Genomic DNA, 57671 nt, shown 5'->3' with positions numbered 1-57671 from the left:
AGAACACTGCCAGATCAAGTCTGCTCTAATGTATCTAAAAGGAATGAGCGGGCTCTTTGCCGCCCGCCCCGCAGTCTGCGAATTTTCCTGACACTGTATGCCAGTAAAATTCGCATTGGAATTATACACCCTAACACCACTGCTACTCCCCCCACCGCTATGTAAGGTTAAAGCCACATTCCTTTGCGGCTTCTTGCCCCTGCCCTCAGGCTTTATCCATTAAATAACTATGCGCTTTTGAGGCGGCGCTGGCCGCTTTGAAAACATAGCGCTTGTCGTTTTTTAGCGCCTGGAGCCATGAGGCAATATAGCTTTCATGCTGCACCTCTCCGACAATCCCCAAATCCGCCATCAGAAAAGCACTTCCCAGCTCCGCCACTAATTCCTCCTCCGCATAATCTGCACTGCCGAATTTCCCTTTCATTTCACGGTTAAGGCGTTTTTTACCACCGCTCCAGTGAACCAGCTCATGCAGGCCGGTAGCATAGAAATTAGCTGCATCAGAAAACAGATGGCGCTCTGGTAGCCATACTTCATCAGTTGAGGGTTGGAAAAAGGCGTTTTGTCCTTTCTCAATGATGTTTGCGCCGCTTTTTCGGATAAGATTTTCAGCCTCCGGCAACGGGTCAAAGGTTGCATCCGGGCTGATGGTTTCAGTTGTCAGCGGAAGACCATCAATTTGCTGAACGTTAAACACGGTGAAGGTTTTCAGCATTGGTATCTGGACAATTTCGCCGTCTTCGCTTTCCTTCTCTAAGGTTGCATAGAAAATGGCTGTCGTGCCGTGCTCCCCTTTGCGCACTTGCCCGCCTTCCGCTTGCGCCTGTTTATAGGTCATCCAGCGTGAATCGTTGAATCCTTGCTCTGACGCACTGCCCCACAACAACATGATATTCATCCCACTGTAAGCAGTACCTGTCGCGTAATTTGAAGGTAATCCTGACATACCAGGTACGCGCTGCCACGGGCATGACCACGGCTTAACTCCTGCTTCAAGTGCAGAAATGATGTTGTCAGTGACAGTCTGATAAATATCGGTTTTGGTTTTGGAAAATTTCGTTTTTGAGGAGCCTGACTGCTCCAGCGGGGATACGCTGGTTGCTGCTGCGGTGTTAGGGGCGCTAGTCTGGGTATGCAGGAAAATAGTCATGTTTTTTCTCCGTCAGTGGTGTGATTTTCGTCTTCGTATCGCCTGACGGTTCGCTTTCCCGGCACCGTTCCGGCCAGCAAGGGCGCAGAATGCGTGCCATTTACCCTTGCGGGACGGGTTGTGTTGGGAAACGATTAACCGGAAGCTGATACGAGAACGGAAGTCACCCGGAGAAAAAGCTGTCACTGCATAGGCGGGCGTAGCGCCCCTTGGTTCGCAGCGGTGAAATAGGTGGAGGGTTGAATTTAGCGATGTTAGTTCAAAGCTGAACTGGCAGTATTTTGAGGTAGACCACATAAGATATGGCAGTCTGAATTGCGAGAGGCGGGAACGTTAGAGGCTAATAGACTAGTAATAAAGCTCCACCCAAAGGCTATGTTTTCAGTAGGATCGTGAACTCTGCTCAGTAAACAGGTAAGTTTTGCAGTCATTGTAAAGTCCTACCATGTCTACAGCTATGTGGCTGTTGTTTACATGTTAACGCAACAATACCCCGAGGTTTCGCATTAGCCTGTCTTAAGCATTACCAGCCGACTTTGGGCATTTAGCTGATAGCGAATGATTTTATCGATGAAAACCAATAGGCTAAATTTGGTCATGTTTTGGTTTTAACCCTCGCAATATAGAAGTATTATTTTAAGATTAATCTACTTCCACCTGCTTTCCCTCGCCATTTTTCGGCGTATGTGAAAAGTCATCTCTAAGGTTATTGCCCATGGAGTTATGGATATTTATAGCGGCGATTTATGTAATTTATCTATTGTTTTTCAAAAAGAAAAAACATAAATCTGCAGGATCTTATCCTTCCAAAACCGTGAAAGCGACACCTAAAGAATGGCTTGCTGACATCAAGAAAAAAGAGGCTGTAGTGAGAAAAGATGACAGTGAAGATGATGATCTGGCAACTTTTACACTGGACAGAGGCCGGAGTGTCGAATACAGAGTAACAACGATTCAACCTCAGAATCCCCCAAAAACTACTGGTACTTTGGCTCGATGGGTGTTGCCGGGTGAGGTGACTACTGTGGGTGGTGTGAAGATCACCGATGGTAACTTCTACTTCGGACAGCGGATGAAGCCCGCCGGGCAAAGCATGAGCAGCTATTATGATGATGGCAGCGAGGCATCATTAATTGACGGCACGCTTAAGATATACCCAAAACCTTATCTTTACGAAGATAACTCATTGGGATACTGGCCCAGTTATTCCTCGCTTTCACCTGATGCGCGCGGCGCGTATCTAAACTGGCTGGCAAGTGACAGGCATGATGCGGCATGCCCTGTAGGTTACGTTTTTATCTATCTGTATGGCCTGGAAAGAAAGGCACTGGTTGACAGCCGAGATAATAATACCTCTGGCGCTGAGTTCCGTACTCTATTTAATGAAGTATGCCGGTTACGATCGGTATTCATTGAAAATCGCTCCTTCCGGAATTACTCGTCCCAGTTACTGGAAGCAATGTCTATTCTGCGCCCGGACGTTGGCCTGGTCGATGTTCTTGACCGTGATTTGAGTTCCAGCAAAGGTATGCTGTTTAAGCTTGCGCTGGCAAAGGCTGTGGATGCTGGAGTTCCTGTGTCAGCCGATCTGGCGCTAACGTGGGTAACAAACCACACGGAGTATTCGTTACGAACTCCCGCTCGCCGCTGCGCGAAAGAATTTGCTGCACTTTTCAAACGGCGCTATACCCTCAAATACGGTGAGGGTATGGTTGTCAAACCTAATAAAACGCGACTGCGTCTGGATTACTCCCCTGCAAGTCCCAGCTTGCGCGGCGTTCGCCTTCCTGTTCCAGACTTGCCCGACCCTAGTGCATTGAAAGGCCCAGTCCAGAAAATCATGACGCTTGCAGAGATCTGTACAGATGAACTGGATGCTTACAGCCGCTATCTTGGAAGGAAAGGTACGTCAGAAAATGATACTGCGGCAATTATGTTGCTGCCTGTGGAAATCATTAATGAAAGCGCAGGAAAAGTTTTAAGTACATTCAAACGCTGGGCTGATGAAGTGATCGCGAGTCGCATGGGGTTAACCACCGTTGCTGACTTCTGGGCATATATGGGAGCCAAGTGTCCGGCGAAAATCAATAAAAAAGAGGCCGACCTGATGCAGGCCTTTGCACTGAAAATGGGCTACTGCCTGGCACCTGATCCGCTTTACCACCATGTGAAAGCAGAAGCTGACGGCGCACTGGTTTTATTTGCCGCTGGTGAGGGAACGCGCTTACCACCATCTCCGGCGTTTATCTCAGCGGTGATGACGCTAAGGCTGGGCTCAATGGTGGCCTTAACCGACAATAGCCTAGATCAGGCCGAGCAGAAAGTGTTGGAAAATGCTATCGACCATAATTCTGGCCTTAACGAAGATGAAAAACGCTCTTTACACGCGTATTTGACATGGCAGCTTCATACCCCGGCCAACATGACTGGAATGAAAAATAGAATAGCGCTGCTGAGTACGATGGAAAAATCAGCAGTAGGTAAGGTTATCGTGGGGGTCGCCTGCTCGGATGGCAGAATTGAGCCTGCCGAAATCAAGCAACTGGAAAAGATTTATTCCGGCTTGGGATTAGACCCTTCAACTATCTCCGGCAACATCCATCAGCATTCTACGGCAGAGGTTACCCAGCTGTCGTCTGCATCAGCGAGCCCTAGGGCCGCTGAGTTCACGCTGGACGCCAGCGTGCTGGCTCGCCATGAGTCGGCCACAGACGATGTCCGTAAATTACTTAGCGCGATTTTCACCGAGGATGAACCGGAATTACGTGAGAGCACTCCCGTGGCCGGGGCGCAGAACGGTGGCCTTGACAATGCACATAGCCAGCTTTACCACAGGCTTCTGGAAAAAGAACAGTGGCCCCGCAAAGAGGCGACAGAACTTTGCGAAAATCTTAATTTGATGCTCAGCGGTGCGCTTGAAGTCATCAATGACTGGTCCTATGCAGTGGTTGATGCACCAGTACTGGACGATGCCGATGATGATATTTGGGTAGACCAGGAAATTGCCAAAGAATTAGAGGGATAGTTGATGTCTGTGACACGTATAAGAGTTAAAGAACGGGATGCTATTATCCAATCACTGAAGTCTGGTGTAACGCCAAGAATAGGCATTCAGCACATCCAGGTGGGCCGGATGAATGAGATAACGGCCCTCCATCAGGATATTGAACGGATAGCGGACGGCGGCGCAAGCTTCAGACTTATCATCGGTGAATACGGATCGGGCAAAACGTTCTTTCTGAGCGTGGTACGTTCTATTGCACTTGAAAAAAGGCTGGTAACAGTCAGTGCAGACCTTTCCCCCGACAGACGCATTCACTCATCAGGAGGTCAGGCGCGCAATCTCTACTCAGAGCTTATGAAAAACATGTCCACCCGCAACAAACCTGACGGTAATGCGTTACTCAGTGTTGTAGAGCGGTTCGTCACGGAGGCGAGGAAGGAGGCTGATGCGGATGGCGCTCCAGTCTCGTCGGTTATTCACCAACGCCTGGCTGCTTTGTCAGACATGGTGGGGGGATATGACTTTGCTAAAGTCATAGATGCCTTCTGGCACGGACATGAACAGGATAACGAGACGTTAAAATCCAATGCCATTCGCTGGCTGCGGGGCGAATACACCACAAAAACCGATGCCCGCAACGATCTCGACGTCCGGACTATTATCTCAGATGCCTCGTTCTACGATTCATTGAAGCTGGTAAGCTTGTTTGTCCGTCAGGCAGGCTATGCCGGGTTACTGGTCAACCTCGACGAGATGGTAAACCTTTATAAGCTGAACAACACTCAGGCTAGGACGGCGAACTATGAACAAATCCTGCGGATCCTGAATGACTGTCTGCAGGGTTCTGCAGAGAATATTGGTTTTGTTCTTGGAGGCACGCCAGAATTCCTGTTTGATCCGCGTAAAGGGCTTTACAGTTATGAGGCGCTGCAATCGCGTCTGGCGGAAAATCGGTTCGCTCAGAAAGCAGGTGTGATTGACTACTCGTCACCCACGCTACATCTTGCCAGTCTCACCCCAGAGGAATTGTATATTTTACTGAAAAATCTTCGGCATGTTTATGCAGGCGGAGAGCCAGAGAAGTATCTGGTATCCGATGATGCACTTACCGGTTTTCTGCACCACTGCAGTAAAATCATAGGGGATGCTTACTTCCGTACCCCCCGAAATACCATCAAAGGTTTCCTGGACATGCTGGCCGTGCTTGAGCAAAACAGCTCGATAAACTGGCAGACGCTAATCCCGGGTGTGGCAATTGAAGATGACAGGCCCAGCGATATGGATGACGACATTGCACAGGATGAAGATGATGATGACGGCCTGGCCAACTTCAAATTATGAGCAGCGCTTACGATAGTCTCGATCCCCGCGTTCGTAAGTGGGTTTATAAGCAGGGCTGGTCTGCATTAAGGCCCCTGCAAGAGAGCGCTATCCCGGCAGTTTTAGCCCGTGACCGGGACGTGCTAATTAGTGCAAGCACTGCAGCGGGTAAAACAGAGGCTTTCTTTCTGCCTGCCTGTTCAGCAATTGCAGGTATCACTAACGGGTTTGGTATTGTTTATATCAGCCCACTTAAGGCGCTGATTAACGACCAGTACCGTCGTCTTGAGAGCCTGGGCGAGGCGTTGGATATGCCGGTGACACCCTGGCACGGTGATGTACCACAAAGCGTAAAGAAGAAAATCCGCACTAACCCGTCTGGCATCTTGCTTATTACACCGGAATCACTTGAGTCTTTGCTCATGAACTCATCGGGCTGGCTCAAACAGGCGTTCTCGCCAGTGGCCTACATTGTTATTGATGAGTTTCACGCTTTTATTGGTTCTGAGCGCGGCATGCAACTACTCTCGCTTCTCAACAGAATTGATCATGTGCTGGGACGTCATGCGAATCCGGTTCCCCGCGTTGCATTGAGTGCTACGTTAGGAGAACTGGATAAGGTGCCTGAACTGTTGCGTCCGGATAAGCGATTGTCCTGCGAAACTGTGACAGACAATAATAGCTCGTCCACACTGCAGGTGCAGGTCAAAGGCTATCTCGAGCCAGTGACTAAAAAGGGAGAAGAACCTCAACGCTCAGCAGAAGAACAGGTCTGCGCTGACATCTTCAGACTCTGCCGTGGCGACTCCCATTTAGTCTTTGCAAACAGTCGAAAGCGCACTGAAAGCATTGCGGCGACGCTGAGCGACATGTGTGAGGAAAATGTTGTTCCGAATGAATTCTTTCCCCATCACGGATCCTTGTCCAGGGAATTACGCGAGACGCTTGAAGCCCGCCTACAGCAGGGAAATTTGCCCACAACAGCAATCTGTACCATGACGCTTGAGCTGGGTATTGATATAGGTAAGGTGCAGTCAGTTATACAGGTCACTCCTCCGCATTCCGTCTCCAGCTTGCGTCAGCGTATGGGCCGGTCAGGGCGACGCGATTCTCCATCGGTTCTGAGAATGCTGATCTCTGAACAAGAACTTACCGCAACCAGCAGCATTGTAGATCACTTGCGGCTGCAGCTTGTCCAGTCGATGGCGATGATCAGATTGATGATCTCTAAGCGATGGTTCGAACCAGCAGATACTCGCCAGATGCACTACTCCACACTGCTGCACCAGATTCTTGCGATCACCGCACAATGGGGCGGAGTTCGAGCCGATCAACTTTGGACGCAATTATGTCAGACCGGTCCGTTCCGAAACATTGACGTAAATGATTTCAAAAGTCTGCTTAAGTATATGGGGGCAAACAGCCTCCTCACACAACTTGCTAGCGGAGAAATGGTTATCGGGGCTGAGGGGGAAAAACTAACTAACCATTATACGTTTTACGCTGTGTTCAATACTCCAGAAGAATTCCGCATTGTCACAGGAAACCGAACCCTTGGCACAGTGCCTGTGGACTCCCCTCTTCTGCCTGACCAGCATATAATCTTCGGTGGACGACGCTGGAAAGTGACACAGATCGAGGTGGAGAAAAAAGTTATCTATGTTGAGGCGACCAAAGGAGGCCAGCCGCCACAGTTTAGTGGTGGGGGTATGTCTGTACATGATATTGTTCGCCAGGAGATGCTCGCTATCTACAAGGAAAATGATTACCGCATAGCCATAGGTAGCAAGAGAGTCGATTATGCAGATGCCACCGCCAGAAGCCTCTTTGCAGAAGGCTGTAACAACTTTAAGCGTTACAATCTGCAAAACTCCCATTTTATTTCCGACGGCCAGCGTAGTTACGTTCTCCCCTGGATGGGGGATAAAGTCGTTAATACGATAACGGCCTTGCTCATGCGTAGCAGCTTCAAAGCCAGTTCATTTGCCGGTGTTATAGAGATAGAGCACGCAAGTTTATCATCGGTCCAACATGCGCTAAAAAAAATGCAGTTGTCGGGCTTACCTTCAGCGTCTGAGCTCGCTGCAGATGTTCCAGAAAAATATCTGGATAAATATGACGATTATTTGCCGGAGTCCCTACTTACGAAAGGATATGGGGCAAAGGCGTATGACATAGAAGGCACGCAGATCTGGCTACAGAACAATATGCTGTAATCTATTTTCATAATTAGGGCATAAAGAAATTATTTACACCCTAATTTATTTTCTCACTGATATTTTTATTTACCTGTAGATTTACTCGGTTTTAGCCCCGGTGTGTTACCCGGAGTATCCTTATTATCACGCCGGCGTTTATCAGGTTTTCCTGTCGATTTAGCAATTGGTTTGGGACCAGGTTTAATAGCCATGATAGTTATCCTTTAACGGTTTAAGAGGGAAGCCCTCTACATCGATATATGGGATGTAATGAAAGTTTTCAATTGAGGTGAACTGTCTTCCAACGATTAACTTGTTATTGTGTGAGCTATGCCCAATATTTTTATGGAATGGAACAATGTGTACTGCAATCGGTCTACTATGAGCGAAAAACGCATGTAAACGCCGAATTCAGCAACTTGTTTGCTTGAGCACTTTGTTAGCATTCATTGCTATCACTCAACTCGACGCTGCTTTAATATTTTGCTTATTTCGTTCACTGCCGCCTGCTCTTCTTTTTGGAACGTATTTGGTTCAATGGTCGCAATCAAAGATTGATAACCTAAAAATGCGGAAACAGCTCCCATCAATATCGTAATAAGATCAGTCTTTCCGTTGTACATAGCCCAGATAGCCGCAGCGAAAGCTAACAAAACGGTAAGAGCAAAGAAAGGCTTCAAGCGCTGAATTTTCTTTCGTTGTTCAATTTTGATGTTTTCAGCTCTAAAGGGACGGTCAGCCAGTAATTCTTCGTTTGTGCAATGAATATAGAGTTTAAACTCACTTTTAGAATTATCATTTACGTTAAAATCCCCGCTAACGTTTATGTCACCGCCATTGTTAAAGTCTCTCAATTTTAACTCCATACTCTAACATTCCACGATTGAATGCTAACAATTTAATAGATGGTGCCTCACCCGTAAGTGGTGCACTCCCCACCTTCTTTTCTGATCATTACTCATACCAAATTAACGTCGATATACATCTTTTTCAACATGTTTTCCTGAAATAGCCAATACGTCTTCCGATAAAATTTATACATAGAGTGTAAGTATCCCGCTTAGCGGCCGCGTCAGAATCAAGCGGTATTTTTGAAAGCTCTTCGTATTCTCATTTGATTTTATCGAGGCTGCTCATTAACACCGTCATTTACCTAAGCGGGTGTATGCAAATTCTCCTAACCCGGCATTTCCTGTTTGCAGGGTTAGAAGGTGTTCAGATTTTTTCAGTCAACCAACCACGCCTCACGGCAAAGAGTGTATTACTCAACTATTACGCCCTTTTAGATGCCTTCTTGGCATACCAAATGCGGGGGGAAACACCACCTCGCTTCAAGATTACATACCGTTCTCGGATGCCAGATGAGTCGCTTGATTTGTATTTTGAGAAACTGAGCGTGAAGATGAGGCCTCGTTTGCTGGATTTGAGCACTTCGTCGAGCCAGTCACGTTCTGCCCACAGGATAGTCCCCTCATCCCGATATTTACTACGAGCATCTGGTTCTTGCCTCCACTCACCCCAGACTCCGCTCTTCAATACCAGTCTATTTGTATGGTCATGCCACAGCCGTTCATCATCATCGGAGGCCAGTCCAAGCAACTTGTTGAGAGACAGCCCCAGTTTTGGACGGGCTTTAGCTCCCCGAGCGGCCCACTCTTCACCCTCGTCAATACCAATGGGATATTTCTCCGGTTCCCAAATTAATGGGTTGAACGGATTATTTGCAGTGTAGCGATCAACACGTCCATCTGAACCAAAACGTGGCAACCAAAGATCGTAATCAGGGGACCTTGAAAACTTTGTACATTGCTCGACCGTACCACGCCCCTTAATCAGCGCGGAATCTATACGGACATGTACGCCATCCGGTGAAGTCCAGTAACCGTAAAGCGGTAGGAACTGATCATCCGAGTCTTGGGAAAAACCGACCTTAGCAAACAGCGACTCTTTGCCAAGAAGCGTTTCTTGATTTTCTTTGCGCTCGCCGAGTAGATATGCCCGAGCCTCTTCTGGAACACAGTCTTTATGATCTGATAACCATGAGCCATCATCAAACGAAACATCTTCGTCTTGTAGGAATTCTTGCCAAGGGTTCAGGCCATCCAAATAATAGCATTGCCGTGCCACGGGCAAGGTCTTCACGAGTGTGGTTGCTGCAAAAAGGCGAGCATGCCGTTGAATGTGTTCAGCATAGGTCTCGAACTGTTCGTCGGGACGGTAGCGAACCGTTTCGGGAAAATCGGAAAAGCTTTTTGCACTTGGCCAACGTTTGATCACTTCATCGGTTATGTAATCACTGGCTTCATTTTTCGATATATCAAAAAGTCTTGCCAAGCTTGGAATATCGGTTTTATCAAATTCATATCCAAAATCAAAATCAGTTCGTCGGTCTTTATTGACCGGCCAGCCATCGCGTTCAACGATACCTTTTAGAGGCGTTTGAACATCTATCCACAGTTTCTCCAGTTCGGAACTCATGAATTTATCGCCCTCGATATGTCTAAGGCATCGGGCAAGATGAAGTTTGTTGAGCACGTGCAAATCGGTTCGCTTTGCTAGCGCTGCAATTTTTGAACTCAGAGGTTTGAGCTTTTCTCCATTGTGCAGAGCCGCGCGCGCCAATCCCATCAACAGCCATTGCTGTGCATTCAGAAAAGCAAAATGATGCTCATCTGAGGCCAGAGATGAGTTATCAACCGAATCAAAACGATCAAGCAAGCACCCTATATCTTCTGTCAATCCGACATCAAGCATGCCCTTCAGACTTCGTGCGGCACTCCATCTGACAAAGGCATCACTATCACCAAGCAGATGCCAGATGATATCAGCGAGGACGTCACTTTCTTCACTCTTGCCTGCGAACGCAGCGCGATACTCACCTTCGCCAATTTCATCACCAACCTTTGCAACTGAACTTGAAAGCAATTCCTCAAAAGCATCTAAAGCCGTCGAAGGGTCAGTGTGGCGAGATAGACTGGTCGCCAGTTGAAGCCATTCGTCTCCTCCGAGCTCAAGGCGCTCCTTAGCTACCGTTTCTAAAACAGTTTGCAACACGAATTTTGGATCGCCGCAGAGTTTGGATAGACGAAGGATGTGTCTGGAGATGCCCGAATAGTGGAGCTCGAAAAGCTCGGATCCCTTGAATGCAAAAAGCTTCTTGATCAGATCAGGTGCGCTCTTCGTTGCATGCACCGAACTATTGCCCCAAACCTCCACGCATTCGATTATAAGGTCGAGTGCGCGATCAAATTCAAGCTCGGTAGACTCACAAAGTGCCTCAAGAAACTTGACCCTTTTGTCATACGGGCAAGCAGTCCGGAGTTCCTCTAGCAGGCGACTTCTGCTACCGAACAGCAGCCCATCACTGGCATCAATTTCTTGAATTGCCGCATCCACCGATGATGCAGATGTAAAGTCACATTTGGCAACAATCGCCGCGACGGCTTTGTTTAGAGCCTGTTCATCCTGCTTCTTGCTACGCTCCTGTACTCCGTATTCAGCGCTCGCCCCACCATAATTTCTTTTGGTATTTTCGATAACGCGCCTACGTCGCGCAGCTTCCCGCTGACCTTGGAGATGATCACGCAAACTCTCGTCATTGATCTCTTCAACGGCATCCACACAGCCCAGCAGGCTCTCCCATAGCCCTTCCCACCCACCAAAACTGTGCTCTTGATCGAGCTTCTCTGCCACAAGAGAGAAGATTGCAGCCTTTTCCTTGGGATTGGCAATCGAAAGCAGATCGTGCAAACCCTTACCGACCTGCCACTCATGCCAGCCATGATCTTCACATATTGTGAGAAGCACCGCCGCACGGCGCGCATCAAGATGTCCCGCTTTCGCTAGGTAACAGGCAAGCTGTGGAAGTCCGTAGGAATAATCCACAACATCCTGATCATCCCAGCGTATCAGCTTGTATATCGCCGGAAAGCCGATGGATGAAGCGGCGGCACGTCCGAACAGTGTCCATCCGAACTTTGATGGCTCATGCTGGAAGATCGTCTGACAAAGGTTCATGAGCCGGTGCGAGAACTCCGGCTTCACAAACCCTCCAGGCTGTTCTGCGGCGTAGTGCAAGGCGGAGTAAATCAAGTCGAAGTCATTACCACCCATCTGATCAAGTTGAACCAAACCTTGTGCGTAGTACTCTTGTGCTTCACCAATGCTCATCGGTAGCAACGATGCAGCCAAATCCTGGTAGGACTCGCCGCGTTGTTCGATGTAGTCATCCTTTACTATGTCGCTGGAAATCATCGCGGAGTACGCTCCTGCGACATCGGACAGATTGGGGCACCTAGCGATAAGAGCGAGTACGCTTAGCTTGTCACCCAGCGAAAACCGGTTCAATCCAATTATTTCTATGAGCTCTTCCGCCTCTTTCTTTTCGACCGTTTCGCAATGGCGAAGCAGCAGTCTGACAAGTCCAATGCCGACGTGTCGCGCAACATTGTCTCTTCCGGTTTCAGCTCTCCAGTGGACATCGGGTCTCAACGAAGATTTCCAGACAGTCAAGAATTCGGCCAGAACGTCATTGGAAAGCGTAACCTTCGACAGAAGGGCTACCTCAAGAGGTTTAACTAGCTGCAGGACGCAGGCTGCGCCCTTCACAATGTCTTCTCGGTCATGCCCGGAAAACTGCTTGCGTTTCTCTGGCTTCAGACCCTTTCGCCCCTTGTTGTGGTCTCTTGTCACGATGAGGCTATCAAGGAACGCGCTGAAGTCAGCTTCGTTGGCTATTGAATTTGCCTTTCGCACTGTTTTGACTTCCTCCGGCAAAAGATGATGAAAAGACAGCTCTTTGCCTGACGCCCAGACCGTGATGCAAGCCGATTGAACAGACATCCAAACCCCGCTAATGCCATGACGTTCGCCATAGTCATAGCTTGATGGCCTACGGTGTCGATATAACTTGAGCAACCGCTTCGCGGCCTGCCTTGAATTCACGATTAAGGAGTCCATCGCCGCACCCGCAATAGCCCCCTGCAGCTCCATTTTATAGTCGGAGTTATCTTCCGGAACTTTGTTCTTGTAACTCTGTGAAAGCAAACTCGTCGCTAGCGAAACAGCCTTGAGTTGGCTTTTCGAAAGGCCACACTCCTTAGACAGGAGACCAATTTGCAAGGTAAGAGACAGGCACCTTTTCGATGCTGCGAATTTGGCCAGGGTCTGCAAAGCCTCACTTCCATTCGAGACTTCGTGTTGTGCGCAAAGAGTGATCAGTTCTTCAATTACGGAAAGTCCAAACTTGAAACTCCATATCTGGATATTCCGGTTAAACGACGAGTACTCGTTCTTCAGTACACTCAAGAACATAACCGCCGCTACGTCAGATGCCTCCGGCCCCGAGCGGTCAAACCGCTTGGTCTCATCATCATTATTAAGATGCCAATTTATCCACCCAATGGCCCTGTTTTGATGAATGCGCGCTTCGTCCAGTTCATCGGTAAAACTGTAAGCGACGATCAGACGTGCATCACGCCCACCGCGCCAGCCAGATCGATCATTGAACAGGCGGCGAGAGGCATCAGAATCTCCAAGGATCGTCGCCAGTGCCGGAGAACGCCGGATAAACTGATCACCCCTCGCATTTGCCGAAGCTACCTGTGAGAGTTGCATGGTCAAGCTCAGTACTCTGTCTAGGTTGTCGTCTCGTATGGCAAGCGAGAATGCCGCATAAAGACGCGTAAGTTTCAATTTCCGCCGTCCATATTCAGTCTCGATCATAGAAGGAAACTCATCGGAACCAGCAAGCTGATAAGCTCTGTCGCTGTCGCCAATTACCGCAAGGAAATGCGGAAGCGCTTCTGCAGCATATATTGAATCCTTCTGGCGCGTTAGGAGCCTATGTGCAATGGACTGCTGGGCTGCAGCCTCTCTTGCATAGTGGTCCTTGATATAGGTTTCAGTGGGTTCGTCGCGAAAAATCGCACCATGTTTGACCAGCTCAAGCATCGGCGCAAGATCGGATGCCGCGCTTTTGACTTGCGGTTCTGACCAGCCCAGAGCCTCAGCAAGTTCAGTTAACGGAATGGGCGGTGGAAGAAGCGACAAAGCGGCGAAGAATTCGCGAATCTCGATCTCAAGCCAGCCTGCCATATGTAGATCCCGGAATATCTTCACGCATTTTTGTGCGATCAATTCTTCGACGGATATTTCGCTGTGCGGCGCATTGCCGGACACATGCGAGTCCCAACTTTCGACGAGGTACTCAAGGACGCGGGCATTTCCTTGCGAACGCGCGAATACTGCGGAAAATTCTACATCGGTGATATTTTTACGTCTTGTTTCAAGAAAGCTCCAAGTTTCCTCCTTCGTGAATGGTTCGAGCGCGAGACGCTTCGTCTGGCTCTTTCCGATTACACTTTCCATCCTGTGAGGACGCGCAGTAAGCAGAAGCTTCACACCTTCGATAGGTTCTGTGCTCAGCGATGCAAGGAGAAGCCTAGGGAAGGCGATTTCATTTCGCGCCTCGGCTTCCAACTGCGCATTGTCTGCTGCGTCCAAAACAACCAGTATACCTTGCAGTGAAGACTGACTTTTGACAGTCTCGCTCGCCTGCTTGAAACGCTTGCGGGCAATTTCGATCAACCCATATTGATCGCTGTCGGTTGGAAAAAGTGGATCGCAGAGTCCGCGGGTCGCCAGTTCATTGACGATTTGCAGAAGGCCAACCCGAGGAAGGTGACGTGCCTGGGCTTCGGAGCGATACGACCCGCCTCCGAAACAGTCGAACACCACGATTTCGAAAGTATCTGTCAGATATGTGGTCAGGCTCTGGATGAAGACAGTTTTTCCAACACCGCCGTCAGCATGGAGGAATACGGGAAGATTGCTGGCTTCGATCTCGTCTTTGACATCTTGCAAGGCGCTGCGCTCAACGACATCACCAACATCAACAAACCGCGTATCCGCTGGAAATAACTGATCCTCATCACATTCAAGAGCATCGAGGATATCTTCACGCCTGATAGAATTCTTGCCCTGCCCCTCGATTTGCGACTTCTCTCGGACAAGCTCTACGAGTGCAAACAGCCTCCTTGCAGCCAGTCCGCTTGAGTCAGCCGACCAATCACTGATTGTTCGTCGCAAGAATCGGTTCTGCGCAGGCAAATCATTTGTTGCAGCGCGAAACTCGATGAGCAGGAAAATGTCCTCCGCTTCGACCTTCTCTTCCTTGCACCAGGTTTTGAGGTACTCAAGTTGCTTCTTGGCGCTATTGGACCCCGGTGCGCGACCCGATTTCAAGCACGCGATAGCATCCCAAAGCTCACCAGAAAATTCCGCATTCGTCACGAACCCGAATGACAGTTTCTTCGCTATGTCTTCATCCGAAATGCTGGCCTTAAAGTTTCGCAGTGTTGCGGCGAATTTCTTGATCGTTTTTTTCAGAAAGGATGATGTGACGGGCTCGGAAGCTTCCTTGTATTTGAACTGCAAAATTTGCTGGGCTGTGCAGGTTTCGAAAGTATCTCCATTGCCATAATAAAGAACAAGGTCGGCTATATCCTCTGCCTCCTTTCCAAGCTTTAGATCTTCGTTAGGGGATAGGCCTTCGATCACTATCGCGAAAAGATTATCCTTCGGGAACACAAGCTGAAGAGCTCGCCGCGCTGTCCACCGTTCATGAAAAGTGTGTCCCGCACGTGATACTCTGACTTTGTCTACGTTCCTTACTGCTATATTCATAGAAATCTTGACCCTTAAAAATTATTTGATTTCACCATATCCACGTTTAGAGACCCAAGCCAGAACATAATATTGTAACTACTTGAATACTTTGAACGTCCGCTATTGGCGCAGACTGTGTGAAAACCCTTGCCAAAAACTTAGGGCGCGCGTCTACGCAAAATATGAAATTGCTCAATTGGTTAGTTAGGGCCAAATTTTACACACGAGCACGGTTTTTAGCTCTATTTTCGGCAGTCTCTCTTTGACCAAAAACCTTTTCACACAACATATGCACAGAACAGGCTCCCAGGTATTTTCTCGGGTACAATTCCACTATGAGGACAGAAACAACACTACCCTCGTAGATATAACCATAGTAACGATTACCAAATGAACGTAGACCGCTCAAATCAATTTATGTAACCCGGCCTATTGGTGGTCACTTTGGTGGTCTTGACAGAAAGGAATTTCAGATTTAGCATGTTTATTAGCCAGTTACTGGCAAAGGCGATCCCAGTCAGAGGAGCCAAGATTCTAGAAAAGCCCGCTTCAGGGAACTGAAGCGGGCTTTTTGCTTTTCATGCACCTGCGCGCGCAGCGCTGTGATGTTGTCAGCCTCAATGCTGTCCCTACAGGGTTGTCATTATTCGGAGTAATGATTAGCATACAAATCTACGAATATATGTGAGGAGTTATGTAGTTTGGACAATAAGTTACTGAAATCCTTTATTATGCTGGCTCAAAGCCAGAGCTACAGGCAGGCTGCTGAGAAACTATTTATTACTCAGCCAGCGCTGACAAAACAGATAAATTTGCTTGAGCAGGAATTGGATTTATCTCTTTTTGAACGCGATAATCATGGTGCAAAACTGAGCGTGGAAGGAGAAATGCTTTACCAGAATGCCTTGGTGCTTGATGAACAAATAAACCATTTTTTATGTGTCGCAAAAAAAATCCGCACAGGCAAAACGGGTAATCTTAACATTGGATATACATCATCATTCCTCAATATAGTCCCCGACATCGTTAATTCATTTAATTGCCAGTACCCTAATATTAATATAAATCTTATTGAAATGTCTTCGATACAACAAGAGCAAGAACTATTGAAAGGTCGGATTGACCTGGGTTTCATGCGAAAATCAGAAGAAGATCACTTATCGTTTATACCCCTTGGTAAGGATTTTTTATGTGTTGTCACACATCCTGATATAAAAAATAAAAAACAAACTATCGATGATCTAATTGATGCGCACAATCTTATTTTACTAAGTGAAATCAGTAATCCGGAGCTATATCATATCGTCAGTGACTACCTTAAAACACGCAACTTTGATAAGAAACCAGCTCAATATCTGACGAATGTCTACAGTGTACTGGCTTTAGTGGGGTCACGAATGGGAGTCACTATCCTTCCTCACAGTATCATCTCTTTTTTAAAATCCAATTTTTCCTGCCAGGCTTTGATCGGATATAAAAGTGAATGGCCGTTAGGTCTTGTATGGAATAAACAATTGGATATTTTTCTACGTACCGAATTTATCAACAGTGTAACTGAAAATAACCATATAGAAAACTCTGGCTCTCAGGTTTTAAAAAGATAAAAACCACCAATGCAATGCTTCCTTAATTTCAAGAAAAATGAGTAGGGTTATGCAAGTCAATCAGTAAATCCATATATACCTCTTTAGTTCGATATACGGTAAAACCCTGGAGCCTTACTTATCTTAACAATAACAACACAAAATATTAGTAACGCTGTTAACACTACTGGTAGGGATAAAATACCAAACTGATCCAGTAATAAACCGCCCACAAGACCACCACCAGCAATTGCCATATTCCAGATGGTTACCATAAGAGACTGCGCTATATCAGCAGCATTACCAGCAGTACGTGCAGATGCTGTCTGAAATAATGTTGCACCGCCACCAAACCCTAACCCCCATAAAATTGCACCACTCATAACGAAATAAACGTTGTCATAAAATAAAGAAAATAACAAAGACGACATGATGAATAGAGACAATCCGCACAATGTAAGTAACTTAAGATGCTTGTCGATAAACACACCAGTAATTATAATACTGATGACGGCCATCACGCCAAAAACCAACAGAAATGTACTGATAAATCCACTATCCAATGATGTAATTAAATACGGAGAAATATAGGTATACATCATGTTATGACCGAGTGAAAAAATAAACGTCGCTACTAATATCGTTTTAATGCCTGGTATAGATACTGCTTTGCAAACAGAAATACGTTCTGCATGACTTATTCCCGGTTGGTCCGGTAAAGCGAATGCTCCAGCCATAAAAAGCAAACCTGCCAGTATTGTCATAGTATAAAAAATAGTACGCCAGCCATAAATATTTCCCAAGAATGTCCCTGCCGGAACCCCCAGAGAAAGCGCCAGTGGAACGCCTAGCATGACAATGGTTATTGCCCTCCCCTGATGGGCTGGAGCCACCATTCGGCCAGCATAGCCCGCAGCCAGTGCCCATAAGAGACCAGCGAAGAGACCAGCTAAAAAACGGGCTACAAGCGTAACGATAAAAGAATCAACTGCAGCAGTGACAGCATTTGATACAGCAAAACCCGCCAGTGTAATTAATAATAGTTTTTTTCTTGACCAGTGCTGTGTTGCCAATGTTAAAGGGATAGCCGACAACAGAGAACCAATGGCATACAACGTCACCCACTGACCCGCTTCGGAAGCGCTGACACTGAATGTCAGCTCCAGTGAATGAAGGAAACCTGCAGGAAGAGCCTCAGTGAGGATTGAAAGGAACAGAGCTGCACCTATGATACCGAGTTTAAATACGGGCAATCCCGACTTTTCCTCTGTCAATTTAATTAATTCAGTCATTCAATTGCCCGTCTATTTAATCATGCCGTAGGCTTTCATGAACTCTTCAGGATAACGTGTCCCTGAGGTTTCATGGCCTGATAATATATCAGTCATAGTTAAAATCTGTTCTGGGGTTAACGTTATGTCAGCAGCCTGAATATTTTCATCCAGGAATTGAGGGGTCCGGGTTCCCGGGATCGGAATGATCTCCGCATCGTTGTTCATTATCCAGGCCAGTGCAAGCTGAGCCGGAGTAATTCCATTGTTCTTGGAAAATGTCCTCAGTTCATCAACGATGGCATTGTTTGCTTTAAGATTACTTCCCATAAAACGCGGCAGATAACGCCGGGAGTCATTTTCGGAGAGTGCACTGAGATCCTGTAATTTCCCGCCAAGCAATCCCCGACTTACAGGACTGTACGCAACGACAGAAATACCCAGATTATTACATGTCTCCAGGACCCCATTATTTTCAATATCACGGGACATCAATGAGTATTCTGTCTGAACTGCACTCAAACCAAATTCACCATCAGACAACTTCAGCAACAACTCATGTGCAAGCTTGATGGTTTCGGCGTTAACTTCTGACAGACCGATAGCACCAATTTTGCCATCAGACCTTAATTGATGCATTGTCGTCATGGCTTCTCTGAGTGTATCCGGATCCTGAATAACCCGGTGCAGATAATACAGATCGATTTTTCTGCCTAGTCTTTTCGAGCTTTTCTCAAAACAGCCAAAAATATAGTCACGACTATTATTAACTTCCCGGTGAAGGGGATTATCGATATCCCGAACTATTCCGCATTTCGTCGCCACAACAATCTCATCTTCCGGGTATTTTTTCAGAACTTTTCCTAGAAGGTTTTCATTATGCCCATAACCATAGATATCAGCGGTATCAAGAAAATTGATTCCTTTGTCAATGACTCTTTCGAGCATTTTCTCTGCATCTATTTCTGGCGTCAGACCGTAAAATTCCGACAACCCCATGCAGCCATAACCTTCTGCTGTAACATTCAAACCAGAATGTCCAAGTGTAATTTTTTTCATGATTGATTATGCCCTAAATTATATTATTTCATGACCAGTGTTTGTCAGACACCAATTCCTCATCGATCTGAATCAGCATATCTCTGGTAACCTCAGTCACTGATAAGGCATGAACGCTGTATTCGGTGGCGTTAAAGTAATAGCAAAAAAGACAGAAAAACCTCATTTTTTTCGTTCTTGTGAAGTAAACTCTGATCAAATAATACCTCATCTTTCACTTCAATTTCAGTAATAGATTTCATGCTATAAAGGCCTCCACCTTAGAATAATTCAACTTTATACGCATAACCTCTTCAAACGTACAATGAATAATTTCTATAGCGTAATAACTAAATGTCATCACGCTATTTAGTTTTCCCTCATATCTAAAAGATAATAAAGCCCATCAATCTCATAACACAGCCAATTTAATTAATTGATTTTATTGTAAGGAAGGAGATAATGTTACTCCCATCCTAATTCCTTATATGTTTTTTTATCCTGATCGGGGAAGTCAGTTGTATATTCACCCCAACTACGAAATTCATAGTACCGTGTCATTGCTTCAAAGTGAGAGTTTGATTCACATGTCCAAATTAACTTATAACCTGGTTCAAGTAGCTTACGGGCATCATCTCCTCGTTGGCCTGTGAGACAAAACAAATCCAGTTCATCTTTATTTGCCCAAAGTTCGTGCATCATAATTTTTACGCTCATTCAAGGCTGCATTTTATGATTTGCTCTCAGCATATTTTTAATAACTAAATTACGCCGGATCAATGCGGTAAAAAAGAGTGATTTTTAGGTGTTTTCAAAAAGCCCCCCTGAGTACCAAATCGACTATAGTAAATTCTCAGTCGTCTAAGAGCGAAAAGCGGAATTGAACATCATAGTGCACTGAACTGTTCAAGCAATCCCTCTTGGGGCATCCGTGTTATATCTGTTCAGTTAGAGATAACTGACAGCAGTAGCTAAATCAGCATACCCGAAAATTCTGTACCCGAAAGTTGTCTCGATTCCTGGGACGTGAATAGCCTGAAGAACTTCACCTACCATTGCATGCTGCTCAGGTGAAGACGTCAAAACATCAAGGTGATGGATATCAGAATAGCCACCCACCTTGAAATGATAAAACCACTCGCCATCCGGTAAGGATTCATATCCACTGAGTGTGACTGTTTTCCATCGAGGAGGGGAACTCATGTTAACCATTGCCAGACGGATCTCATCCCATTTTGTATTATTCATGCAACTGTAATGCATTGAGCCTCCTGATCTCTACAAAGAACTCTCACGCCGATCATATGAGCGTACAGGTAATTCTTGCGAGGCAGGTAGTACCCCAAACATATGTAGCTTTTACCCACTGACGTGTTCCCCATTGATTAACAAACTGTGATATGGGTCATGTCCGCTTCTGGCGGTGAGCAGACGGTCAGATCTCCTTGCACATAGTTCCACGTAGAGCAGACTCTTCGATGCTCCACTCTCGCTACGCTTCCTCTTCAGGGAACACAATAGTAACGAACACCACAAGCCGCAGATCGCTCAAACCAGATTTATATAACCCGTAATTATTGGTGGTCATTCTGGCGGTCTCGACAGAAAGGCCATTCCCACTTAGCTTAATTATTAGCCATCCATTGGCTAAGACGATCCCAGTCAGAGGAGCCAAATTAAAGAAAGCAGGCGTCTTCTGATGCCTGCTTTTTTGCATTTCTGGCATTGCATCCCTTCATCGTCCATCTATTCACGCCGACGTACTATCCGACCCAATTAAAAAAGTTGAAGTATAAATAATCGTTTTTATGCGTAGGTCGCGTTGAGAGAACTCAGTCCAGGCCGTACGATCTGGTCAATCACCCTATAGACCAACTACGTACTGAACTGAGCAATCCTTCTTCTTTTAGTTAAGAGAGGCCTTTCCGCGCATAAGCTTGGGATCTCCGTTGGATATTTGCTTGTAAGCTAATATCGATGAAATAGAGGCTAACAAACAGCAGAAAAATGCAAAGATAAAAACGGCCGGATATCCAAATAACGAAACGATCCCCCCGCCTACAAGTCCTGCAACCAATATTCCTATATCAAAACAAGACTCATAGGTACTCAGCGCCAGACCAATATTTTCATCAGGCATACTTTTTAATGCCGGAAGGGCAAGCAAAGGATAAATCATTGAAAGACCGAATCCTGTCAGGAAAGAGCCCAGCATTGCCTCGTACGGATGAGACGAAAGAGCAATAAATAATAAGCCGATGGCTTCAATAGCAATTGAAAATAGTGTCAATTTTAAACCTGAACTATCCGCTTTCCACCCCAGCGTCAGCCTTGAAACAACATATCCCACGCCAAATAAGGACAACGCTAAGGCTGCCTGCCCTCCCCAACCATTCTGAATAAAATACAGGACAAGAAACGTCGTAATAGAGGCATAACCTATATTAGCCAGTGAAAAACCCGACCCTGCTTTCCATATTCTATGGATGGCATAGGAAAGTTTCGCTTTGTTTCTTTCAGGATGAATGGCAACAGGTTTGACGATGGCTACCAGCAAAAAACCCAGTGCAGGTAGAATAGTCATAGCAATAGCAGAAATGATAATACCGGAATGATAATATGACCATGTGCCCGCGTAATTACCCAACGCTAAACCCAGGAACATGGCAATCCCCACCCAGGACATAATTTTCCCGGCATGCTCTCGGCCGACGAGTCCAATAGGCCATGTACCACTGCAAGTAAAAATTAAACTCTCGCCAATACCCATCAATACTCGCGAAAAGATGATGACGGAGAATGCTACTTTAGCTGAATCGATAAAACTGAAAGAAAATAAACAAAACAGTCCCGCGAGCAAAGTGAGAGACAGTCCCAACACCATACCTTTTCGTGGTCCATGATTGTCAGAATATCTTCCTGCGGCTGCTCGCGAAAATAATGTGGATAATGATTCAGCGGCGACAACAAGCCCAACATAAAAAGCTGAATAACCCAGGGATTCACTAACATACAATGGCAATGTCGCTAAGGATAACCCAAGCGTTGTTATGGCTATAAAAAGGATGCTCGCAACGCAGCTTGCAGCAAAAATACTATTTTTTATCTTATACATAGATATTTTCCTCATAAATGACCTTATCACCGTCAAGCGTTATTCGGCCCTCAATAAATGCACGAACTGCACGGTAGATCATCTTTTTCTCCGCCAGTAAAATAGCTTCTTTCAGATCATTCTCCGTCATGCCGTTTGTGATCCTTACGGGTTCCTGATCTATAATAGGTCCTGCATCAACTTCATCATTTATGAAGTGCAATGTCGCCCCTGAAATTCTAACACCTTGGTTAATTGCCCTTAATTGAGCTTTATCTCCCGGAAATGCAGGCAGTATTGAGGGATGCGTATTCATTGTTTTATGACCGAACTGGTGAACAAAGCTGGATGAGAAAATCCGCCTAAATCCGCCTAAGATGACCAGATCAACGTTAATCTCATTTAAATAGTCGGCTATTTTTTTCTCAAAAGATTCTCTGCTTTCATGATCCTGATGATTTACTTTTATGACTGAAATCCCCGAAAAAGCAGGGTTGTTGGCGGCTTCAAAATCACGATTATTCGTCAGAACAAGGCTCAACTCCGCAGGTACGCAAGCATCGGCAACAGCATCTTTCACCGCTGTTAATAACGTGCCACGGCCTGAGAATAAGAAGGCTATTTTTTTCATAATTTAATCATCTCTCTAATGGCAGAATACTTACTCTCATTATCAAGTAATGTTGAGTCTATAAAATTTGCATTGTCGATAATAGTTTTTCCATTAATCATAATCTTACAGGGTGATTCTTGGTTTAACATTTTCAATATTGAAATGGGAGTATTTATATATCCAGAATCTATTGATTTTATATCATAGAATATCAAGTCAGCCTTAAATCCCGTTTCTACCCTACCTGTTTGAGAGAGTCCTAATGAATTTGCACCGCCTTCGGTAAGTACTTTTAAAATATAAGCAGCACTGACTTTTTTTGCGAAATCATTGTCGCCATGATGATAAATAGACATAAGCGCATCAAAAGTTATATCATTGACAGGATTCACCATTGCGGCATCAGTCCCTAATCCAATCGTCATTGATGAGAGATCTTTCAATGGTAATGTTCCTGCACCAACAAAACTATTGCTGACGGGGCAATGAATGATATTACAACCACCAAGGAGGAGTAAGCTTTTATCCTTTTCTGACAAATGGCAGCTATGAATAAGCGTCGTGTGGTTATCTAATACATTCAGTTTCGCCAAACGTTCGATACCACTCATTCCATATACGTTATGATGTGAAATGACTTGATGCTCACCTTCGTGCATGTGAACAAAAAATTTAGTTTTAAATTCTTTGGCTATATGATGTAACTTTCTGATTAAATCATCATCAGCAGATAATTCCGATGCCGTCGCTGGACAAACAACAATCAGATTTGATTTGTATTTTTCCTCAACGTCAAAAAACTGACGAGTGATCTCCTCAATACTTTTGCTTTCAGGGCTTCGACCACTACCAATCCATTGGTTATTTTGACAATAGCTGATTACCGCACGCACCCCAATTTTTTGAGCAGCCCGGACATCACTCTCAATTCTGCTGGTGAATAAGCCAAACGTTGTCACCCCTTTCTTTAAGGCTGACATCATAGACTTTAGCGATGCGACATATTGCCCCTCAGCATCTTCGAGACTGTTGTTTGTGTGCACAGAGTCAAGCACAACATCAATCGGCGAAAAATCCAGCATGCCGCCATATATTTCTTTGCTTGGATGAAGGTGAGCATTAATCATTCCAGGTAATACAATTAAATCACATGAAGGTATAATTGTTTCATCACTTTTTTCTGCAATGTCATTACCGAGTTCCGTGATATAACCCGCAGAGACTCTCATGTCACCTTTGAATAGACGCATAGAAGTGGAATCAAGATACGTGATATTTTTAAATAAAAGATTTTGATCCATTTTTTAACTCCGTCAATTCTTTATAAATTTCCTGAAATGACGCTTTCCCATCATACTTTAAGGTTTTCATTCCCAATTTCTGACATGGAAGAACATCATTCTCTAAACTATCGCCCACCATGATGGCTTGTTCCGGCTTAAGCTGAAAGTCTTCAAGAATTCTCATGAAAAAATCAATGTTGGGCTTACAGTTTGGATGTGCATCACCAAAATACAACCGATCAAAAAAGGTTATTATTTTATGTTGCTCGAGCTTTTTAAGCTGAATTTCTTTCATCCCATTGCTGCAAATGATTAAATGGAAATCAGACTGCAACTGTTGTAAAAGAGAAATCCAGTCATGTGTTAAATGACAATTTGATATGTAATTTTTCCAAAAATTCTCTTTAAAGATCAGCTTATGCTGCATCCTGATATCAAACCAATCAAAAATATAATCAAATCTTTTTTTCAATACATCGCTTATCGCTATCTTGCCGATTTCAAATTGAGACCATAGCGTATGGTTACGCTTCTCGTAGGCATTAAGAAATATGCTAAAATCATACTTCTCATTGATATAATCAAGTTTAGCTAATTGTTGTTTTAAAGCAGACATCGCTTCCATGGCCCCAGCACGGTGATCCAGAAGTGTGTCATCAATATCAAAAATAATCAGCTTGACCATATTGGCCCCCTCTTTGTACTACCAGAGAACCAAATGCGCATTTCAATGCAGTCTCAAACTCTTGAACTCGTGTATAAAGACCATGAGTAAGGACCCCATTCGTCCCCAGTTTTTTCAAATCGTCATCACTGAATTGTGGATATAAATCCAGAACCAGGTCTGATAGTTTTACATTTTTTGAGAGCTTCGAGGTAATGTCAGAAGGAAGCATCACCTTCCCACTGCAACCATAATAATATTTATTTACCCCTGTCTCTTTTATAACCGCCCATCCATAGACAAAAGCGCCAAATTCACTTTTATTAATAAGCCCCTCAAGGGCTATGATATAATCCGCATGTATTGAAGATGTTTCTTTTTCTATATTTTCAATACGGTTATGACATCCTTTTATCGCTTCATCATCATCTTCAGGTGTTTCACTTATCCCTGAGGTGACGTTGTAATGATAAAGGCTGAAATTCGGGAAGAGTTCAGTGCAGACTTTCCTGACAGATGAAATCTTCGCCTCATTTTCAGAACTGAGTAATATCGTTACACATTTATTGCGCATGTTGATCGATCCACTGGAGAAGATAAGTATTTTTACTTCCCGTTAGTATGTCGACTAACGTTTCACGTGCTGACTCAATAGTGGGCATCTCGCTGTGCTCATTTGACAGGATACTTTCAGCCACGCTGTTAGCTTTAGATAACGATTTGTCATAAATTTGCGTAAAAGTCGTTTTCATTACCGTATTCCCTAACATAAGGTTTGGAATACCACTTTCAGTCAAATCCTTCCACATTAATTCATGCAGGAAGGAAAAGAATCCCATGTCATAAGGAAGACCTGTAATCACATCAGTGCTTCTTGACATAACCTCGCAAAATAGATGATTGTCTTTGATGTAAAATTGTATTCCTATCGTACAAGGAAAATCCTTAGTTTCAGACTTATGATAATTCTGGTTTATATTGATTATCGCCCGTCTTGAATCATTGTTATTTAATAAGACACTTTTAACCCAGTTATACTGGTTGCCATATTTTTCGACAGGTTCATAGAAAACATAATATCCATAATTTGAATTAACATTCCCATCTTCATCAATCAACGTCATCCAGAATTTCGATGCTTTAGCCAGTCCTTCTTCAGCTTTTAATTTTCCGCTAAAGTATGCCAGTAGCTCTCTGGTGAGATATTTTACTGCCCCATCCCTAAGATGATGTAAGCGATTTCGTGGGTTCCTCAGAACATAATTGACGCCATATGCCTGAAGCGCGCTCCCAGCCCTGGAAGAGATTTTCTCACCTGATGTAAGAATGTGGTACACACCATTTTGAACTAACTCATCGACCGAACTTCCAATAATTGTTGAAAATTCATCGACCCACTTCATTTTATCTTCTTCAATAAAAGAAATCATACTACCTCCTTAAATAAAAATTAAAATATTAACAAATAGACATGGGATGTTATTTTTAACGATGAATAAGGCGTTTGAAAATAGTTAAGCGGTTTATCTACACCATCTATCTAAAAACGGATATTTCAATTCTAATTAAATTATTGTATCTTCCTTTTCAATCTTTAGTTCTTGCCATGCGCGGACTTCACTGTGGGTAATCCTCTTTTACTTGTTGAGAGAGTACCCGGCTCACAAACAAGGAAAATGAATCATGGGATCCCCTATCTGCAACAGATATAGTCTTATAAATAATTACGTCACCATCATTTAAGGCCACAGCATTATTCTTGTTCACGCTATAAAACAGGCATAATGAAACAACTCACGCTGTATTAGACACCGCATCTATTACGGCAGGAAAATAACCGTTCGTTGCTTTGTTAAATATTCTATCAATGAACATGCATTACGATTTTTTCAACTTTTAAATCAACGCTCTGCCCGGTGATTAATTGTAGTTGGAGGATAAATTCAGCGTAATGATTTGTAAATCCCTCTATGGGACCTTACACTAAAGAAAAAATGTCTTTAATACGTGTAAGGTCGTTTATGGAAAGCCTTAAGGGGATGACTGCGTTTGTTTCTGCCGCTGAACTTCTCAGTTATGCAGGGGCGGGGCGGGTTCTGGGAGTCTCTTCTTCCGCCATTGCCAAAAGTGTCGCCAGGCTTGAGAACGAACTGGGGGTCAGACTATTTCATAGAACAACCCGCAGTATTGGGCTGACAGAAGAAGGGGCGGTATTTTATGAGCGTTGTAAGCATATTCTTGATGACATATGCGACGCGCAAGCCATGATTTCGTCCACCCGATCGCGCCCTAAGGGCCGATTACGCGTTAGCGTGCCACAGATCTTCGGCCACAGTCTGCTGATGCCATTGCTGCCTGACTTCCTAAAAGAGTATCCAGAAATCGAACTCGATATCGATTTCGAGGACCGCGTGATCGATATCATTGGCGAAGGAATAGATGTTGCTGTCAGAAGTGGTGAGCTCAGAGATACACGACTGATTGGTCATCGGCTCGGGGAGCAGCATTTCGTCGTTTGTGGTTCTCACCCTTATTTAGAAAAACATGGTTGCCCACAAACCCCCAGTGACCTCCTCAAACATAGTTGTATCCATTTTAAATACCCATCAAACGGTCTCCTCGCCCAATGGTCGTTTTCATCGCCTAATACGCACCTAAACCTCCCCCGTAATCTTATCTTCAATAATACGGATGCCGGGTTGCGTGCTGCGATTGATGGTCTTGGTCTTGCTCATCTGCCGGTGTATGTATCAGAACCCGCGATAAAAAATAAGTTACTGCAACCCATACTCACAGAATTCATGGTACCGCTTGGCTCGTTATCGCTTATCTGGCCATCTAACCGGCATCTGTCTCCCAAAGTCCGCGCTTTTGTTGATTTTGTCATTAACGCCGTGCGTTCCAACCCGTCGATTTTCGAGCCAAAATTGGTGTAATAAATAAGAGGCGTTCCATTTTCAGTACGATCACGGCCCATCCGCCAATCGTGAGATGCCATAGGCTCGGCAATAATTTGACACCCATCACACTTTACTCGCAAACAAACAGACGCTAACGCTATAGCTATCAAGTTTTCTCTCCGAAGTGCCGTTAACTTAATCATTGGATTTATACCGCCAACTCGCGTGACTTCTCAGCGAGTGCCATCTCTTTCACCTCAACAGTTTCCTTACCATAAACTCAGTAAAGACATGATTAATCAGGGTTAGATAACGAACTTAAGGTAGCCAGCATACCTTTTTAAAGGCAATTTCAGGGAGTTAACTCTATGCATTTTAAAAATACAACCGTCCGAACCCAACTGACTATGGGGTTCGGCGTTTTAGTTGTGATTGTTCTTGCTGTCGTTCTGCTCTCCATCAACGCCTTAAGCGAAGCCAACAACAGATTCAAAACTCATGTGCAGCAAGTCTCTGCCAGGGAGTCTTCGGTTAATTTAATTCTCAGCGGTGTCAAAGACAGCTCACTGAGTATTTATGGGCTGGTGTTAGTCAGCGAGGCTGCTGATATAGAAGCAGGTAAAAAACAAGTCGCCGCTGCAGAAGAGAAAACAGCCGACGCACTCACCCAACTACAGACAGCCATCAGCCAGCACTCTGACGTCACAGACCAGGACCGGCAATTTGTGGCAGCGATTATCCAGGCTGAAGAGGGATATCGTCCCATTGCTAAGCACATCGTGGATCTGGCGCTTGATGAGAAAAAAGCCGAAGCGATTGACCGAATGAACCGTGAATTACGGCCTCAGTTAACCGTTTTACTTGATGTTGCCAATAAGTACCTTAAGTACAGCACAGCACGCGCTAAAGAAAGTCTGAATACTGCACAAGTTGTCTATCAGCAAACCCGGCTGATTTTTATCATTATTAGCCTGGTTGCTCTGAGTCTGGCGGTTATTTTGGGCGGGATTATGATCCGCTCTCTGTTCCGTGCTTTGGGAGAAGAGCCTGTCGTTTTAGGCCAGGTCGTACAGCGAATTGCCGGGGGCGATCTCAGTCAGGTTAAAGGCGCCAAAGATGCACCCAAAAATAGTGTGCTGGCAGCGATTGGAGAGATGCAGGAGAAACTGCATCAGTTAATCAACCAGGTGGCTAACTCTGCTGAGAGTATCGTCAGCGCATCAACTGAAATCACCTTAGGCAATGAAGATTTGAGCCGTCGGACAGAAGCTCAGGCTTCTTCGCTGGAGCAGACGTCTGCCAGCATGGAGGAACTGACCGCCACGGTTAAACACAACGCTGACAATGCCCATCAGGGTAATTTGATGGCAACCAACGCGTCACAAGTGGCACAGCGTGGCGGCAATGTGGTCGAGCGCGTCGTTAGTACGATGCATGAAATTGCCAGCAGTTCAGGCAAAGTCACTCAAATCATTACTGTCATCGAGGGCATTGCGTTTCAGACTAACATTTTGGCGCTAAACGCCGCCGTGGAAGCTGCCCGAGCCGGTGAGCAAGGTCGAGGTTTTGCCGTCGTTGCCGGTGAAGTACGCACCCTGGCACAACGCAGCGCAACGGCCGCGAAGGAAATCAAAAACCTCATTGGCGAGTCTGTCGAACGCATTAATATCGGTTCAAAGCTGGTTGATGAAGCGGGCAGCACCATGCAGGAAATCGTTAATGCCGTTAAGGGTGTCAACAGTCTCATGGCTGAAATCACGCTGGCTTCAAGCGAACAGCACACCGGGATTGATCAGGTCAACAAAGCGGTGGTCAATATGGACGAAGCAACACAACAAAATGCTGCACTGGTTGAAGAGAGTGCAGCAGCTGCCGAGAGCCTTAAGCAACAGGCTCATATTTTGTTGGAAGAAATTTCTGCGTTTGATATCTCACGCGCGGGAAATCTCAACGTCACTACAACTGCGATTCGCTAAGGTATTGAAATGAAAATTTCCTACGCTTTTGCTATGGCGACAGCAATGTTGAGCTCCGTGGCGTTAGCCAGTGACAACAATAACATCACCATTGGCCTCATTACGAAAACAGACACCAACCCGTTCTTTTTGAAAATGAAAGAAGGCGCCATGCTTGGTGCCACAGTGCATGGTGTAAAACTGCTGACCGCAGCAGGTAAACAAGATAACGACTATGCTTCGCAGATAGCCGCTATCCAATCCATGGTGGCGGCGGGTGCAACCACCCTGCTTATCACCCCTAGCGATGCCAAAGCGATTGTGCCAGCCCTTGATGAGGTTCGGGCTAAAGGAGTCCAGGTCATTGCTCTCGATTCGCCAACGGACCCCATCAGTGCAGTCGATGCACTCTTTGCTACAGACAACTATAAAGCTGGCGAATTGATTGGCCAATATGCTCTGGCGGCCATGCCGCTCAGGTTTTCTGGACAACCCTTAAAAATAGCCATGCTGGATTTATCGGCAGGACATTTGGTGGGAGCAAGGCGACACAATGGTTTTATGAAAGGTTTGGGATTACAGGCCGTGGGTGCAGATTCCAGTGAGTTATCTACCGCCCCCGTCATCTTATGCTCTGGCTATTCGGAGGGCGCGGAACAACAAGGGTACGAGGTGATGGCCAACTGTCTGAAAGCCCATCCTGATATCAACCTTGTCTACACCGTCAATGAACCTGCCGCCGCCGGGGCTTACAAAGCACTCCTGGAGGCGGGTAAAGAAAAAAATGCCATGATTTTGTCAGTTGATGGTGGATGCGCGGGGGTAAAAAACGTTCGTGAAGGAAAGATTGCCGCTACGGCGCAGCAATATCCCCTCACTATGGCAGCTATGGGTGTTGATGCAGCCGTAGCCTATGCCCGACACGGCAAAAAAGTTTCTGGGTATGTGGATACCGGTGTCACGCTTATCGCGGACAAACCCATGCCAGGGCTATCAAGCAAAGATACGCAAGCAGGGCTTAATGCCTGTTTTGGTGCCAAATAACCCCGTCTGGTTCTGCGTTGAGTACGGATATAGCAAAGCCCGCACAAGGAAACGAAGCGGGCTTTTTGCTGTTTGGAATCTATCTGGAATCGGTTTGGAATTGGTTTGGAATCGTGAGGGGTAACGTGGGGTTTTGGGTCCGGGTATTACCGGACCCTGACTGTATCAGTAACTGCCTTTCTTCGAATCCAGCGCTTTGTGAATAGCCGCTTCCAACTCGTTGACTTCGAATTTCGCCACGTAGCCGTCAGCACCGACTTTACGTACGTGATCTTCGTTGGCACTGCCAGAGAGTGAGGAGTGAATAATCACCGGGATATTTTTGAGGAACTCATCACGTTTGATATTGAGGGTCAGCGTGAAGCCGTCCATCTCCGGCATTTCTAAATCGGTTAAGACAAACGAGATTTTATCCGAGATAGGCTTACCTTCGGCCTTAGCCTCTTCCCCCATCTTCTTGATTTTGTTCCAGGCTTCAAGACCAGTAACGTGCATGATGGCCGGAATTTGCATCATATTCAGTCCCTGCTCTAGCATCAGGCGGGCGACTTTGGAATCTTCCGCCACAATGGCTACTGCACCGGGTTTCAGGTCAAACGCCCTGGTTTTCTCACTGTCCATTTTAATATTGCGGTCGGCCGGAACGATGTCATACAAAATCTGTTCGACATCCAGCACCAGCGCCAGGCGGTTACTGGCAGTATCGTTGTCCAAGCGTGCGATGCTGGTGATATTGCGGCTCTTAACGCCCGACTCAGCGGCCAGGACCTGGCTCCACTCAAGACGCACGATATCGTCAACGGATTCCACCGCAAAAGCCTGCGTACTGCGTGCATATTCAGTGACCAGCAAAATGTTCAGCCCGGTTTTCGGTACACAACCGACCACGGCCGGAAGGTCAATCACAGGAATGATTTCGCCACGGATATTCGCTATACCCATCATCGGTGATGCCATACCCGCCGCTTTGGTCAGCGTTGGCATCGGAACGATTTCACGCAGCTTAAATACGTTAATCCCATACAGCTCAGATTGATCTTCGTCAGGGGAACTTCCCAGGCGGAACAACAACAACTCAAAACGGTTTGATGAAGTGAGATTGGTTCTCTCATCGATATCTTTCTGAAAATTATCCATACATTCCCCAATGAGAAGACTCAGTGATGTGTGTTGCCCCGAAGATCTTTTACAGTACTGATCTCTTTATCGGCCATCGGTGGGAAATGCTTAGGTTTAATGAGAAAAAAACCTCATTTTTCTGAGTGGCAAAATAATATGTCAAATTGTATATTGATAAAATCAACGGACTTAATTATCACAGCAGGAAATCCTTATGGATAACAATCAAACTATATTTGATAAAATTATCAATGATATTGAAAACTCTCTTGACGGCAAAAAGGGCCCCTCAGCAACTTATGTGATCGGAGATAACGGCACAGGAAAAAGCCGTCTGCTGGCAAGTATTTGCGAATATTATGATGATGACTGCCCAGACAACGTAACGTCCGTATTATGCATTACCAATTCGACCAATGACAAATTCATCTATGGGGATGGAAAAAAGAGAAAGTACCTTGGCCCCAGAAATGTCGGAAATGCGATATTCCAAAGTCTGTTATCTCGTGAGATTGCAAAACTCATCGTCAAGGCGATCATTAAAAACAAGAAACAACTCAACACATTATTGCCAGAAATACTCGGCATCGAATTCATCCTTGAATTCCCAAAAACCAAAGACAAGAAAACACTGCATACAAAACTAGATGACACCATTGATAAACGAAAAATAAAGAACACAACAACCAATCAATTACTTGATGCGGAGAGGAGAAAATGGTTAGCGGAAGCCATAGCTGGCAGCATTAATATGCGAACCATTACAGTGAAAAATGCAGAGCACCTGGATGCATATTTAGAACTCAACCCCAACGTAGATCTGATAATAAAAAAACAAAAAAGCCATCTTAATTTTAACCTGCTCAGTTCTGGAGAGAAAAACAGAATAGCAACCACGGTTAAACTTATTGCTCATGCTGAGAACAACTGCATTGTACTGATTGATGAACCGGAAATCAGCCTGCATTTAAAATGGCAAATGGATTTCCATTCCTCTTTAATCGAGATTATGGGTAAATATAAAAATTACCATATTGTTATCGCAACACACTCGCCGGTCATCGTCTCCGAGGCAGTGGCGGACAAGAACTCAGAAGCCATCTTTGTCATGCAGTCAGATATGCATCAGGCCGGCTCAGGGGGTGAACCTTCAGAGTCAAAAAATTATCGTGTGGCCAGGCCTGGCGATATTGAAAGCTGTGAGAAGCTGACCCTCAATCTGTTTAATATTGTGACGTATAACAGTACTGCCCCCGATTTGCGAATTACCGAAGCCGTACTGGATGCCGCAGAGTCTCAGGGTAAGGTAAATGAAAGCATTAATTTATTAAATGACTTGCTTATCAAAGACGGTTTACCTTCTGATAAAAAATTCATGATCAATGAAGCAATCGATTTAATTAAGTATCACCTTCCAGCCAGGCCCGCACCAACATTAATAAATACGGACAATTCTCATGAATAATTTTGCCGATAGCGCCGCTATTAGCGCATTGAATAAATTACGGCATGCAGTGATAAATAAAAAGATCACCGTAACGAATGCATGGGCTGTTTATGTCAAACCCAAAAAAAACACCCCAAGCGACACCACACTGATCCTATCTGAGGAGGAAAAGGACAGTCTCATTACACTGCACGAAGAGGTTAAAAAACGATTAAAAATCCAAATCAAACACCGATGTGCATATTGCAAAAGAGTGATGGGACAACATGGTATGTCTTGGCATATTGAACATATCCACAGTAAATCAAAACATCCGCACCTGATGTTCACCATGAATAACCTGACTTATGCTTGCCTGGACTGTAATTTTGTTAAAAATAATGAAGTTGATAGCAAAGACACCCCCTTTGATATTATTCATCCAAGTCACCCTGGGTTCATTTACAGTCAGCACATTCACTTCCTGCATATTTCCACTGACAGCTTCCACTTTCTCAAATATGTCCCACTGTCTCCAGAAGGTACAAATACCTATATTAAGCTAAAATTTGAATCGCTAGAATCTCTGGAGTTACTGACCAGCCTGAATGGCTCAACGCGTCATTTAGTGGATCGTATTGATGATCAGCTGGCACAACAACCCGACTCAACGAAACTCACTGAATTCCTGCACAACATGAAAATGAAGCTGTCCACCCGATAGCGGGTAGACGCGTGATGAAAAACGCCGTTTCGTCGTGAAGTGATACCCAAAGGCCCTTCTCAGGACCTTTGAGTTCTGAGGTTGTTTACGACTGCGTATCCCGATCTTCGATCGACAACGACACCAGGCCGATGCCCAATTTTCTCGGTTCAAAACCACCGCTGGTGCCTTCAGTCGGCTCGGTCGGCGACGGCGGCGTGATGACGATGCTCTGAGCGCTGCCTGCATTACTGAACTGGACGGTGAGGGTTTGGTCTTTATCGCTAAAGGTGACAAAGTGCTCCTCATCCCCGACTTTCACCGAAATCGGTTTACCGATGTTATTGCCATAAGCGCGTGCACGCAGCACCACATCGAAGTTGGCAGGCAGCGGATCGACATAATCGATTTTTACGGCGGACGCGACATTGGCATCGGACCAGCGGCCCCAGTTTTCAACGTCCGACAGACCACTGATGGCTTTTACCTGCTGCGGCAGGCCGGGCAGCATAAAGGCGATGGCCGGTGACTGGTATCTGGTTTGTGCATCATCAATGTTCAGGGCGTTCACGGTTTTCTGGTACATCTCCTGATTGCCCGCAGACTCTTTCGTGAAGTCAACGTTGCCTTTGTATACGCCACCGCCAACCTGCACGATGACCGGCTTCGCGGCCAAATTTCCCGATGCCACGCACAGCCCGGTGTTCAGCGCCAGCTCCGGCGTCCACACCTGCCCCATCTCGTAACACTTATCAACCCAGACAAAATTATCGCTGGCCGTCAGTGATGCGAGCTGCTTTTTCAGCGGCGTTGACAGGTACACGTCGAACATCGGCTCAATTTTATTGGGCATCACTTTGAGAATAAACGGCGTTTTGATCGCCATGCCGGAGAAGGTAAAGGTGTTGGCTTTGTTATCCACCACATACTTGCTGATGCTGTTCGGGAAACCCCACTGCTTGATCACCGCCGGTTTCCAACCATCAATTTTCTCATCAATGTTGATAAATTGTGTCGCCAGTGAGGTGCTCGACACACCGCTGCGGCCAAGGCCGATAAAGTTATCGCCTCCCATAATATCAAGCACCGTCGCGCCGTTATCCAGCGTGCTGCGCTTAACATGATTGAGCTCAGCCTGCGGATTGCGGCCATCCATCACGAAGAACAGGTCTTTGCGTTTTTTCTTGTTAAGAATGTCGTAGGCAGTGTTGTTCATCGCCAGATGGTCCGAACTCACCACAATAATGGTGTTGTCGTAGTAGCCGGAGGCTTTGATTTTATCGATAAACGCCGCCACTAATTGCTGGCTGCACGCCACCGCACTCAGCGAACGGTTCTCTTTCTTATGGTAGAAATACTCTTTGCGGGTACAACCGCGCGAGATAAAACCGTCAGGATGATGGGTGTCCACCGTCAGGGCAAACAGCGAGAACGGCTGGCCAGCTTTGCTTAGCTCAACGAACTTCTTAAACACCTCATCCAGCAGAGTGTCGTCATACCAGCCCCAGTCATTTTTATATTTAGGATCAGCCACCGTGCTGCGCAGTTCGTTGTAACCGTATAAATAGTCAAAGCCGTGCGAGGTGAGGAAGGTCCCCTTCCCGGCAAACGCCAGTTCCGCCCCCTGATAGAAATAGTTCTGGTAGCCTGCCCCTTTGAGAACATCGCCCAGACAGACGTTTTCAGGATAGAAGGTTGAGAGAGCACTGGACGCATTGCCGTCAAACGGCGCAAACAGCGGAATGCCACACTGGGAAGAGACCATGCCAGCGATGGTGTAGCCGGTACCCGGCACCTGCCGCGTGCCGGTAAAGTCGATGCTGGCATCTTTGTGGCGCGACAGTTCTGTCGTCAGCCCTGGGAATGTCTGCGGGTCAAAATAGGTTCTTTCCAGACTTTCGCCATACAGATAAACCAAATTGGGTTTCTTTCCCTTCACCACTTTCTGCGGCACTTTGTAATAGGCGTCAAAATCGGCAGTGTCGCCACTGATTTGCGTTTTTACCAACCGGGAAATGTTCTGAAAAGCCTGGGTTGAACCGACCGAAAACACCGCCAGTACCACCGCCAGCACGCTGTGGACCCAGCTGCTGTTGTGGCCCTTACGTTTTTTCAAACACCAGATCAGCAAGGTGAGGATGACCGCCAGCGCCGCCACCAGGCCGGAAAACGGCAGAATATATTTGGTGAGACCCGCACCTTTGAGACTGCTGGTGACGGTATACATCACAGCATCCGTGATGCCATCACCCGTGAAATAGTTACTGCCTATCAGGACCAGGTTCAAAATGACGTACAGACTGAGGAAAAACAGCAGCAGGGAAAACCAGACACGACCCGCAGAAGCCCGCCTGACATAGAGGAAAATTGACGATATGAAAAACAGGAATGAAACGAAATCTGAGACCATCTGCTGCGCCCTGGGACATAAAAAAGGTTAAAAATGAGGATCATGCCTGCACCGCGCAGGAGCCGTAAAAACGGGGAAGCGTTATATAGCGTAATAACATCAGCAGGGTCAACGACTGTTGACTGCCTGAGGTCAAAGAAGCATCAAAACATCTCAATGATGTGATCGAATGGCGCCCCTTCTTATTAAATATTTAACTTAACTCCAATTATGTCGTAACATTCGGCAACAGCAAGTCAAAATGTGCGAAAGTATGATTTGGGGTTCATTTCGCCCTAAAGTGCTTGATTGATCGGCAATTATATCCCTCCCAGATACGCCTTACGTACGTCGTTATCGCCCAGTAACTCCGCCCCGCTGCCGGTCATGCGGATCTGGCCGTTGACCATGACATACCCCCGGTCGGACAGTTTCAGCGCGTGGTGCGCATTCTGCTCCACCAGAAAAATTGTCATGCCGCTCTGCGCCAGTTCGCGCAGCGTCTGGAAAATCTGTTTAACGATGAGAGGAGCAAGACCGAGGCTGGGTTCATCCAGTAAAAGCAGTTTTGGCCGGCTCATCAGTGCACGGGCAATAGCCAGCATCTGCTGTTCGCCGCCGGACATGGTCATCGCCCGCTGTTTGCGCCGCTCTTTCAGCCGGGGAAAGAGGTCAAACATGCTTTGCAAATCTTCCGCAGCATATTTATCCCCAATGGGAATGGTGCCCATCAGCAGGTTTTCTTCGACCGTCATGTCCGGGAAAACGCGCCGCCCTTCCGGTGATTGGGCAATGCCGCCGGAGGCAATAAAGTGCGTGGATTTACGGCTGATATCTTCGCCGCGAAACAGAATCTGCCCGCTGCGGATGTGCGGCTGGCCGAAAATCGACATCAACAAGGTCGATTTGCCTGCCCCGTTAGCCCCGATCAGCGCCACGGTTTCTCCCTGATGAACCTGCAATGAGACGTTTTGCAACGCCTGTATCGCGCCGTAATAAACATTCACGTCGCGAAATTCGAGCATGGCTTCACTCATCGTTCCGTCTCCTCGTCATCCGCGCCAAGATAGGCGGCGATCACCCGTTCGTCGTGTGCAATCACCTGCGGCGTGCCCTGGGCAATCACATCGCCATGGTCAAGCACGATGATCTGGTCAGAAATCTCCATCACCATGCCCATGTCGTGTTCAATCAACAGCACCGTGATTTGATGGTGGTCACGCAGGAAGCGGATGATGCTACTCAGCGCCCGCGTTTCCACCGGGTTCAGCCCAGCGGCCGGTTCATCCAGGCAGATCACCTCCGGCGCGGTACACATAGCGCGGGCGATCTCCAGACGCCGCTGCTGGCCGTAAGACATCTCACCGGCCAGACGGTTGGCGCAGTCCACCAGGTCCACCACTTCCAGCCAGTAAAAAGCACGGTCCAGCGCACGCTCTTCCGCCTGGCGGTAACCCGGCGTATTGAAAATACCGGCGATCAGATTGCGGTTAGTCTGCATGTGTTGTGCCACCAGCAGGTTCTCCACCACCGACATCTCGCGGAACAGGCGGATATTTTGGAAAGTGCGGGCCAGCCCGGCGCGATTCACCTGATGAGTACCGCCGAACATTTTGTAAAACAACCGCCGCCCGAACTGTGGCGGATTAAACCAGTCGCCGGGCTGAAATTTCTGCCCGAGCACCTGGATCACGTTGGTGGTCTTCAGCCGGGTATTAAGCAGAATATGGCCGCCGCTGGCCTTATAAAAACCGGTCAGGCAGTTGAAAACCGTGGTTTTACCCGCGCCGTTCGGGCCAATCAGCGCCGTTATCGAACCCCGTCGCACCTCGAGATTGACGTCGTTCAGCGCTTTAATGCCGCCAAAATGCATCATCAGATGCTCTACGCGGAGGATATTGTCATCGTGCTGCACCAACGCTTCACTCATGGCGCGACTCCTTTACGCACAGCAAAACCGCTGCGGCTGATGCGAATTAACCCGCGTGGCCGCCAGATCATCATCACCACCATCAGCACGCCAAACAGCAGCACGCGGTATTCGGCAAAACTGCGCAGAAGCTCGGGCGCAACGGTGAGCACAAAAGCCGCCAGCACCACGCCGATGGTGGACCCCATCCCCCCCAGCACCACGATGGCCAGGATCAGGGCGGACTCAAAGAAGGTGAACGACGTTGGGTTAACGAAGCCCTGATAGGTGGCGAAAAACACCCCGGCAATGCCGGCCGTCGAGGCGCCGAGCGTAAAGGCCGACAGTTTGACCAGCACATGATTTAGCCCCATCGCGCGGCAGGCAATTTCATCCTCGCGCAGTGCTTCCCACGCACGGCCAATCGGCATACGGGTCAGGCGGTGTTTGATGTACAGCACCAGCAGCACCACCAGAATCAGGATGGCGTAGATAAAGATAAATTTCAGATTGGGGTTATAGGGAATATTGAGGAATTCATGAATGGGCACCCCGCCCTCTTTGGCCCGGCGGCCAAACTCCAGCCCGAACAACGTGGGTGACGGCGCAGAGATACCGTTCGGCCCGCCGGTAAAACTCACCCAGTTATTGAGCACCAGACGGATGATTTCGCCAAAGCCCAGCGTGACAATCGCCAGATAGTCGCCGTGCATACGCAGCACGGGAAACCCAAGCAGCGCACCGGCCATCGCCGCCATAATCGCCGCGATGGGCAGCATCGACCAGAACCCCAGGCCGAGATACTGATAACCGAGCGCCAGCCCGTAAGCGCCGATGGCGTAAAACGCCACGTAGCCTAAATCCAGCAGCCCCGCCAGCCCGACCACAATGTTCAGCCCAAGACCCAACAACACATAAATCAAGCCCAGAATGGCCACGGTCAGAATGTACTTGGTGGCCACCAACGGAAAGAAAACCGCCAGCACCAGAATCAGCGGAATAATCCAGCGCAGATGGCTTTTGTGACCGGCGGGCAGCACATAGACACCCGCGCTGTCGGCGTCAAAGCGCTGCATCGCCCGCTGGCCGGGAGCCGTTTGCAAAAACAGGCTGAGCAGGAAACGTCCGGCCATCACAGCAGCAATGATCCACACCAGCCGCTGCGTATGAAAATTAAAGCTGTAGCCGTCGAGCACGACGCCGACAATCGGCCCAAAGATAATCAGGGCAATCAGCCCGGCCAGAATGGCGTCCAACAGACAGGGTTTCAACTGAATGCCGGAAGATAATACATGTTCAGACATAATGTCTCCCTTACACCTTGGCCACAACGGGGCGGCCTAACAGGCCCTGCGGGCGGAAGATCAAAATCACCACCAGCAATCCGAAGGAGAAAACGTCTTTATAATCGGAGTTCACCATTCCCGAAAATTGCGCTTCGGCGATGCCCAGAATCAGCCCACCGAGCATGGCGCCTGGCAGTGATCCAATCCCGCCCAACACCGCCGCCGTAAAGGCTTTGATGCCGATGATAAACCCGGCGTAAAAATCAAAGGTGCCGTAATTCATGGTGACTAACACGCCCGCCAGCCCGGCCATCGCCGCGCCAATCATAAACACCAGCGAGATAATGCGGTCCGTGTTGATCCCAAGGATCGAGGCCATTTTACGATCCTGTTGTACCGCACGGCACATGCGCCCCAGTTTGGTGTGGCCGATGACGTAAGTCAGTACCAACATACCCACCAGCGAGGCGATCAGAATAAAGATCTTGGTGTAGGTCATCTGGACAAAACTTTCGCCAATGTGAAAACGCAGCGCGCCCTCAATCATGGTCGGAATGCCCTGCTGGCGCGGCCCCTGACTGATTTGTGCGTAGTTTTGCAGAATAAGCGACATGCCGATGGCGGAGATAAGCGGTGCCAGACGGGTAGAGTTTCGCAGCGGTTTATAGGCGATACGTTCAATCACCCAACCATAAACGCCGGTCACCGCGATGGTGAACACCAGCGTACCGAGGATCAGTAGCGGAAAAGAGTGCAGCCCAAAAAATGACAGCAGCGCCAGCGCAATGGCGCACAGATAGGCGGAAATCATGTAAACCTCGCCATGGGCGAAGTTAATCATGCCAATAATGCCGTACACCATGGTGTAGCCGATGGCGATCAGGCCATAAACGGCACCGAGCGTAATGCCGTTAAACAGCTGTTGCAGGAAGAATGAATCCATAAATACGCAGTCTCTTTTTGCGACCGCGTTTGGGGAAGCGCGGTCAGAACTCATAAAGCGTTATTGTTGCAGCCAGTTTGGACCCGGCCAGCGCGGAAAATCCGGAGCGTACACGTAGTACGTGAGGAGTTTGAGCACTGCCCGGGTTCAAAATGGCAAATAAAATGGCTTTATTTCACTTCCTGATATTTGCCTTTGTCATCCCACTTATAGACTACGTAATCCGAGACTTTCAGGTCACCCTTGCTGTCCCAGGACTTTTTGCCCATCACGGTGTCAACACTGTTGGCTTTTAGCCAGGCACTGGCTTTGGCGGAATCAGTCCCGCCGGTGGCTTTGAAGGCAGCGGCTATCGCTTGCACAGAAGCGTAAGAATAGAGGGTGTAACCTTCCGGCTCGAATTTGCTGGCGCGGAATTTATCAATGACCGCTTTGCCGTCCGGGATCAGGCGCGGGTCTTTGCCGAAGGTCATCAGAATACCGTTGGTGTACTGCGGGCCACCGGCAGCGGTCACCATCTCCTCGTTGACGATACAGTCACCGGAGAAGAAAGTGGCTTTCACGCCCTGTTCGCGCATCTGACGCACCAGCGGACCGGCTTCCGGGTGGCAGCCGCCGAAGAACACCACGTCAGGTTTGGCCGCGCTGATTTTGGTGACCAGCGCGTTAAAATCTTTTTCGCCACGCGACAGCCCTTCATACATCACCTCTTTCACGCCGCGTTTATTCAGTGCCGCTTTAGTGGCATCCGCTAACCCCTGACCGTAGGTGTCTTTGTCGTGGATCACCGCTACGCGTTTGGCGTGCAGTTTATCGACGATATAATCACTGGCCACCAGCCCCTGCTGGTCATCACGCCCGCACATGCGGAACATGTCGGTCATGCCGCGCTCGGTGATCTGCGGGTTAGTCGAACCAGGGGTGATCGCGATAATTCCGGCGTCGTTATACACCTCAGAGGCCGGCATGGTGGAAGAGGAACAGAAATGCCCGACCACTGCCTGTACTTTGTCCTGATCGACCAGACGGTTCGCCACCGCCACCGCTTGTTTCGGCTCGCAGGCGTCATCGCCCTGCACCAGTTTGATTTTCTGCCCGTTAATGCCGCCCGCCGCGTTAATGTCTTCCGCCGCCTGCGTTGCGCCGTGCCAGTACTGATCACCGTAGGTGGCATTCGGCCCGGTAAACGGCCCCGCCACACCAATGACAATATCCGCCTGCGCGGAGAACGCCGTCACCAGACAGCCTGCCAGTAAAAGGGAGAGAGGATTTCTTATTAATTTCATCGACATCATCGTGATCCTTAGTAGCCTGTTTGAGCAAAATGGTTTTAGTAAGAACGCCTGAGCGTGGTCATAAATCCTGAAGCAAAAACACCAACAAAAAGCACTGAGGGGTAGAGTGGGTGAAATCTTCCTGGGGACGACTGCGGGGTTTCCTTACGGTTTCGCCAAAGGTGTAAACCTTAAGCAAAATTGCTGCCAGTGTTGCAACTTATAATTAATTGATAAGTTATTGTCATTATAGAGCGGGTGCGAAGGAACCCGCAGGCAAGTTGCAGAAACAACGGCGGGATCACACCGCACTGCGCTGGTGCCGAATGACAGCCGAAAAAGACCCCGCCACAAGCGCTTGCACCAAAATGAACAACAGAAAATCCTGCAATCATCTCGCATGATCACGCTTGCTGACATTTTTATCCTTTGCTTCTTCAGGCCGTATGTTTTGTAATGCAGGCAGATGATTGCAACGGGAAACTACTGAACAATGAAGAGATTAACCTGCCTGATGGCGCTGGCTCTGACCCTGACGCTAACTGGCTGCGCCAGTGATTACGTCATCAATACCAAAGCGGGCGATCAGTTTTTTGCCCACGGTGAGCCGGACAAAGATCGCAATACCGGCATGACCAGCTACACCGACATGAACGGTGATTATCATTTGATGAATACCAATGATATTGCGGGGATTGTGAAGAAGTAGGTGTTTGGCGATGGGAACACACCGTCAGCTGGGAGTGAGTTAACGGTGTTTGGTTGTTGGGTCGGGGTTGAAATCTGAAAATCTGCTTTGAGTGAAGAGCGGAGCTTACCCATCCCTGCTAACATTGGCTCTGCGCAGCCGGAATTGAACTTAGCGATTCATTATGAATTCCCTACCGCCTTTGCAGCCAGCCTGATTCACCGTAACTTTTGGATCACTCATCCTGATTAATCTGCCCATTGTTGTCGTCATTACTGGCGGCATACGGCGGAAGCTCTGCCCGCAAAACCGAGGCCTATGGGTATCCAAGCACTCGGTAGATCTCAGAAATAACCTGCATCGTTACGTCTTCGATCATTCCTTCATTACGGCATAAAAACCAGCCGTGATCTGCAGTTTCTCGCTCGAACGCCTTGGTACAAGCGACATGATCTTCCAGCTTATGAATCACAGTACTACTTAGCCCACGCGGTCGGGCCGCGGCCCTGGCCCATGAAATATCCGGCGCTGTAACAACCCCGACATGCAGGTCTGGCGTTCGCACGTTTCGTTCAATGTTAAGCTGTAAAATCTTTGCAAATGGAACCATCCGGCGAAAAGCGGCTTCCGACGGGTACCAACGATCCATCAAGATAATGCTACCCGGTGGCTGTTTAGTCAGCACATGCCGGGAAATCCATGCACGGCTATCAGCAAAGCGCTCACAAACCTCCAATTCCAAATCCAGGGCGGGATTTCTGGCAAGCCTGTTCACGAGGGCCATTGTTTCCCTCCTGTACGGATCGCTCTTTTTCTCGCAAAGTCGGATCACCTTCTTATTGTCTGCCCTTAATACTTTCGTAATGGCCTCCAATAGTGTGGTTTTACCAACTCCCTTGGGCCCATCCAGAGAAATAAACAGCGGACGACTCATTCTTGAAATGACGATTGATATAGGGTTTTTGTAAAGCTCAAATCTGGCAAAAGCATTTTACTTCCTTCGTATGAACAGCTGACCACCCTCTTCGTTCGTCGTTGCCGCCTGGCGCGTCAGCGCGAACCGAATGGAAGGCCTTATAAACAGACACTGATGAACATTCTGGCAATGGTTCTAACTCACGGGTCCAAAAACCCAGGATTACCGCCGTTTATGGTCATTGCTCATAGGCTATGACCTGCGCGGTATAGTTTAAGGGATCCAATTAAAAACCGGAAAATATCCCACGTTAAGCCTGCTTTTTTAAGCTGATAGGGATTTACGGGCAGCGTTGAGCGAAAAGTGGAAACTAACACATTGCGGCTGGCTTGATAGAACGTTATTAAAGCCGAGCAGCTGTCACTATCCAGCAGTGAGCAATGCATCAAAGGCCGAATATAGCCTCGATTTCTATTGAGAGGTCAGGTGAGAAAAGGCGGCTTACTTCTACAAGCGAACTGGCTGGCAGGTGATCACCATAATTTCGGTAAAGCACTTTCCGTAGCTCGTTGATCTCCTCAAAAGAGGTGATGAATATGGTCACTTTGATCAGTGCTGAAAAATCAGTGCCTTCTATGCAGACGATTTTCCTGATTTGGCTGAATATTTCTTTATTTAGTTCGATGCTGGCTCAGTCTGTTACTTTGAAGTTTCGGATATGAGGGTGTGCAGGGCGTTCTACCCTGCGACTTTTCGTTAGAAGATCTCAGGCGACACAACGATCGTTCCATGAATCGCGATAGATGATATTTCCTTCCGTATACTTCCAAGTGATCGCTTCATAACGTAATTCGAGCGTTTCAAGGTGAGTACTACTCATACCGTTAGGAGCAAGATATGGTGCAACCGTTGTGAACTTCACGTTTTCCAGAATGATATTGAAATACTCAGTCTCGATACCCGATTCCAGAATATGGTACATCTTGATTGTCGCCTTCTTCATTGTTCGGCCTTCGCAGACAGCGCGGTAAAGTAGTGGTGTTGTCTGATCAAATTCTTTCACTATCGCGATTGGGCGGTGAACGCGTGTACCTGTAAGTTTTCCCCAGCTTGGATCTACTGGAATAGTGACACCGTGAGAGAATGATTTTAACTCGATAGAACCTAAGCGCAGTGGCATCATGCAGCTACCGACCATCGGAGAGCCGTTTTCATCTTCAAGCCATAAATGTGCTGGAGCAGACATGTAATTTCCTTATCAGTGATTATTTCAATAATAGTGATCTTTAAGTTGTCACCATTTACAGTAACGCGTAAAAATAAAAATCATAATTATGGCGAATACACCTATCGGCCAGACAGGACTATTAGGGTAAAAATAGCCCTGAAGCAGCGCGAAAATAACAGTGAGAATCACAGGCCCGTACAGCGATGATAAAAACCTGAGTTGCCACAGTAAAAATTTCTTTAGCAATTTAGTCATGGTTATCGAATCATTCGAGTGATGATGTTTGCTATGCCTGAATCAGAAGACCATTGCACTTCAAGTGCTCCCGCGCGTTCGAACAACGGTTCAATCAGGAAATACATCATTTCCAATTGTTGAGTGTAAAGCGCAGAGTAATAGGCTGGGTATTGGACGTGTAGACGATTGGCACTATCCGCCGCTTTCTGAACCAAGCCATAGGTAGCTACTACACCGGCAGCTATACCTGCCCCACGGCCCGTAAGGGTGCTGAGTTGCATACTTAGATTCAATCCTATGCGTACACTGGTAGCGACCGCTAAAGCGTATCCTGCACCTGTAAGAGAGCTGGCGGCGATATGAACATTGACAGCCATAAGCGCTCTTTTAATGTGCTCTAATTGATCATTGGTTTTGTATTTAAATATTTCTTCAAAGTAAATATGAAGCATTTCATAGGCCACATCACCATGTTGGATAATGCGAATTACGCCATTCCTGAAGCGCAAATCTTCCGTCTTTTGTTTCTGGCAAACATCGTTGTATTCATCTGTGAAACAGGATGTGTAATACAGTAGCCGGGTAGCTCCCTTCCCCAATGTATCAACTTGATTTGTGACCTGATGACCGACGGCAGAAACGGCATGGTCTAGCTTTAAGGCGAGAATTTTATTGGCCTGAAGGTAACTGATGACTTCGTTGTTGTTGTACATAACCGTTCCTGGTTAACTTCCATTTTGTCCCACTGGCAAGTTTAGAGCATTCGTAGACAATGAGTAAATGCGTATGTATGGAGGAGATTGTTTAGATCAACAAAGTTCGCAGTAAGGGGTCCGCTTGGAAAACGGAAAATATCCTACGTTAAGACTGTTTTTTTAACAGGCATGACGGGCTGCTTTGAGCGAGAAGCGGAAATTCTGCACGTAACAATTCTGGATTATCTTAATCAATTCAATCTGGCATCACGGCCTTTATCTCTCTATAGTGACTTAGGTAAATGACAACAGGGAGCCAGACGGTAATCCTCCCATTTTTAACGGAGGCAATAAGTAGAGTCAGGTCATGCGTTGGATATGTTGTATCGACGTGTACCCTTTCAACGCCATACTCGGACGTTCATGATTATAAGATTATTGCTACCGCGTACGTAGTATAGCCCTGCAATTCATCCTACGATGAAAAAAGATACTGTCCCGGCCAGTCATAACGCACTGTTTGGTATACCGCTCAGTATAGGCATTTTTCTGAGGATTACCGGGCTGAATAAATCAAGTGTTGAATTTTATTGATTCGCCAATGATATAAATTACTTACATTTATATTCTGACCCGTTATCACACCGTATTGCAGTCGGTTCTCCTTTCCACTCAATGAGTCCACCTGACTGGCCGGTAGCGAAAAAACCACCTCAATGCCCAAGGATGGTCATGATTGGCTGTCGGTAATCGTGATTGTTCATAGAAATTTCCCCGGTTCAGATACGAGAAAATTCTACATATAAATACACCTATTTTTCGGGGGGATTCCCTCTGGGAAAGTGACTGGCAGGGAGATATTTCATCTAACTTAGATTTATTCAATAAAGTCCATGACGAGCCCTATTTTTTACAAATATTTAGGAGTCGAAAATAAACAATAACGTGAAGCATGAGCGATATTTATTTCACATCGAGAACGCTCGAACTTAGCGCGCCCGCAGTGCCTTGACTATTCTCGATTTTTTGAAAAGTAATGGAAATCTGTTTTTGCATATCATCCATTAAATCATAACGTCTGCGATATTCAGCACGTTTCTTACTTACAATATCCTCTATAGATTTTCTTGGCACCTTATTGTGAAATGTATAAAGCCCATTGTCGCCAAGCAAACCGCCCTGTGTTTCCCAAAATTCGTTATAATTTGCGTGAATATGCTGTTGTCGGTTCTTATAGCGAAGGGATTGATAAACATGTGTTTTATTACTTACAGCTATGATCGACTCCACGCCAAAATTATTTCCTAGCATCATAGTCGCTTCGAAAACCACTTTCTTTGGGAAAAGACCATGAAGGTTTTTGGTTGCTTGCTGAATGGTAAGTCTTGCTGCCTCAGTGTTTGGTCCCTGAAGTCCTCCAATTAAAAGGGTTGATTGCCCCTCAATAATACAAAAGAGAAAAGAAATCTCTGCTAAAACTTGCCCTTCAGCATTTTTTAAAATAATACTGGATTCGCCTTCTCGATCAAGTTTATACCATGATGAAAAATTTATTAAATATCTCCCCCCATCCTTTCCCGTCAGCCTTGCGATACAAAGCCCACTAAATCCGAGGTGCTGGCAGAAACCTGTACTATCTACAATATTGTTCATCATGCTATAGTGATTAAGTAATCCATTCAATTTCTCTTTGCGGTTAAGTTTGGTGGTTAGGTAAGGCCGATGAAGACGACAGGGTAATCTTGGTTGCGCAAATAAAAGTTGTTCATAATTTTGGTGGCGAGTAATCATCGTTAAAAGCTTGTACATTGACAATGGCATAATAAGAGAACGAAGCATAAATTTAAGTCTAAAGTGTAATGAATTCCATAATTCATTGGGTCTCAACCTCCCAGTAAAAAGAGAAACATATAATCCCCAAGGTTTTCCTGGTAGTTTGGTCTTTTTTTCTTTAATAAAAATTTGAGACGCCATTATAGCCTCTGAAGTTAGAAGGTAATTTTATAAGAGGCCGTTTGAGTCGATGGCCTGGAAGTTATCAGGCTTTTAGAGTAACAATGATCAATGAATTTCCGGTCAAGGAATGATGGAGGAATGATGGATTTTTGAATATTTATATTGTCGTGGTTTTGTGTGAAAAGCTCTTTTTCGAGAATGAATTTGCTATTGCATATCTCGGAATTACTCGATACATGGCTCATGTCAGCGTAAGTGAGACACTTCCCTTTTTAGTTGTCTCTGACCAAAGGTTTTCATCGCGAAGCACACATCATCGAAACCGATTTGAGTCAATCCACACGCAGTGTCGTATATTGCCTGAATTATATTTCTGCAGATTGGGGTTCATATGATACTGAGGATGCTCACAAGCCCGAGTTTTTTCTGCTCTGCTTCATGGGCTGAAAAAACTGCGGGGCAGGGATTTATAGGTTCAATGATTATTTACTGGTCCCACTCTTTTTTCAAAATAGCGTATACATATGTATCTTCATATTTTTCTTTTTCGCCACTTAGCGTCGATCTAAAACACACGAACTCCATAAAGCATGCTTCTTGGCGCATAAAGAGTGACTGACATAGTTTTTGAGAACGTACGTTGTAATCCTCTACGTAGGCGAAAATACGCCGGGCATTCTTCGTGTTAAATAAGAAAGAAAAAAAGGCTCTGGCTGATTCCCTTGCATATCCTTTGCCCTCATATTTTTCGTTAAAGTGCCATCCTACAGCATAAGTATCACAATCTTCGGTATTTGAATTGTCTGCAAATAAGTCACCGATAATCTCATCGGTTTCTTTCAGGCATACAGCGAATTGCGTTTCATTTTTGCTTCTTCTCTTAGCTTCAATAATAGCCTCTTCTGGTGAGTTCAGCTTTTCATCCATAAAACAATTTACGCGCGGGTTTGAAAGGTAATCCAATAATCCCGGTGCATCCTTATCTTCAAAATGCCTTATCACAAGCCTTTCTGTCTCAATTTTCATCACAACGAATCCTCTATCGAATGTTAACTTTACAACGCCAACGATATATTATCCTAACCCAACGGTTGACCTTTAAAGATTACTAACCTATGCCGCTCTGATAACATCGGTGTCTGCGTCATTTCCCCAAAAAGTAGTAATGAGAATAATAGGTAGGCCTAATGCCGCATTTATGATATTTATCAGTTGTTTTTGCAAATCACTTTTTTAGAACAGTTCTATCATCATTTTCTGTGAGACATCTTGATTTTGTTTTGTCGCCAGTTCACCACACGTTGTTGTAATCCAACGATGAAGACAAAGAAAATCGGAACGAAAAAAATAGCGAGAAACGTTGCGCTCACCATGCCGCCAAATACCCCTGTACCAATGGCATGCTGAGTTTCCGCACTTGCCCCCGTTGCAAGCATCAGCGGCAACACACCTAACGTAAATGCCAATGATGTCATCAGGATGGGGCGTAACCGCAGCCGAGCCGCCATGACTACAGCCTCAATAAGCCCCTTGCCCTCGACACGTAACTGGAGAGCAAACTCTATAATGAGAATGGCATTTTTTGCCGACAGGCCAATCACGGTTATCATACTTACTTTAAAGAAAACATCGTTAGGGAGGTCGCGTAAGAGAACGGCTGCCACTGCGCCGATGAGTCCCAGCGGTACAACCATCAAGACTGACATGGGCACAGACCAGCTTTCATAGAGAGCAGCAAGCACCAGGAAAATGACCAGAATTGATATCACTATCAGAAGTGGCGCCTGTGAAGAAGAGGATTTTTCTTGCAACGACTCTCCGGTCCAATCAAGTGTGAAACCCGGTGGGAGCCCTGCAGCAAGGTGTTCCATTTCTGCCATCGCTTCACCACTTGAAACACCGGCGGCAGCGCTTCCTGAAATTCGTACGGATGGGTATCCCATATAACGCACGAGCTGCAAAGGGGTGTCAGTCCAGGCCGGATAGACTAATTCGCTCAACGGAACCATACCTCCCGCATTGTTTCTGACATTGAGTTTCAGAACGTCATCAAGTTGCATTCGCGCGGGTGCATCGGCCTGAACAATAACTTGCTGCATTCGTCCGCTGTTAGGAAAGTCGTTAACATACAAAGAACCTATAGCCGTTGTCAGAGTGTCACTGATGTTGCTAAATGACACCCCAAAAGATTGTGCCTTCTGCCGATCGATCTTGAGCCCAATACTGGCTCCCGACGGAAGTCCTTCAGCGTACACACCAGACACAACCTGGCTCTTGGCGGCGAGTTCGATAAGGCGGCTTTCTGCTTTTTTCAACGCGATATAGCCCTGGCCTGACCTATCCTGAAGGCGCAAATTAAAGCCAGAAGACGTGCCTAAATCCTCAATGGCAGGAGGGGAAAGACTCATCACCGTTCCTTCAGGTGCCGCCTCCATCACTTTCTGAACCCGCATAATTTCATTTTTAACGCTAGTACCTTCACGCTCTCCCCAGTCTTTGAGCTTAGTGAAAGCGATTGCAGTATTCGGACCCGAACCTGAAAATCCAAATCCCATAATAGCTGTGTTGCTGGAGATCCCTGGTCGTGACGCGACGTGCTCTTCATACATTTTTAACAGTTGAAGCGTACGTTCCTGAGTTGCATCCGAAGGAAGCTCGAAGGTTGTGATGAAGTATCCCTGATCCTCCTCGGGAAGGAAGGCTGATGGCAGATATCTGAATGACAATATCAATGCGCCTGTGATGGCAATATATATCAAGATCATTCTTGTGGTATGGCTGAGCAGTCTGGAAACCCACAATGCATATCTGTGAGTCAAACGTTCAAATACTCGGTTGAACCAGCCAAAAAAGCCTCGCTTCTCATGCCGTTTCGGAATCTCTTTCTTGAGCAGCGTGGCACAGAGTGCTGGTGTTAAACTAAGAGCAAGAAAGGCTGAAAAGAGGATGGATACAACCAGAGAGAGAGAAAATTGGCGGTATATTACGCCGACAGAACCTGGAGCAAATGCCATAGGAATGAAAACAGCCGTCAGGACCAGCGTAATACCTATTACAGCGCCGGAAATTTCCTTCATCGCTTTTGACGTGGCTGCTTTTGCTGAAAGGCCTTCAGCAGCCATTATTCTCTCAACATTTTCCACCACCACAATCGCATCATCGACAATGATACCGATGGCCAGCACCATACCAAACATAGTGAGCACATTTACTGAAAAACCCGACAACTGCATCACCGCAAGTGTTCCAAGCAATGCAATGGGGGCTACGATGGCGGGTATCAGGGTATAACGAACCTTTTGCAAAAACAGAAACATCACCAGAAACACCAATATCATGGCTTCAATAAGGGTGTAGATGACCTTGTGAATAGAAATTTTAACAAATGGGGCATTGTTAAAAGGAACGGAGATGTGCATGTCCGCAGGCATTGATGCTTGCAATTCCGCCAGTCGAGACTCGATAGCATCAGCAGTCTTTACTGCATTTGCCCCAGGTGCAAGCTGAACAGCTACCCCGGAGGAGGGTTTGCCGTCCTCACGGTTTGTAAATCCATAGGACTGCGCACCTAACTCAATACGGGCAACATCTCCTATAACAACCATGGCCCCTTCCTGAGTGGACTTCAGCACTATAGCTGCAAACTCTTCAGGTGTTTGCAACTGTCCCTGAACAGTCAACGGCACAGTGACCTTTTGTCCTGAAATGGTCGGAGCATCACCAATACGACCTGGAGCAATCTGTACGTTTTGCTGGTTGATCGCCGCGGAGATATCACTCATCGACAACCCGTACGAAATCAGTTTGGCAGGATCAACCCAAATACGCATGGCTTGCTCAGCACCAAAGAATTGAACACGCCCGACGCCGTGGACCCGACGAAGTTCTTCAATAATGTTTCGCGCCAGATAATCGCCTAACTCTAATTCATTGTGTTTTCCCCCTGCGGAGGTAAGGCTTGCTATCAAAAGAAAACCCGAGTCAGCCGATTCCACAGTTAACCCGTTTTGCCTTACGGCTTGTGGAAGCCGTGGTTCAATAGTTTTAAGACGGTTCTGTACATCTACCTGAGCCAGGTCCGGGTTTGTGCCTGGTTTAAAAGTCACGGTGATTTGCGCTGTCCCTGCCGTATCCGCAGAGGATTCAAAATACAGCATGTCTTTAACCCCAGAGAGTTCACGCTCAAGGGGAGCCAGGACAGAATCACTCATCGTCTGAGTTGTCGCCCCGGGATAACTTGCACTGATGCTTACCGTCGGCGGTGCAATGGAGGGATAGCGTGCTATAGGCAGTTGCGGAAGCGCAATGATACCGAGTAAAACAATGAAAATAGCGATCACCCAAGCGAAGATAGGCCGGTTTATGAAAAATTCTGACATGGCTCAGCTTTTCCTATCTTCATCGTTTTGCAAATGTTCAATCGGTCCTGAAAAAGTAACTACCTGAGGCACGATAGTTGCGCCATCAATAAGACGCTCGCCTCCCTGGGTCACAATCCGCTGCCCAGCCGCCACACCGGTAATAACGCGATACCGCTGATCTATCAGTTCGCCCAGTTTGACAGTGACCAGCCTGGCCCTATTCTGAGTATCGACGACCCAAATCTGGGATTGACCTCTACTATGAGAAACGGCTTGCTGAGGTATAAGTAGCGACGATATTGGTTTTCCTCGCGGCACGATGGCACGTACAAACATCCCGGGAAGTAACAGTCGCGCACGATTATTGACGATGATTCTCAGAAGCACGTCACCTGTACCAGGATCGACTGCGATACCCGAGAAAAGGATCTGGCCTGAAACGGGATAACGTTCCCCAGTACTGCGCAGAATATCTACAGAAAGGGCACTGACCGAGGAGGAAGACTCCTGATTTTGATTCAATGCATCACGCAAAGACTCCAGCGCTGAAGCCGGGCGACGTACATCAACATATACTTGGTCAATCTGCTGAATACGCGCCATGGCATTACTGTCATTTGGTGCGACCAGTGTGCCCTCGGTGGCTAGCGCCTGATCGATACGCCCTGAAATGGGAGCATCCACCGTGGAAAATTTCACATCAAGTTGTCGGCGGACCAGTACTGCGCGAGCCTGGGCCACATCAGCAACGGCCTGCTCTAACTGCGATACCAAGTCATCATATGCCTGTCGGCTGACTGCCCCCGTCTGGATCAGTAATTTCATGCGGGCAGTATGTGAGCGTTTGTGAAACATCACAGATTCAGCGCGTTTAAGTCCGGCTGCAGCAACATCAGCGTCAGCTCTGAAAGGCGCTGGATTAAGTTGAAACAAAGCTTGTCCGGCCTTGATCTCGACGCCTTGCTCGAACAATCTACGTTGTACTATCCCTCCGACCTGAGGCCGGATCTCGGCAGTCCGAATGGCATTCACGCGACCTGGCAACACATCGTTAAGGACGACCTGCTCTGTTAATAACGTCGTTACAGAAACCCTTGGCGGGGTAACAGGTTGTTCTTGCATTTTGTCCGAACCATCACAGCCAGACATGATTATCAGTGCGAAAAGCGTGATCCCGGCGGCTCTCCATATTGATTTTATCTTAATTCTCATTTTTCTTTTCCACAGGCACCGAGAAGCAATCCGCTAAGGCATGTTTAACGTTATGTAGAATGTGCTTAATGTTATGTAGGAGATGCTTGAGCGCTTTCGCGACTAGCATGTATTGGCTTTCAGGCAAAGTCGGTTCATTAACGGCAACCATGACGTAGTGTTGCTTTACCACGCTCAATTCCGTGAAACACAAGGAGCTTTTGTGTGCATCATAGAATTGACTAAAAAATGGCTTCTCCACTTCTCCCCCAACAAAAATGGGGGAGACGAAGGTCAATGCATAGATGCAATAACAGGCAACACATATGTTCATCCTCCAACCACTCCGTGCAGACCAAAGGGTTTATCCCCTTTCAGCAGAAGGATTGTGCATAGCTAACGTTGGTGTTGCGTTGTGGTTTTATGGAGAAAAGATGTAGAGTAGAAAAAATTGTCCTTCTGAGAGGCACGATGAACAACAAATTCGTGTGTAGTACATCTCAAACTGAATTGGCCCAAGGGGTCCAGTTTCTGATACTTATTGCCGAGGATGAGCCGGAAATTGCAGATATTCTCTCAGCCTACCTAATCCGCTCTGGATTTAAGACAGTACATGCCGGTGACGGTCGCCGCACACTCGAGATGCACCGAGTTCTCAAGCCAGATCTGATTCTTTTAGATGTGCAGATGCCTGAGGTCGATGGGTGGCAGGTGCTGGCAGAAGTTCGTCATCGTGGCACCACCCCAGTTATTATGCTAACCGCGATGGATCAGGATATTGATAAGCTTATGGGGCTGCGCACTGGTGCGGATGATTACGTCGTTAAGCCGTTTAATCCCGCAGAGGTCGTGGCTCGCACGCAGGCGGTATTGCGACGCATTGCTGCAAACAATGTCAATGCTGAGCAGCGAATTCTCAGAGTAAACGGATTTGAGGTTGATCTTGAGTATCATGAGGCAAGCATCAACATTGAGGGAGTTCAATACGCCCTGATGCTCACTCTGACAGAGTTCCGGCTACTGGTATATCTTATGCAGGCGCCAAAACGCGTATTCTCACGCGAAGAGCTTCTTTCTTCCTGTCTTCCTGAAGGCGAAACACTTGCTCGTACGGTAGACAGTCATATCAGTAAATTGCGTAAGAAACTTGAAATACTCAATGTCACTGGCATCCCCGAGAGCGTACGCGGTGTTGGATATCGTCTGGGGAGTAGGATATGAAGTTCGCAACGGGTCTCAGTCGGCAGATTGCGCTGTCAATGGGATTTATGGCGGTGGGTATCGTTCTTCTTGTGCAAGTGAGCGCCTACGCTTTTTACTCGCTGGTGTTTACATTTTCCCCCAATCTGATTTCAGAGACTGACAGCTGGGTACCAACAGGTCCTGAATGGATCTGGATGGCTGTCACAACGATGACGGCGATCACCATTGCTGTTGCCGTAGCCTTCAAACTCTCACGCCGAATATTGATCCCTCTGAACTCAGTGGCTCACAGTCTGAGGCTAGTCGCTCAAGGAGATCTTGGCGCGCGCGCATCGACTGAGGACCATTCGCTCGTAGAAACGGTCACTCTGGTGAATGATTTCAATATTATGGCAGAGCGTCTGCAACGCATGGAGCGGGAGCAGCGATTTTGGAATGCGGCTATAGCCCATGAACTGCGCACACCGGTGACTATATTGCGCGGCCGTCTGCAGGGGCTTGCTGACGGCATCTTCCCTCCCGACGTACCTCAGTTTCGCCGTCTACTCACCCAGGTTGAAGGACTGACCTGCCTGATTGAAGATCTACGCGTTGTGGGGCTTGCCGACAGCGGCCATCTCCGCTTGCAGTGGCGGATGGCAGATATTGCTGAAGAGATTGACACCGTTATGAACATGATCGGACCGCGGCTGAAAACCGCGGGGTTCACTACAGAAATAGCGTCCTGCCGCGAACCTGTTCACTGCGATCCCGTACGTATCCGGCAAGCATTGCTTGCCTTGCTGGAAAATGTCCGATGCTATGCATTACCGGGCAGAATATTGATTAGCGCGAGTCTCTCTGAAGGTCTGTGCAGGCTTAGCGTAGAAGATGAGGGGCCTGGAATTGACGATGAGCTGGCTGAACATATATTTGATGCCTTTCAGCGTGGACGAGAAATAGGCACCGGCGGAAATAGCGGCAGCGGACTGGGCCTTGCTGTCGTGAAAGCTATCGCAAAAGCCCATTGTGGTAATGTCGTATATCGCCAGACGAGTAAGGGTGCCTCTATCTTTGAGATTAGCTGGCCGGGTGCCCATTAGCCCTACCTTGGGGTTAATTAGGGCACACGAGCGTTATATTCAGAAACATAAACCTGATTACAGATATCGTATGCTGTTTAGTTCATACGTACTTCAATAGTTAATCCACTTTTTACTGATAGTAAATAACTCCAGTTTTGCTTATTTCATTAATTATTAAATACGCAGCATTGGCTTAATGATCAAGGCTGCATGCTTAACTGACCTGCTCCCCGTTGATTAGTACACCCTGTCGTTAGCAACGTTCGCCTCTGGCACACAGCAGACAAGCAGGTGGCGCTGAAGGTCTGCTGAGAGCGAGGAGCGGACATCAGTAATGATCATGCAGCCAGTCACCTGACGTACATAGCATAGGTTTAAAGTTGTATGTAAAACGATATGAAAATCATAATAAATGTCGGCTAAGCTACTGTCAGCATGGCTGAAGAAAACTTTGTTATGTTTGTTATCTCTTTCCACGGACTGGTTTATATTCACCTTTTTTTCGCTATTTCCTTACAGGATGTACCATGTTTAAACACATGATTGTTGTATTGCTTGTGACCCTACTCAGTGGCTGTGCCCGTCCAACTGCTCAGCCTGCCTCACCTTCTGCTGTTGATAAAAAGGCTCTCATCGGAGTCTGGGCGATGCTGCCATTAAAAAACGGTATCGCTAATGTTGTTGAGTTCCGCGCCGATGATCAGGTGCTGCTGCATTCATTTAACTGTGAAAACCCACAGGTAAAAATGGGGGTTGAGCAATCTCACTATGTGGTTGACAAAAGCAGCCAGACTATTCGTTTGACATCGTCAAACCATGCCTCCCAACTGAAGATTCTTGGTATCATTGGGCGGGTGATGAAGCTGAAACAACCTATTGATTTTGAGAATGAAAGCCTGACCTTTTTCTATCTGAAAGTGGCGCAAGTCATGCCCTTGTGTGGGATGTATAAACCAGAGGACAAAAGTCAAAAGACGGCCTTTAAGCCCGGCGATTTTATTGCGGCTCCGTCGATCCCTGAACATAATGATCTCGAGAAATTCGTTGGCAAATGGCAGTCGAAAAAGATTACTCAGTTAGAGATCACTAAGGATAAGCAGGGTCGATTCACACTGTTCCATGAGGCAGATAATAATTGGCGTTACCTGTTTAATAATGTGCACTGGGTCGGCGACGAGTTGAATTTCAACAGCTATGCCTATTCCGATAAGCCAGAGCTGTTTGGTCACCCGTTCCACAAATCACAAATCCCAGCTCAAATCCGTCTGTTGCCCAATGATAAGATGCTTATGACTATCGAGATTGATGGTCATAAGAGCGTTTTTGAATTGACGCGGTAATAAGCTCATCCTGACAAAGAAGCCGGCCGTATTGATGCTGTCGGTTTTTTGTCAAAAACACGCCCATGCTGCAGCAGTCTGCCAAATAAGAGTTTCAGCGCTTCTGACCTGCTCCCATTGATTAATACACCTGTATATTAGCAATGTCTGTTATTGGCACCAAGCCGTCTTCAGAGAATCTTGGTCGGCTACGAGCGAGGAGCGGACATCAGAACCTCACGCCCTAGTGAATGTACATCATTATTCAGAGGTTCTTAAGGGTATGTAACAACCTGCTATTTATGCCAGAATGATTCAAATTTAGCGATTAATGGAGACTTACTGATAATGGCTATTGTATTCATCCCGACACTTGTTGCATTGCTTGAAGCAAAAGAGAAGGAGACCGGCCGTGAACTGATCCGGCATGAGGTTGAGTCGATACGAGATAATGCTACCGCTATTGAATTACCGACAGAAATTGCCAGAGACATGACTAAAAGCCGAGGCTATCAAGATATTGATGCGGAGGAAGTTTGGAATGAATGGTTAACGCTCAAAAACAATAAATCATGAAAAATATCGAAGAGTTACGCGCAGAACTTCTCAAAATCGGTGAGCGAATTGGAGGGGGGATAAGGCCCAATTATTACTTCATCATCCCTGACAGACCTGATGGTATGAATAGACCCTAGTTTCCTAGACTGTTCCGTGCCTCATGAACCAGGCACTTTCATAAACTGCAGGGGGTTGATCCTCACAGGCACTGTGGCGGCGTTTAGCATTATAAAACATCTCGACATAATCGAAGATATCCGCCTTCGCTTCTTCCCTATTTTTATAGATCCGTTTCTTTATGCGTTCCCGTTTTAGCAACTGGAAAAAGCTTTCTGCCACTGCGTTGTCATGGCAATTACCCCGACGACTCATGCTGCTTTTTAAATTGTGAGCTGTCATAAAATGCTGACATCTTTCGCTC

General features: G+C 46.7%; 44 protein-coding genes and 1 pseudogene. 14 read left to right on the top strand and 31 right to left on the bottom strand.

All coding sequences use genetic code 11. The annotated features are described in order from the left end of the window. Positions 1–205 precede the first annotated feature (205 nt). On the bottom strand, positions 206–1150 hold the full coding sequence (locus EAH77_RS23875; protein ID WP_140475779.1) for an ArdC family protein: 945 nt from the start codon (positions 1148–1150) through the stop codon (positions 206–208). Positions 1151–1865: 715 nt separating this feature from the next. Here EAH77_RS23875 and EAH77_RS23870 point away from each other — a divergent pair. Genes EAH77_RS23870 through EAH77_RS23860 form a run of 3 tightly spaced genes read left to right on the top strand, consistent with a single transcriptional unit; the run spans position 1866 to position 7690 of the window. Beyond that, the gene (locus EAH77_RS23870; protein WP_140475777.1) at positions 1866–4175 is read left to right on the top strand and encodes a TerB N-terminal domain-containing protein; all 2310 of its coding nucleotides are present in this window, start codon (positions 1866–1868) and stop codon (positions 4173–4175) included. Positions 4176–4178: 3 nt separating this feature from the next. After that, complete coding sequence (locus EAH77_RS23865; RefSeq protein ID WP_050088133.1) at positions 4179–5495, top strand: ATP-binding protein; 1317 nt, start codon at positions 4179–4181, stop codon at positions 5493–5495. Then, positions 5492–7690, top strand: a complete 2199-nt coding sequence (locus tag EAH77_RS23860) for a DEAD/DEAH box helicase (protein WP_140475775.1) — start codon at positions 5492–5494, stop codon at positions 7688–7690. Before EAH77_RS23865 ends, EAH77_RS23860 begins: the two co-directional genes overlap by 4 nt. 65 nt (positions 7691–7755) lie before the next feature. On the opposite strand, the gene EAH77_RS25715 is transcribed toward EAH77_RS23860, so the two are convergent. The 3 genes from EAH77_RS25715 to EAH77_RS23850 form a co-directional block, all read right to left on the bottom strand. Next, the gene (locus EAH77_RS25715) at positions 7756–7884 is read right to left on the bottom strand and encodes a hypothetical protein (RefSeq protein WP_254902640.1); all 129 of its coding nucleotides are present in this window, start codon (positions 7882–7884) and stop codon (positions 7756–7758) included. 243 nt (positions 7885–8127) lie between these two features. Further along, a complete protein-coding gene (locus EAH77_RS23855) occupies positions 8128–8538 on the bottom strand; it encodes a hypothetical protein (protein WP_050088135.1) in 411 nt (136 codons plus the stop codon). 406 nt (positions 8539–8944) lie between these two features. Next, positions 8945–15358, bottom strand: coding sequence for a hypothetical protein (locus EAH77_RS23850; protein WP_140475773.1), 6414 nt, complete (start codon positions 15356–15358; stop codon positions 8945–8947). Between the two features lie 683 nt (positions 15359–16041). On the opposite strand from EAH77_RS23850, the gene EAH77_RS23845 reads away from it, so the two are divergent. Further along, positions 16042–16944: a LysR family transcriptional regulator gene (locus tag EAH77_RS23845; protein ID WP_140475771.1), complete on the top strand. Its 903-nt coding sequence runs from the start codon at positions 16042–16044 to the stop codon at positions 16942–16944. An 83-nt stretch (positions 16945–17027) separates the two neighbouring features. On the opposite strand, the gene EAH77_RS23840 is transcribed toward EAH77_RS23845, so the two are convergent. From EAH77_RS23840 to EAH77_RS23795, 11 genes are all read right to left on the bottom strand, one after another. Further along, entirely contained in the window at positions 17028–18215 is a 1188-nt protein-coding gene (locus tag EAH77_RS23840; RefSeq protein ID WP_140475769.1) for an MFS transporter, read from the bottom strand. Positions 18216–18227: 12 nt separating this feature from the next. Then, entirely contained in the window at positions 18228–19253 is a 1026-nt protein-coding gene (locus EAH77_RS23835) for an aldo/keto reductase (RefSeq protein ID WP_140475767.1), read from the bottom strand. A 444-nt stretch (positions 19254–19697) separates the two neighbouring features. After that, positions 19698–19949 (bottom strand): hypothetical protein, encoded by a 252-nt coding sequence (locus EAH77_RS23830; protein WP_241673528.1) that lies wholly within the window; start codon positions 19947–19949, stop codon positions 19698–19700. Between the two features lie 231 nt (positions 19950–20180). Continuing rightward, positions 20181–20495, bottom strand: coding sequence for a DUF6678 family protein (locus EAH77_RS23825; RefSeq protein WP_140475765.1), 315 nt, complete (start codon positions 20493–20495; stop codon positions 20181–20183). Between the two features lie 229 nt (positions 20496–20724). Continuing rightward, on the bottom strand, positions 20725–20958 hold the full coding sequence (locus tag EAH77_RS25200; RefSeq protein ID WP_161985851.1) for a hypothetical protein: 234 nt from the start codon (positions 20956–20958) through the stop codon (positions 20725–20727). Between the two features lie 180 nt (positions 20959–21138). Then, complete coding sequence (locus tag EAH77_RS23820) at positions 21139–22347, bottom strand: MFS transporter (protein ID WP_140475763.1); 1209 nt, start codon at positions 22345–22347, stop codon at positions 21139–21141. Further along, positions 22340–22957, bottom strand: coding sequence for a phosphoribosylglycinamide formyltransferase (gene purN, locus EAH77_RS23815; RefSeq protein WP_140475761.1), 618 nt, complete (start codon positions 22955–22957; stop codon positions 22340–22342). Before purN ends, EAH77_RS23820 begins: the two co-directional genes overlap by 8 nt. Further along, positions 22954–24240 (bottom strand): amidohydrolase family protein, encoded by a 1287-nt coding sequence (locus EAH77_RS23810; RefSeq protein ID WP_140475759.1) that lies wholly within the window; start codon positions 24238–24240, stop codon positions 22954–22956. The genes purN and EAH77_RS23810 overlap by 4 nt, the downstream gene beginning before the upstream one ends. Beyond that, the gene (locus EAH77_RS23805; RefSeq protein ID WP_140475757.1) at positions 24218–24907 is read right to left on the bottom strand and encodes an HAD family hydrolase; all 690 of its coding nucleotides are present in this window, start codon (positions 24905–24907) and stop codon (positions 24218–24220) included. Before EAH77_RS23805 ends, EAH77_RS23810 begins: the two co-directional genes overlap by 23 nt. Then, complete coding sequence (locus EAH77_RS23800) at positions 24885–25460, bottom strand: inosine/xanthosine triphosphatase (protein ID WP_140475755.1); 576 nt, start codon at positions 25458–25460, stop codon at positions 24885–24887. The genes EAH77_RS23805 and EAH77_RS23800 overlap by 23 nt, the downstream gene beginning before the upstream one ends. After that, the gene (locus EAH77_RS23795) at positions 25450–26316 is read right to left on the bottom strand and encodes a thymidylate synthase (RefSeq protein ID WP_140475753.1); all 867 of its coding nucleotides are present in this window, start codon (positions 26314–26316) and stop codon (positions 25450–25452) included. The genes EAH77_RS23800 and EAH77_RS23795 overlap by 11 nt, the downstream gene beginning before the upstream one ends. 591 nt (positions 26317–26907) lie before the next feature. On the opposite strand from EAH77_RS23795, the gene EAH77_RS23790 reads away from it, so the two are divergent. From EAH77_RS23790 to EAH77_RS23780, 3 genes are all read left to right on the top strand, one after another. Then, on the top strand, positions 26908–27822 hold the full coding sequence (locus tag EAH77_RS23790; RefSeq protein WP_140475751.1) for a LysR family transcriptional regulator: 915 nt from the start codon (positions 26908–26910) through the stop codon (positions 27820–27822). A 332-nt stretch (positions 27823–28154) separates the two neighbouring features. Next, positions 28155–29762, top strand: a complete 1608-nt coding sequence (locus tag EAH77_RS23785; protein WP_140475749.1) for a methyl-accepting chemotaxis protein — start codon at positions 28155–28157, stop codon at positions 29760–29762. A 9-nt stretch (positions 29763–29771) separates the two neighbouring features. Beyond that, complete coding sequence (locus tag EAH77_RS23780; protein WP_140475747.1) at positions 29772–30785, top strand: substrate-binding domain-containing protein; 1014 nt, start codon at positions 29772–29774, stop codon at positions 30783–30785. 165 nt (positions 30786–30950) lie between these two features. On the opposite strand, the gene EAH77_RS23775 is transcribed toward EAH77_RS23780, so the two are convergent. Further along, positions 30951–31922 (bottom strand): chemotaxis protein, encoded by a 972-nt coding sequence (locus tag EAH77_RS23775; protein WP_140475745.1) that lies wholly within the window; start codon positions 31920–31922, stop codon positions 30951–30953. A 196-nt stretch (positions 31923–32118) separates the two neighbouring features. On the opposite strand from EAH77_RS23775, the gene EAH77_RS23770 reads away from it, so the two are divergent. Continuing rightward, entirely contained in the window at positions 32119–33369 is a 1251-nt protein-coding gene (locus EAH77_RS23770; RefSeq protein ID WP_140475743.1) for an AAA family ATPase, read from the top strand. After that, the gene (locus tag EAH77_RS23765; protein WP_140475741.1) at positions 33362–34054 is read left to right on the top strand and encodes an HNH endonuclease; all 693 of its coding nucleotides are present in this window, start codon (positions 33362–33364) and stop codon (positions 34052–34054) included. The genes EAH77_RS23770 and EAH77_RS23765 overlap by 8 nt, the downstream gene beginning before the upstream one ends. An 85-nt stretch (positions 34055–34139) precedes the next feature. Here the strand turns inward: EAH77_RS23765 and opgB are convergent, their stop codons facing one another. From opgB to EAH77_RS23735, 6 genes are all read right to left on the bottom strand, one after another. Continuing rightward, positions 34140–36443 carry a phosphatidylglycerol--membrane-oligosaccharide glycerophosphotransferase gene (gene opgB / locus EAH77_RS23760; protein ID WP_140475740.1) on the bottom strand — a complete coding sequence of 768 codons (2304 nt, stop codon included), beginning with the start codon at positions 36441–36443 and terminating at the stop codon, positions 34140–34142. 299 nt (positions 36444–36742) lie between these two features. Beyond that, positions 36743–37459, bottom strand: coding sequence for an ABC transporter ATP-binding protein (locus EAH77_RS23755; RefSeq protein WP_140475738.1), 717 nt, complete (start codon positions 37457–37459; stop codon positions 36743–36745). After that, on the bottom strand, positions 37456–38352 hold the full coding sequence (locus EAH77_RS23750) for an ABC transporter ATP-binding protein (RefSeq protein ID WP_140475736.1): 897 nt from the start codon (positions 38350–38352) through the stop codon (positions 37456–37458). The genes EAH77_RS23755 and EAH77_RS23750 overlap by 4 nt, the downstream gene beginning before the upstream one ends. Further along, complete coding sequence (gene livM / locus EAH77_RS23745) at positions 38349–39635, bottom strand: high-affinity branched-chain amino acid ABC transporter permease LivM (RefSeq protein ID WP_140475734.1); 1287 nt, start codon at positions 39633–39635, stop codon at positions 38349–38351. Before livM ends, EAH77_RS23750 begins: the two co-directional genes overlap by 4 nt. A gap of 10 nt (positions 39636–39645) precedes the next feature. After that, positions 39646–40560, bottom strand: a complete 915-nt coding sequence (locus tag EAH77_RS23740) for an ABC transporter permease subunit (RefSeq protein WP_140475732.1) — start codon at positions 40558–40560, stop codon at positions 39646–39648. 170 nt (positions 40561–40730) lie between these two features. Further along, on the bottom strand, positions 40731–41852 hold the full coding sequence (locus EAH77_RS23735; protein ID WP_140475783.1) for a branched-chain amino acid ABC transporter substrate-binding protein: 1122 nt from the start codon (positions 41850–41852) through the stop codon (positions 40731–40733). A gap of 475 nt (positions 41853–42327) precedes the next feature. On the opposite strand from EAH77_RS23735, the gene EAH77_RS23730 reads away from it, so the two are divergent. Beyond that, positions 42328–42543 (top strand): YgdI/YgdR family lipoprotein, encoded by a 216-nt coding sequence (locus EAH77_RS23730; RefSeq protein WP_140475730.1) that lies wholly within the window; start codon positions 42328–42330, stop codon positions 42541–42543. Between the two features lie 295 nt (positions 42544–42838). Here the strand turns inward: EAH77_RS23730 and EAH77_RS23725 are convergent, their stop codons facing one another. From EAH77_RS23725 to EAH77_RS23685, 8 genes and pseudogenes are all read right to left on the bottom strand, one after another. Then, entirely contained in the window at positions 42839–43456 is a 618-nt protein-coding gene (locus tag EAH77_RS23725; RefSeq protein WP_140475728.1) for a dTMP kinase, read from the bottom strand. A gap of 427 nt (positions 43457–43883) precedes the next feature. After that, positions 43884–44111: pseudogene (locus EAH77_RS23720) on the bottom strand (RidA family protein); the annotation flags it as partial. Between the two features lie 93 nt (positions 44112–44204). Continuing rightward, on the bottom strand, positions 44205–44684 hold the full coding sequence (locus tag EAH77_RS23715; RefSeq protein ID WP_140475726.1) for an Hcp family type VI secretion system effector: 480 nt from the start codon (positions 44682–44684) through the stop codon (positions 44205–44207). A 239-nt stretch (positions 44685–44923) separates the two neighbouring features. Next, positions 44924–45616, bottom strand: coding sequence for a hypothetical protein (locus EAH77_RS23705; RefSeq protein ID WP_140475722.1), 693 nt, complete (start codon positions 45614–45616; stop codon positions 44924–44926). Positions 45617–46561: 945 nt separating this feature from the next. Then, entirely contained in the window at positions 46562–47572 is a 1011-nt protein-coding gene (locus EAH77_RS23700; protein WP_140475720.1) for a VirK/YbjX family protein, read from the bottom strand. Positions 47573–48040: 468 nt separating this feature from the next. After that, the gene (locus tag EAH77_RS23695; RefSeq protein ID WP_140475718.1) at positions 48041–48583 is read right to left on the bottom strand and encodes a GNAT family N-acetyltransferase; all 543 of its coding nucleotides are present in this window, start codon (positions 48581–48583) and stop codon (positions 48041–48043) included. Between the two features lie 221 nt (positions 48584–48804). Then, complete coding sequence (locus EAH77_RS23690; protein WP_140475716.1) at positions 48805–51933, bottom strand: multidrug efflux RND transporter permease subunit; 3129 nt, start codon at positions 51931–51933, stop codon at positions 48805–48807. A gap of 3 nt (positions 51934–51936) precedes the next feature. Then, entirely contained in the window at positions 51937–53127 is a 1191-nt protein-coding gene (locus EAH77_RS23685) for an efflux RND transporter periplasmic adaptor subunit (RefSeq protein WP_206664902.1), read from the bottom strand. A 450-nt stretch (positions 53128–53577) separates the two neighbouring features. Between EAH77_RS23685 and EAH77_RS23680 the strand changes: the two genes are divergently transcribed. The 4 genes from EAH77_RS23680 (at position 53578) to EAH77_RS23665 (ending at position 57268) form a co-directional block, all read left to right on the top strand. After that, positions 53578–54327: a response regulator gene (locus EAH77_RS23680; protein WP_140475714.1), complete on the top strand. Its 750-nt coding sequence runs from the start codon at positions 53578–53580 to the stop codon at positions 54325–54327. After that, positions 54324–55391, top strand: coding sequence for an ATP-binding protein (locus EAH77_RS23675; protein WP_140475712.1), 1068 nt, complete (start codon positions 54324–54326; stop codon positions 55389–55391). The genes EAH77_RS23680 and EAH77_RS23675 overlap by 4 nt, the downstream gene beginning before the upstream one ends. A 509-nt stretch (positions 55392–55900) precedes the next feature. Beyond that, entirely contained in the window at positions 55901–56713 is an 813-nt protein-coding gene (locus tag EAH77_RS23670) for a hypothetical protein (RefSeq protein WP_140475710.1), read from the top strand. A 327-nt stretch (positions 56714–57040) separates the two neighbouring features. Beyond that, on the top strand, positions 57041–57268 hold the full coding sequence (locus EAH77_RS23665; RefSeq protein WP_140475708.1) for a hypothetical protein: 228 nt from the start codon (positions 57041–57043) through the stop codon (positions 57266–57268). A gap of 123 nt (positions 57269–57391) precedes the next feature. Here the strand turns inward: EAH77_RS23665 and EAH77_RS23660 are convergent. Continuing rightward, positions 57392–57671 (bottom strand): IS3 family transposase (locus tag EAH77_RS23660; RefSeq protein ID WP_140470888.1); only part of this gene is annotated, 280 nt, incomplete at its 5' end.

Source organism: Ewingella americana (assembly GCF_006438725.1).
Classification (GTDB): Bacteria; Pseudomonadota; Gammaproteobacteria; order Enterobacterales; family Enterobacteriaceae; genus Ewingella; species Ewingella americana_A.
Note: the sequence above shows the minus strand (reverse complement) of the source record. Positions and strands in the feature narration are given on the sequence as shown.

Coding starts and splice junctions, on each gene's coding strand:
- EAH77_RS23875 (WP_140475779.1), bottom strand. CDS start 1,150: ATGACTATTTTCCTGCATACCCAGACTAGCGCCCCTAACACCGCAGCA.
- EAH77_RS23870 (WP_140475777.1), top strand. CDS start 1,866: ATGGAGTTATGGATATTTATAGCGGCGATTTATGTAATTTATCTATTG.
- EAH77_RS23865 (WP_050088133.1), top strand. CDS start 4,179: ATGTCTGTGACACGTATAAGAGTTAAAGAACGGGATGCTATTATCCAA.
- EAH77_RS23860 (WP_140475775.1), top strand. CDS start 5,492: ATGAGCAGCGCTTACGATAGTCTCGATCCCCGCGTTCGTAAGTGGGTT.
- EAH77_RS25715 (WP_254902640.1), bottom strand. CDS start 7,884: ATGGCTATTAAACCTGGTCCCAAACCAATTGCTAAATCGACAGGAAAA.
- EAH77_RS23855 (WP_050088135.1), bottom strand. CDS start 8,538: ATGGAGTTAAAATTGAGAGACTTTAACAATGGCGGTGACATAAACGTT.
- EAH77_RS23850 (WP_140475773.1), bottom strand. CDS start 15,358: ATGAATATAGCAGTAAGGAACGTAGACAAAGTCAGAGTATCACGTGCG.
- EAH77_RS23840 (WP_140475769.1), bottom strand. CDS start 18,215: ATGACTGAATTAATTAAATTGACAGAGGAAAAGTCGGGATTGCCCGTA.
- EAH77_RS23835 (WP_140475767.1), bottom strand. CDS start 19,253: ATGAAAAAAATTACACTTGGACATTCTGGTTTGAATGTTACAGCAGAA.
- EAH77_RS23830 (WP_241673528.1), bottom strand. CDS start 19,949: ATGAGCGTAAAAATTATGATGCACGAACTTTGGGCAAATAAAGATGAA.
- EAH77_RS23825 (WP_140475765.1), bottom strand. CDS start 20,495: ATGCATTACAGTTGCATGAATAATACAAAATGGGATGAGATCCGTCTG.
- EAH77_RS25200 (WP_161985851.1), bottom strand. CDS start 20,958: ATGCCAGAAATGCAAAAAAGCAGGCATCAGAAGACGCCTGCTTTCTTT.
- EAH77_RS23820 (WP_140475763.1), bottom strand. CDS start 22,347: ATGTATAAGATAAAAAATAGTATTTTTGCTGCAAGCTGCGTTGCGAGC.
- purN (WP_140475761.1), bottom strand. CDS start 22,957: ATGAAAAAAATAGCCTTCTTATTCTCAGGCCGTGGCACGTTATTAACA.
- EAH77_RS23810 (WP_140475759.1), bottom strand. CDS start 24,240: ATGGATCAAAATCTTTTATTTAAAAATATCACGTATCTTGATTCCACT.
- EAH77_RS23805 (WP_140475757.1), bottom strand. CDS start 24,907: ATGGTCAAGCTGATTATTTTTGATATTGATGACACACTTCTGGATCAC.
- EAH77_RS23800 (WP_140475755.1), bottom strand. CDS start 25,460: ATGCGCAATAAATGTGTAACGATATTACTCAGTTCTGAAAATGAGGCG.
- EAH77_RS23795 (WP_140475753.1), bottom strand. CDS start 26,316: ATGATTTCTTTTATTGAAGAAGATAAAATGAAGTGGGTCGATGAATTT.
- EAH77_RS23790 (WP_140475751.1), top strand. CDS start 26,908: ATGGAAAGCCTTAAGGGGATGACTGCGTTTGTTTCTGCCGCTGAACTT.
- EAH77_RS23785 (WP_140475749.1), top strand. CDS start 28,155: ATGCATTTTAAAAATACAACCGTCCGAACCCAACTGACTATGGGGTTC.
- EAH77_RS23780 (WP_140475747.1), top strand. CDS start 29,772: ATGAAAATTTCCTACGCTTTTGCTATGGCGACAGCAATGTTGAGCTCC.
- EAH77_RS23775 (WP_140475745.1), bottom strand. CDS start 31,922: ATGGATAATTTTCAGAAAGATATCGATGAGAGAACCAATCTCACTTCA.
- EAH77_RS23770 (WP_140475743.1), top strand. CDS start 32,119: ATGGATAACAATCAAACTATATTTGATAAAATTATCAATGATATTGAA.
- EAH77_RS23765 (WP_140475741.1), top strand. CDS start 33,362: ATGAATAATTTTGCCGATAGCGCCGCTATTAGCGCATTGAATAAATTA.
- opgB (WP_140475740.1), bottom strand. CDS start 36,443: ATGGTCTCAGATTTCGTTTCATTCCTGTTTTTCATATCGTCAATTTTC.
- EAH77_RS23755 (WP_140475738.1), bottom strand. CDS start 37,459: ATGAGTGAAGCCATGCTCGAATTTCGCGACGTGAATGTTTATTACGGC.
- EAH77_RS23750 (WP_140475736.1), bottom strand. CDS start 38,352: ATGAGTGAAGCGTTGGTGCAGCACGATGACAATATCCTCCGCGTAGAG.
- livM (WP_140475734.1), bottom strand. CDS start 39,635: ATGTCTGAACATGTATTATCTTCCGGCATTCAGTTGAAACCCTGTCTG.
- EAH77_RS23740 (WP_140475732.1), bottom strand. CDS start 40,560: ATGGATTCATTCTTCCTGCAACAGCTGTTTAACGGCATTACGCTCGGT.
- EAH77_RS23735 (WP_140475783.1), bottom strand. CDS start 41,852: ATGTCGATGAAATTAATAAGAAATCCTCTCTCCCTTTTACTGGCAGGC.
- EAH77_RS23730 (WP_140475730.1), top strand. CDS start 42,328: ATGAAGAGATTAACCTGCCTGATGGCGCTGGCTCTGACCCTGACGCTA.
- EAH77_RS23725 (WP_140475728.1), bottom strand. CDS start 43,456: ATGAGTCGTCCGCTGTTTATTTCTCTGGATGGGCCCAAGGGAGTTGGT.
- EAH77_RS23715 (WP_140475726.1), bottom strand. CDS start 44,684: ATGTCTGCTCCAGCACATTTATGGCTTGAAGATGAAAACGGCTCTCCG.
- EAH77_RS23705 (WP_140475722.1), bottom strand. CDS start 45,616: ATGTACAACAACAACGAAGTCATCAGTTACCTTCAGGCCAATAAAATT.
- EAH77_RS23700 (WP_140475720.1), bottom strand. CDS start 47,572: ATGGCGTCTCAAATTTTTATTAAAGAAAAAAAGACCAAACTACCAGGA.
- EAH77_RS23690 (WP_140475716.1), bottom strand. CDS start 51,933: ATGTCAGAATTTTTCATAAACCGGCCTATCTTCGCTTGGGTGATCGCT.
- EAH77_RS23685 (WP_206664902.1), bottom strand. CDS start 53,127: ATGAGAATTAAGATAAAATCAATATGGAGAGCCGCCGGGATCACGCTT.
- EAH77_RS23680 (WP_140475714.1), top strand. CDS start 53,578: ATGAACAACAAATTCGTGTGTAGTACATCTCAAACTGAATTGGCCCAA.
- EAH77_RS23675 (WP_140475712.1), top strand. CDS start 54,324: ATGAAGTTCGCAACGGGTCTCAGTCGGCAGATTGCGCTGTCAATGGGA.
- EAH77_RS23670 (WP_140475710.1), top strand. CDS start 55,901: ATGTTTAAACACATGATTGTTGTATTGCTTGTGACCCTACTCAGTGGC.
- EAH77_RS23665 (WP_140475708.1), top strand. CDS start 57,041: ATGGCTATTGTATTCATCCCGACACTTGTTGCATTGCTTGAAGCAAAA.